This window comes from Flavobacterium bizetiae (assembly GCF_902804475.1).
Classification (GTDB): Bacteria; Bacteroidota; Bacteroidia; order Flavobacteriales; family Flavobacteriaceae; genus Flavobacterium; species Flavobacterium bizetiae.
Window position 1 is genome coordinate 1 of the sequence record NZ_CADCSU010000183.1, and the last position, 52,087, is coordinate 52,087.

The 52,087-nt window shown below is 32.8% G+C and carries 44 protein-coding genes and 1 pseudogene; 30 read left to right on the top strand and 15 right to left on the bottom strand.

Annotation, left to right across the window (positions count from 1 at the left end):
* Positions 1-718, top strand: a 718-nt coding sequence (locus FLACOL7796_RS22545) for a hypothetical protein (RefSeq protein WP_173973030.1), incomplete at its 5' end; no start/stop codon positions are given.
* 84 nt (positions 719-802) lie between these two features.
* Here the strand turns inward: FLACOL7796_RS22545 and FLACOL7796_RS22550 are convergent.
* Positions 803-1,324: a DUF7935 family protein gene (locus tag FLACOL7796_RS22550; RefSeq protein WP_173973031.1), complete on the bottom strand. Its 522-nt coding sequence runs from the start codon at positions 1,322-1,324 to the stop codon at positions 803-805.
* Positions 1,325-1,449: 125 nt separating this feature from the next.
* Between FLACOL7796_RS22550 and FLACOL7796_RS22555 the strand changes: the two genes are divergently transcribed.
* The gene (locus tag FLACOL7796_RS22555) at positions 1,450-2,217 is read left to right on the top strand and encodes a sulfite exporter TauE/SafE family protein (RefSeq protein WP_173973032.1); all 768 of its coding nucleotides are present in this window, start codon (positions 1,450-1,452) and stop codon (positions 2,215-2,217) included.
* A 267-nt stretch (positions 2,218-2,484) separates the two neighbouring features.
* On the opposite strand, the gene FLACOL7796_RS22560 is transcribed toward FLACOL7796_RS22555, so the two are convergent.
* Entirely contained in the window at positions 2,485-5,208 is a 2,724-nt protein-coding gene (locus FLACOL7796_RS22560; protein WP_173973033.1) for a T9SS type A sorting domain-containing protein, read from the bottom strand.
* A gap of 240 nt (positions 5,209-5,448) precedes the next feature.
* Here FLACOL7796_RS22560 and FLACOL7796_RS22565 point away from each other — a divergent pair, with 240 nt between their 5' ends.
* The 3 genes from FLACOL7796_RS22565 (at position 5,449) to FLACOL7796_RS22575 (ending at position 9,702) form a co-directional block, all read left to right on the top strand.
* Positions 5,449-7,785 carry an ATP-dependent helicase gene (locus FLACOL7796_RS22565; protein WP_173973068.1) on the top strand — a complete coding sequence of 779 codons (2,337 nt, stop codon included), beginning with the start codon at positions 5,449-5,451 and terminating at the stop codon, positions 7,783-7,785.
* Between the two features lie 178 nt (positions 7,786-7,963).
* Positions 7,964-8,584 (top strand): L-threonylcarbamoyladenylate synthase, encoded by a 621-nt coding sequence (locus tag FLACOL7796_RS22570; RefSeq protein WP_173973034.1) that lies wholly within the window; start codon positions 7,964-7,966, stop codon positions 8,582-8,584.
* 80 nt (positions 8,585-8,664) lie between these two features.
* Entirely contained in the window at positions 8,665-9,702 is a 1,038-nt protein-coding gene (locus FLACOL7796_RS22575) for a carboxypeptidase-like regulatory domain-containing protein (RefSeq protein WP_173973035.1), read from the top strand.
* Positions 9,703-9,931: 229 nt separating this feature from the next.
* Here FLACOL7796_RS22575 and FLACOL7796_RS22580 read toward each other — a convergent pair whose 3' ends face one another.
* The 3 genes from FLACOL7796_RS22580 to FLACOL7796_RS22590 are packed head-to-tail and all read right to left on the bottom strand — an operon-like array spanning position 9,932 to position 12,288.
* A complete protein-coding gene (locus FLACOL7796_RS22580; RefSeq protein ID WP_173973036.1) occupies positions 9,932-10,765 on the bottom strand; it encodes an OmpA/MotB family protein in 834 nt (277 codons plus the stop codon).
* Between the two features lie 34 nt (positions 10,766-10,799).
* Entirely contained in the window at positions 10,800-11,819 is a 1,020-nt protein-coding gene (locus tag FLACOL7796_RS22585) for a glycosyltransferase family 2 protein (protein ID WP_173973037.1), read from the bottom strand.
* 22 nt (positions 11,820-11,841) lie between these two features.
* Complete coding sequence (locus tag FLACOL7796_RS22590) at positions 11,842-12,288, bottom strand: type I restriction enzyme HsdR N-terminal domain-containing protein (protein WP_173973038.1); 447 nt, start codon at positions 12,286-12,288, stop codon at positions 11,842-11,844.
* A gap of 71 nt (positions 12,289-12,359) precedes the next feature.
* Here FLACOL7796_RS22590 and holA point away from each other — a divergent pair, with 71 nt between their 5' ends.
* From holA to ettA, 3 genes are all read left to right on the top strand, one after another.
* The gene (gene holA, locus FLACOL7796_RS22595; protein ID WP_173973039.1) at positions 12,360-13,364 is read left to right on the top strand and encodes a DNA polymerase III subunit delta; all 1,005 of its coding nucleotides are present in this window, start codon (positions 12,360-12,362) and stop codon (positions 13,362-13,364) included.
* Positions 13,365-13,432: 68 nt separating this feature from the next.
* Positions 13,433-13,615, top strand: coding sequence for a CAL67264 family membrane protein (locus FLACOL7796_RS22600; protein WP_035680915.1), 183 nt, complete (start codon positions 13,433-13,435; stop codon positions 13,613-13,615).
* Between the two features lie 80 nt (positions 13,616-13,695).
* Entirely contained in the window at positions 13,696-15,387 is a 1,692-nt protein-coding gene (ettA, locus tag FLACOL7796_RS22605) for an energy-dependent translational throttle protein EttA (protein WP_173973041.1), read from the top strand.
* A 373-nt stretch (positions 15,388-15,760) separates the two neighbouring features.
* On the opposite strand, the gene FLACOL7796_RS22610 is transcribed toward ettA, so the two are convergent.
* A complete protein-coding gene (locus tag FLACOL7796_RS22610; protein WP_173973042.1) occupies positions 15,761-16,177 on the bottom strand; it encodes a thiol-disulfide oxidoreductase DCC family protein in 417 nt (138 codons plus the stop codon).
* Positions 16,178-16,495: 318 nt separating this feature from the next.
* Positions 16,496-18,661, bottom strand: a complete 2,166-nt coding sequence (locus tag FLACOL7796_RS22615; protein WP_173973043.1) for an endonuclease MutS2 — start codon at positions 18,659-18,661, stop codon at positions 16,496-16,498.
* Between the two features lie 110 nt (positions 18,662-18,771).
* Between FLACOL7796_RS22615 and ung the strand changes: the two genes are divergently transcribed.
* Positions 18,772-19,443: a uracil-DNA glycosylase gene (ung, locus tag FLACOL7796_RS22620; RefSeq protein WP_173973044.1), complete on the top strand. Its 672-nt coding sequence runs from the start codon at positions 18,772-18,774 to the stop codon at positions 19,441-19,443.
* 264 nt (positions 19,444-19,707) lie between these two features.
* Here the strand turns inward: ung and FLACOL7796_RS22625 are convergent, their stop codons facing one another.
* The 6 genes from FLACOL7796_RS22625 to porX form a co-directional block, all read right to left on the bottom strand.
* Positions 19,708-20,094: a DUF4258 domain-containing protein gene (locus FLACOL7796_RS22625; protein ID WP_173973045.1), complete on the bottom strand. Its 387-nt coding sequence runs from the start codon at positions 20,092-20,094 to the stop codon at positions 19,708-19,710.
* 36 nt (positions 20,095-20,130) lie between these two features.
* Complete coding sequence (locus FLACOL7796_RS22630; protein ID WP_065450091.1) at positions 20,131-21,330, bottom strand: alanine dehydrogenase; 1,200 nt, start codon at positions 21,328-21,330, stop codon at positions 20,131-20,133.
* Positions 21,331-21,414: 84 nt separating this feature from the next.
* On the bottom strand, positions 21,415-21,888 hold the full coding sequence (locus tag FLACOL7796_RS22635; protein WP_173973046.1) for a GNAT family N-acetyltransferase: 474 nt from the start codon (positions 21,886-21,888) through the stop codon (positions 21,415-21,417).
* An 11-nt stretch (positions 21,889-21,899) separates the two neighbouring features.
* Complete coding sequence (locus tag FLACOL7796_RS22640) at positions 21,900-22,325, bottom strand: hypothetical protein (protein WP_173973047.1); 426 nt, start codon at positions 22,323-22,325, stop codon at positions 21,900-21,902.
* A gap of 4 nt (positions 22,326-22,329) precedes the next feature.
* The gene (tsaE, locus tag FLACOL7796_RS22645; protein ID WP_173973048.1) at positions 22,330-22,737 is read right to left on the bottom strand and encodes a tRNA (adenosine(37)-N6)-threonylcarbamoyltransferase complex ATPase subunit type 1 TsaE; all 408 of its coding nucleotides are present in this window, start codon (positions 22,735-22,737) and stop codon (positions 22,330-22,332) included.
* Positions 22,738-22,821: 84 nt separating this feature from the next.
* Positions 22,822-24,375 carry a T9SS response regulator signal transducer PorX gene (gene porX / locus FLACOL7796_RS22650; RefSeq protein ID WP_173973049.1) on the bottom strand — a complete coding sequence of 518 codons (1,554 nt, stop codon included), beginning with the start codon at positions 24,373-24,375 and terminating at the stop codon, positions 22,822-22,824.
* A gap of 221 nt (positions 24,376-24,596) precedes the next feature.
* Between porX and FLACOL7796_RS22655 the strand changes: the two genes are divergently transcribed.
* From FLACOL7796_RS22655 to FLACOL7796_RS22750, 20 genes are all read left to right on the top strand, one after another.
* The gene (locus FLACOL7796_RS22655; protein WP_173973050.1) at positions 24,597-25,826 is read left to right on the top strand and encodes an HD domain-containing protein; all 1,230 of its coding nucleotides are present in this window, start codon (positions 24,597-24,599) and stop codon (positions 25,824-25,826) included.
* 39 nt (positions 25,827-25,865) lie between these two features.
* Positions 25,866-26,909 (top strand): UDP-3-O-(3-hydroxymyristoyl)glucosamine N-acyltransferase, encoded by a 1,044-nt coding sequence (gene lpxD, locus FLACOL7796_RS22660; protein ID WP_173973051.1) that lies wholly within the window; start codon positions 25,866-25,868, stop codon positions 26,907-26,909.
* Positions 26,902-28,290, top strand: coding sequence for a bifunctional UDP-3-O-[3-hydroxymyristoyl] N-acetylglucosamine deacetylase/3-hydroxyacyl-ACP dehydratase (locus FLACOL7796_RS22665; RefSeq protein WP_065450304.1), 1,389 nt, complete (start codon positions 26,902-26,904; stop codon positions 28,288-28,290). Before lpxD ends, FLACOL7796_RS22665 begins: the two co-directional genes overlap by 8 nt.
* A 75-nt stretch (positions 28,291-28,365) precedes the next feature.
* Complete coding sequence (lpxA, locus tag FLACOL7796_RS22670; RefSeq protein ID WP_065450097.1) at positions 28,366-29,151, top strand: acyl-ACP--UDP-N-acetylglucosamine O-acyltransferase; 786 nt, start codon at positions 28,366-28,368, stop codon at positions 29,149-29,151.
* 125 nt (positions 29,152-29,276) lie between these two features.
* A complete protein-coding gene (efp, locus tag FLACOL7796_RS22675; protein WP_099712374.1) occupies positions 29,277-29,843 on the top strand; it encodes an elongation factor P in 567 nt (188 codons plus the stop codon).
* Positions 29,844-29,934: 91 nt separating this feature from the next.
* Positions 29,935-30,864, top strand: a complete 930-nt coding sequence (locus FLACOL7796_RS22680; protein WP_173973052.1) for a UDP-3-O-(3-hydroxymyristoyl)glucosamine N-acyltransferase — start codon at positions 29,935-29,937, stop codon at positions 30,862-30,864.
* A 1-nt stretch (position 30,865) separates the two neighbouring features.
* Positions 30,866-31,228: a nuclear transport factor 2 family protein gene (locus tag FLACOL7796_RS22685; protein ID WP_173973053.1), complete on the top strand. Its 363-nt coding sequence runs from the start codon at positions 30,866-30,868 to the stop codon at positions 31,226-31,228.
* An 84-nt stretch (positions 31,229-31,312) separates the two neighbouring features.
* Complete coding sequence (sucD, locus tag FLACOL7796_RS22690; protein WP_065450100.1) at positions 31,313-32,185, top strand: succinate--CoA ligase subunit alpha; 873 nt, start codon at positions 31,313-31,315, stop codon at positions 32,183-32,185.
* A gap of 145 nt (positions 32,186-32,330) precedes the next feature.
* Positions 32,331-32,759, top strand: a complete 429-nt coding sequence (locus FLACOL7796_RS22695; RefSeq protein ID WP_173973054.1) for a hypothetical protein — start codon at positions 32,331-32,333, stop codon at positions 32,757-32,759.
* A gap of 457 nt (positions 32,760-33,216) precedes the next feature.
* Positions 33,217-33,828, top strand: coding sequence for an RNA polymerase sigma factor (locus FLACOL7796_RS22700; RefSeq protein WP_173973055.1), 612 nt, complete (start codon positions 33,217-33,219; stop codon positions 33,826-33,828).
* Positions 33,829-33,919: 91 nt separating this feature from the next.
* Positions 33,920-35,035, top strand: a complete 1,116-nt coding sequence (locus FLACOL7796_RS22705; RefSeq protein WP_173973056.1) for a FecR family protein — start codon at positions 33,920-33,922, stop codon at positions 35,033-35,035.
* Positions 35,036-35,272: 237 nt separating this feature from the next.
* Complete coding sequence (locus FLACOL7796_RS22710; RefSeq protein WP_173973057.1) at positions 35,273-39,016, top strand: SusC/RagA family TonB-linked outer membrane protein; 3,744 nt, start codon at positions 35,273-35,275, stop codon at positions 39,014-39,016.
* Positions 39,017-39,027: 11 nt separating this feature from the next.
* Complete coding sequence (locus tag FLACOL7796_RS22715) at positions 39,028-40,530, top strand: RagB/SusD family nutrient uptake outer membrane protein (protein ID WP_173973058.1); 1,503 nt, start codon at positions 39,028-39,030, stop codon at positions 40,528-40,530.
* A 17-nt stretch (positions 40,531-40,547) separates the two neighbouring features.
* Complete coding sequence (locus FLACOL7796_RS22720; protein ID WP_173973059.1) at positions 40,548-41,411, top strand: substrate import-associated zinc metallohydrolase lipoprotein; 864 nt, start codon at positions 40,548-40,550, stop codon at positions 41,409-41,411.
* Positions 41,412-41,430: 19 nt separating this feature from the next.
* The gene (locus FLACOL7796_RS22725) at positions 41,431-42,762 is read left to right on the top strand and encodes a DUF4302 domain-containing protein (RefSeq protein WP_173973060.1); all 1,332 of its coding nucleotides are present in this window, start codon (positions 41,431-41,433) and stop codon (positions 42,760-42,762) included.
* A gap of 142 nt (positions 42,763-42,904) precedes the next feature.
* Positions 42,905-43,141 (top strand): hypothetical protein, encoded by a 237-nt coding sequence (locus FLACOL7796_RS22730; RefSeq protein ID WP_173973061.1) that lies wholly within the window; start codon positions 42,905-42,907, stop codon positions 43,139-43,141.
* A gap of 250 nt (positions 43,142-43,391) precedes the next feature.
* Entirely contained in the window at positions 43,392-44,138 is a 747-nt protein-coding gene (gene fabG, locus FLACOL7796_RS22735; protein ID WP_173973062.1) for a 3-oxoacyl-[acyl-carrier-protein] reductase, read from the top strand.
* 89 nt (positions 44,139-44,227) lie between these two features.
* The gene (locus FLACOL7796_RS22740; RefSeq protein ID WP_173973063.1) at positions 44,228-46,255 is read left to right on the top strand and encodes a hypothetical protein; all 2,028 of its coding nucleotides are present in this window, start codon (positions 44,228-44,230) and stop codon (positions 46,253-46,255) included.
* 85 nt (positions 46,256-46,340) lie between these two features.
* Positions 46,341-47,237 (top strand): LysR family transcriptional regulator, encoded by an 897-nt coding sequence (locus FLACOL7796_RS22745; protein ID WP_173973064.1) that lies wholly within the window; start codon positions 46,341-46,343, stop codon positions 47,235-47,237.
* Positions 47,238-47,310: 73 nt separating this feature from the next.
* A complete protein-coding gene (locus FLACOL7796_RS22750; RefSeq protein WP_173973065.1) occupies positions 47,311-48,276 on the top strand; it encodes a YeiH family protein in 966 nt (321 codons plus the stop codon).
* A 14-nt stretch (positions 48,277-48,290) separates the two neighbouring features.
* Here the strand turns inward: FLACOL7796_RS22750 and FLACOL7796_RS22755 are convergent, their stop codons facing one another.
* Positions 48,291-49,247 carry a hypothetical protein gene (locus FLACOL7796_RS22755; RefSeq protein WP_173973066.1) on the bottom strand — a complete coding sequence of 319 codons (957 nt, stop codon included), beginning with the start codon at positions 49,245-49,247 and terminating at the stop codon, positions 48,291-48,293.
* Positions 49,248-49,422: 175 nt separating this feature from the next.
* Here FLACOL7796_RS22755 and FLACOL7796_RS22760 point away from each other — a divergent pair, with 175 nt between their 5' ends.
* On the top strand, positions 49,423-50,421 hold the full coding sequence (locus FLACOL7796_RS22760; RefSeq protein ID WP_173973067.1) for a zinc dependent phospholipase C family protein: 999 nt from the start codon (positions 49,423-49,425) through the stop codon (positions 50,419-50,421).
* A gap of 147 nt (positions 50,422-50,568) precedes the next feature.
* Here the strand turns inward: FLACOL7796_RS22760 and FLACOL7796_RS22765 are convergent.
* Positions 50,569-52,062, bottom strand: a pseudogene (locus FLACOL7796_RS22765) (LTA synthase family protein); the annotation flags it as partial.
* Positions 52,063-52,087: the final 25 nt, after the last annotated feature.

Sequence of the window (52,087 nt, forward strand, 5' to 3'; positions counted from 1 at the left end):
AATTCTAATCCTTTTATTCTTTTTTACCTTAACTGCATTTAGTCAGGAAAATTTATGCAGGACTTTTATCTGGGATCAATCAGAAGTATTTCAGAAGAATGAATTGGATACATACAGCCGTTATGATTTTTCGAATGTATGGTATACTAACAACGATGTTTATGGCGTAATTGGTGATAATTACCAACGAATATTGATAAAGTTTATTTCGATTAAAAGAAACGAAAAAAATAAAACTGAATATGTTGTTCGGGGTAAATCAAGTGTGAAATCGAATGTTTGCGATTTTACGGGTACTATAACAATCGTAAAAGTTCAGGAACTTAAAAAAACGAAGTTTGGTATTGATGATGAATATAAAAATGTAGGTATAAAAAGCCAGGGATTACTGATCGCCAATTATAAGTTTACTGAAGATAAGAATCAAAAAGATGCAGGAGAATTTCGAGGTACCTTGCAGACCATATTTTATGTCGACAAAAATGATTTTATAAAGTACAATGATATCGAAAGCTATAAGGATAATTACTTTAATAACGCGTTTACAGGCAAATGGAAATCGAACAATTCCGGAAAAGAAAAAATATGCAATTGGGGAGATTACAGAGTTCCGAGTGTAAATTGCAATTTTGATATTGGCGCAGGCGAACTTAGTGTTGCTGAAAAATATCTAAAAAATGGATGGAATGTTAAGCCAAAACAGAAATGGTGGCAATAAAAAAGGTAAATGAAGAACTTGATTTTAGATTCTAGATTAACAAACGAATCTAAAATCTAAAATCAGAACTCTGCAATTAGAATTTTACCACAATTCAGATACTTCGTTTTTAATGTATCCTAAAGCAGCATTACTTGGCGATTGTTTCTCTAATAAATCATTCAGGATTACTTCACGTAATTTATCAGCGCTGTCAACGCGATCGCTCATAGCGGCCTTGCGTATAATTTGTATAGTTGAATTTTTAGCAGTTGTAATAATTGTCCAACATTCGTCAGACATATAAATTTGCTGCGTTAAATTATGTTCAAATTCTTGTTCGATCTGGTCGATTACGTAGTTTTCGTAATCATGTTTGTCGTTAGAAATAGGAGTAATTCGTATTAATAATTTAGTCAGATTGATACGTTCCAAAAATAAAGTCATTCGCTCGTATGCTTGCAAACGTATTGGTAATGATTGTTTCTGGTATTCTCTGTTTAATAAAAAGTTGCGTTTTTTATCGTTGTTTTTGATGTGTAATTCAAAAAAACTGTAAGCCACAAATCCGGTAACAATGGCTGGTAAAGTATAACTGGCTAATTCTATAATTCTTGTATAATCCATTTGGTTCAAATTTTCAACAAAAATATACTTTTTGAGGAGAAATCCGATTTAATTTTTATTGTAATAAATAAAATGGAAGTCTACTTTTGTATACTTGTTTTAAAACCTCCTGAAATACAATATTAATGGATTTATATATTATATTTTTTCTTTGTTTAGCGGCTTTTGCTGCCGGATTTATTGATGCAATTGTTGGAGGAGGAGGATTGATTCAGACCCCAATGGGATTGGTTTTATTGCCCAATTTACCGGTTTCTACAGTTATAGGAACTTTGAAAATTCCAGCTTTTAGCGGAACTGCTTTTGCTGCTTTTCAATACATGAAAAAAGTGGTGATTCAGTGGCGATTGCTTTTAATTATGATGTGTCTCGCGGTTCCGTCAGCTTTTTTAGGATCGACATTATTAACGATGGTAAGCAATGATTTTATGAAGCCGCTTTTGCTTGTGGTTTTGTCTTTATTGTTCATATATACTTATGCGAAAAAGAATTTTGGACAGCATGAAGCAAAAGATCATTCGGCTACAACGCTGGTAATTTACGCCGTAATTATAAGTATGATAGTTGGTTTTTACGACGGATTTATTGGTCCGGGAACGGGAAGTTTTTTTGTGGTTGCTTTTATAGCTCTTTTAGGTTTTGACTTTTTGCATGCTTCTGCAAATGCTAAAATGGTCAATTTGGCTACTAATTTTGGTTCGATTTGTTTGTTTATGATCAAAGGAAAAATCATCTGGTCAATTGCAATTCCTATGGCGATTAGCAACGGACTTGGTGGATGGCTGGGCGCAAAACTGGCCATTAATAAAGGAAATGGTTTTATTCGGATTTTCTTTTTGATTGTGGTTGTAGGAACGTTGATTCGGTTTGCTTACGACGTATTCTACAAATAGTTTTTTTTTGAACCACATAAGTTATTTAAGAAATTATAAGCGTATCTTCAATAAGATTTTTTTAAATCATATAAGATTATTAGCGTTTGTAAAGAAGAATTAAATGATATTCCTTACATGGTTCAAAATGTTTCTAAAAAAGCCAATTCTTCTAATCTAGCCCCGATAGAGGCGGTATCCTCGCAGTGAAACGGAGAGATATAGCCGAAAGCGGGAACTATCTTTCATGAAAAGCCTATTGTTCTGCTTCAAATTATAAATAGTTAATTAATTTTTAATGGTTTTTATGATTGCAACTTTATCTTCGGTGTGAATTTTTACAAAATACAATCCTGAATTTAAAGCAGTAAAATCAATTTTTACATTGTTGCTATTATAAGTATTACTCATTAAAAGTTGTCCTAATAAGTTGTAAACTTCTACTTTGTTTATTTCTTCGTTATTTGATATATTATAAAAGTCCTTAACGGGATTTGGGTGTGTTGTCAAGTTTGGTAAATCATATTTGTTAGTGCTCAGCGTTGTAGAATAAACGGTAATAGGTAGCCTGTAGCTGCTTTCTGTACCTTTGATAGTTTGTGACGCATAATATGTTGTTCCGTTTACCAGTGGGGTAGATAAAGGAAGTAAAGTTTCAGAAGCATCGCTTCCTTTTTTTGTAATAGTATTATTTATACCACAAGGACTTTGAGCGGCGTACCAATTTATATTAGTTCCTTCAATTTTAAGATCAGCCAAAGTTTGTCCGTTAGTAAAGGGCTGAAATATTTCGCCGGAAGGATTTGGATTTGAAGTTGTATTTGATGTTTTAAAACGAACAATGCCATTTTTGTTTACACCCGCAATTTTAGTTATATATCCATAAAACAACAAGTCTTCGCAATTTTGAATTTCAAAGTCGTTGGTGGTATTGTAATTTACGGTGTTTAGCAGTGTTCCTTCTGAGCTAAAAGTCAGTTTTGATGTTGATGCTGTTGAATTTGAGGATAAAAACAAATTAATCTGTCCATTTTCATAGTAATTAAAGTTATTAAAATTTCCTTTAGCAAAGGAATAAGTTGTAAATGAAGCATCTGTAGACCCGTCAGGATTTAATCTGGTTAATAAAAGGTTGTTGTTTATCGCTAATATTTTACCATCGCTAAGTTCTTTTATTCTATGCAGAATCAAATTACCTGATTTAAAAGAGGAATCTGTAGTTCCGTTCTCGTTTAATTTTAAAACAGGAAAATAAGTGTAGTCATAAGTATTCTGTAAAAAAGTAATTAAGACTTTATTATTTGATAAAGTGGAGATTTTTATTGGCTTATGAAAAAAACTAGCTTTGTAATTTGTGTCTACAGAACCATCGGAATTAAGCTGAATGACATTGTATGAGTAATAATTTCCTATCTTTTTCGTAAAAAAACCGCTTTCTCCTACAAGTAAAAATTTTCCATTATTTAAAATTTTTATATCTTTTATAACAGCCGTTCCGATATTATCAAAAGTATTATCGTAAGAATTGAAATTGAAACTATTATCAATACTTCCGTTGATATTTAATCTAATGATACTAGTGGATTTGTCATTTGCTGTAATACCGCCGTTGTGGAGTAAAATTATTTTGCCATCATTTTGCGGAATAATTACGTAATCATTTTGTGTGATTTCAGCATTTATTTTTACCGCGGGATCTAAAGTAAAAGTTGGGTCAAATTCTCCGTTTTGAGTAATTCGGCATATATTTCGGGCTGGTTTATCATTATAGCTAGAAAAATCTCCAGCTAATAAAATTTGTTGATCCAATAGTGTTTTTGCAGTAAATGGATAGGAGTTCTTACTGTTTTGATCGTCAAATAATAGATTTGGGCCCGAGTGCGGATTAAATGTTATATCAAAGCTTCCGTCTGTATTTATTCTATGAATTCTGGATCTTGTTATTCCTTCGCTATTTCTATAGTTACCAGATACGATTATCTTATCTCCCTGAAAAAACAATTTTCCATCTGAAAAGGATAAAGTAGCCAGGTTTGAATACTTAAAACTATTATCTGTTGTTCCGTCAGGATTTAAACGAATTAATTCGGGACCACTTTCTGCAAGAAGGATAATTTTATTGTCACTTTGCAGATATATTTTCTTTAGATTAGGAGTCTGACTGTCGAATTTTTTAAAAGATGTGTCTCTTGTGCCATCAGCATTCAAACGTATTATTTGATAAGAAAAAGTTTTACCATTCTCTTTAAAATTGCATCCAACGGCGATTACTTTTCCGTCAGGTTGTACTGCTATATCATTAATTATGCTATTATTTTCTGTTTCAAAACCATTGGTAACATATTTTTGCACCGGATCTATTGTGGTGTTTATTTTAAATGTTGGATCATTTTTTCCATTGGCAAGATAGCGGGATATATTAGTTCGGCTAGTGGCAAATGATCTTCCATCACTTAATAAAATGAATTTATTACCTCCTGATTGCAATTTATAAGTTGAATCGATGCTTCCGTCTGGATTTAAACGTATCATACCTCCCGTGAAAACATCATTTGTCATATCGAATACACCGTTAACAATGAGTTTTCCGTCATCCTGATAAATTACGTTTTTTATCTGTACAGGGGTAGAAGCATAATTTTTAAAAATAGTGGTAGGAAAAACTGAATTAAGTGTTCCGTTTGCATTGAATGCTCTTATTTGGCCACCTTCCTGAAGTGTTATAAATGCACCATCTGATTTGGCAAATATTTTAATGGTATATTCTGCAAAAGAATCTGTAGTATTGAACGTTCTCACAGGGCTTCCGTCAGGATTTAATAGCATTACATTATATCTGTTGCCAGTTTCAAAAACACTTAGTATTTTATTGTCAGTAAGAAGAATTGCGTCATAACCGATGTTTTGTTGGTATATTCCTGTATCCTTAATATTAAAGGTAGGATCAAGCTCAGGATTTTGAGCAAATAATTTAAAACTAATAAGAAAGAATAATAAGTAATTTTTTTTCATAAATTGGTTTTAGGAATTTAGTCAAAAATAGTTTTTTATTCCAATTAATCTTATGTTTTGTTAGCGTTTTTTTAAAGAATTTTATTAAAAAATTAACACATCCACACTTTATTGAAGATAGGAGATTAAATCAGGGAAAATTCTTTTTGAATAGGTATAATAAGTGGTTTAAAGTTGAGTCTATGTGTTAGTTTATTCATTGATAAATTCTTATTTTTGCATCATATGGAGAAGAATTTCATGCAAAAGTACATTGACCAGCTCAATGAGGCACAACGACAACCCGTTCTGAAAAAAGACGGGCCAATGATTATTATTGCTGGAGCGGGTTCTGGAAAAACCCGTGTTTTAACTATTAGAATTGCTTATTTGATGGCGCAGGGTATTGACGCTTTCAATATTTTGTCGCTTACTTTTACGAACAAAGCCGCTCGTGAAATGAAGCACAGGATTTCGGATATTGTGGGAGCATCTGAGGCGAAAAATCTTTGGATGGGAACTTTTCACTCGATCTTTGCCCGTATCCTTCGTGCAGAATCGGATCATTTGGGATATCCGTCGAATTTTACCATTTATGATTCTCAGGATTCGGCAAGGTTAATTTCTTCTATTATTAAGGAGATGCAGCTGGATCGTGATGTTTATAAACCAAAACAAATTTTAGGACGTATATCTAATTATAAAAATAGTTTGATTACGGTAAAAGCCTATTTTAATAATCCTGAATTGGTAGAAGCCGATGCAATGGCAAAAAGACCTCGTTTAGGAGAAATTTATCAGCAATACGTAGAGCGCTGTTTTAAGGCTGGAGCGATGGATTTTGATGATTTATTGTTGAAAACCAATGAATTATTGACTCGTTTTCCGGAGGTTTTAGCCAAATATCAGAATCGTTTCAGATATATTCTGGTTGATGAGTACCAGGATACAAACCACTCTCAGTATTTGATTGTTAGAGCGTTGTCAGATAAGTTTCAGAATATTTGTGTGGTAGGTGATGATGCGCAGAGTATTTATGCTTTCCGTGGGGCAAATATCAATAACATTCTGAATTTCCAGAAAGATTATGAAGGTGTAATCATGTTCCGTCTGGAGCAAAATTACCGTTCAACAAGAAATATTGTAGAAGCGGCAAATACCGTGATGGAACATAATAAAACGAAATTGGACAAAGTAGTTTGGACAGCGAATGATTTTGGTTCGAAAATTAAAATACATCGTAGTTTAACAGATGCTGAAGAAGGACGTTTTGTAGCAAGTACCATTTTTGAGCAAAAGATGCAAAATCAATTGCATAATGGTGCATTTGCGATTTTGTACCGTACCAATGCGCAATCGCGTGCAATGGAGGATGCGTTGAGGAAGCGTGATATTCCGTATCGAATTTATGGTGGATTATCGTTCTATCAGCGTAAGGAGATTAAGGATGTTTTGTGTTATTTACGTTTGGTAATTAACCCAAAAGATGAAGAAGCGCTGGTTCGTGTAATTAATTATCCGGCCCGTGGAATTGGCGATACAACGGTTGAAAAACTAACTATTGCTGCTAATCATTACAAACGCTCGATTTGGGAAGTAATGGTTAATATTGATAAAATTGACCTGAAATTAAACACCGGAACAAAGAATAAAATCAATGATTTTGTTACGATGATTCAGAGTTTTCAGGTAATTGATCAAAATCAGGATGCTTTTTATGTTACTGATTATGTAGCGAAGAAAACCGGTCTTGTTCAGGAATTAAAGAAAGATGCTACACCGGAAGGTATGGCAAAAATTCAGAATATCGAGGAGCTTTTAAATGGTTTAAAAGATTTTACCGAAGGACAAAAAGAAATTGATGGCGCAAGAGGAGCTTTGTCTGAATTTATGGAAGACGTAGCACTTGCGACTGATTTAGATAAAGATACATCTGATGAAGATCGTGTAGCTTTAATGACCATTCACCTTGCAAAAGGATTGGAGTTTCCTCACGTTTTTGTAGTAGGTATGGAGGAAGATTTGTTTCCGAGTGCAATGAGTATGAGTACCAGAAGCGAATTAGAAGAAGAACGTCGTTTATTTTATGTAGCTTTAACTCGCGCAGAGCATCATGCTTATTTAACTTACGCACAATCGCGTTACCGTTGGGGAAAACTAACAGATAGTGAACCATCGCGTTTTATTGAAGAAATCGACGGACAGTATTTAGAATATCTGACTCCGGCAGAAACGAATTATCGTTATAAATCGCCTATTGATGGGGATATCTTTGGAGATATTGATAAATCTAAATTGCGTTTGGCAAAACCAGTGGCATCAACACCGCCAAAACATGTTACTGACAATCAGCCAAAACCAGATCTTAATGTTCGTAAACTGAAACCAGTTGCAGGAACAAACCCTAATAGTGCTGCTCCTAATTTGTTTGATAATAAACTATCGATTGGAAATGTTGTAATGCACGAACGTTTCGGAAAAGGAGAAGTAGTGAATCTGGAAGGTGTGGGAGCTGATAAAAAAGCCGAAATAAGATTTGAAGTTGGAGGTCTTAAAAAACTTTTGCTTCGATTTGCAAAATTAGATGTGGTAGGGTAAATATAGGTTTCAAGTTTCAGGTTACTTGACTTTAAGTATAATTTTAACCGCAAAGCTCGCAAAGATTTACGCAAGGAACACAAAGCTTTGCGAAACTTTGCGTAAATCTTTGCGAGCTTTGCGGTTAGGTCACTTTACAATAAATCTGAAACAAAATAAACTTTAAACAAAAAAAAAAATGGCTGAGTTCATAAAAATATATCCAGATAAACCTAGTGAAGCTGCAATTGCCAAAGTGGTAAAAGTGCTTCAGAACGGAGGTTTAGTAATTTATCCAACAGATACCGTTTATGGTTTAGGTTGTGATATTACCAATTCGCGTGCTTTAGAAAAAATCGCAAAAATAAAAGGCGTGAAATTAGAGAAAGCGAATTTCTCGTTTATCTGTCATGATTTGAGTAATTTATCAGATTATGTACGTCAGATTGATACATCGACTTTTAAAATTTTAAAAAGAGCATTACCTGGTCCTTATACCTTTATTTTGCCGGGAAATAATAATTTACCAAAAGAGTTCAAAAAGAAAACAACTGTTGGTATTCGTGTACCGGATAATAATATTGCGCTAGAAATTGTTCGTCAATTAGGCAATCCAATTGTATCAACTTCTATTCGTGACGAAGATGATGTAATTGAATATACTACAGACCCGGAATTGATTTTCGAAAAATGGCAAAATCTTGTTGATCTAGTTATTGATGGCGGTTACGGTGATAATGTTGGTTCGACAATTATTGACTTGTCAGAAGGTGAACCGGTTGTTGTTAGGGAAGGAAAAGGAGATATAGGTATATTGTAAGAATAATTCAATACAATATCTTGGATATTAAAAAAAGGTTTGGTTAATTAGCTAATAATTAATCAAACCTTTTATTTTTTATGAAAAACCTTTACCTTTTTTTATTCTTATTTTTTTCTATTTCGATATTTTCCCAAGGCATTCTGAAAGGTAAAATCACAGGTAAAGATAATATTCCTTTAGAAGGAGTAAATGTTTATTTTGACGGAACTACTTTCGCAACCGTTTCAGATGCAAACGGCGATTACTCTATAAGATACGAACCTAATTCTAATAGTGTTTTGGTTGTAAGTTTTATGGGATATGAAAGAGAATATCTTAGCGGCTTAGATAATACTAAACCGTTGAACATTAAATTGACAGTTTCTAAAAATCAATTGAAAGAGGTTGTTATTAATAAAAAAGAGTTATTTACAAGAGCTCAGAAATTAAAGTTGTTTAGAGAATATTTTTTAGGCCAGACAAAAAATGCAAAATCAACTGTAATATATAACGAAGATGATATTCAGTTTAAATATGATAAAAAGAAATTAATCTTTACTGCTTCTTCTGATAAACCTTTGGTTGTCGTAAACAGTTCTTTAGGTTATAAAATTAACTATGAATTAGTTGGTTTTGAAATTGCATTTGATAAAGTAAGTATTAATTCTAAAGATGTAATAAATAACTTTTATCAGGGAGTAAGTCGTTTTGAGGAAGTTAACAATTCTGCAGAAAATTTAGCACGTAGAGAAAAAACATTTCAAGGTTCGCAAGTTCAATTTTTCAGGAATTTGGCAAATCGCGAATGGGGAGCAGATAAATTTTTATTATATAGTGATTCTCATAATATTGATCCAAATGCGCGTTTTACAATTAGTAAAAAAGACGATCTTGTAAAAGTAGAAATTCTTCCGCAGCCAAAAGTAGAAATTAAGAATGAAGAAAACATAAGCGATATAGTAGCTTCTTATAAAGTTATGTTCAATAATAGTGAATCATCAAAAATAGTTTTCCTTACAAACAATTTTTCAATATATAAGTACGGAAACAATTCTGATATCAATAATATACTTTTCTTAGGTAAGATTGCAGAAAAAAAAGTGGGTGATTTATTACCCTTAAATTACGGAATGTAATAAATAATAGCACCTATAATAGCTCACATGGGCTATTTGTAAAAAAAAACTTAAATGGTATAAAAGTTAAAAATAAATACCTAACTTTAGATTAGTTAAAATTTAGTTAGTTATTTAAGATAATGCTATTCTTAATTTATATTTAATTGGTTATTAAAAAAGTTAGGGATACATAAAAGCAGGTCAATTGACCTGCTTTTTCTGTTTAATAAAGTATGTAAAACGAGGATTATTTCGCTTGTTTTTTCATTTCTTTTTCAATCATATCATAGAATTGATCGATTTTTGGCATAACCACGATACGAGTTCTTCTGTTACGAGCTCTGTCATCCGGAGTATCATTAGCAACTAATGGTACGTAAGAACTTCTACCAGCTGCGATTAATTTAGCAGGATTAACTCCAAGATCGTTAGTTAATACACGTACAATAGATGTAGAACGTTTAACACTTAAATCCCAGTTGTCTAACAAAATTCCGTTGCTTTTGTAAGGAACGTTATCTGTGTGACCTTCAACCATACATTCGAAATCTGGTTTGTCATTTACTACTTTTGCAACTTTAGCTAAAACACCTTTAGCTTTATCAGTTACATCATAGCTACCGCTTTTAAATAATAATTTGTCTGCGATAGAAATAAATACAACTCCTTTTTCTACGTTGATTTCGATATCCGGATCATTAATTCCAACAGCACCTTTTAAGCTTGTTACTAAAGCTAAAGTTACACTGTCTTTTTTAGTTAATGCATCCTGAAGTCTAGATATTTTTAAATCTTTCTCTTTTAAACTTTCTAGAGATTTCTCAAGATTTTCAGCTCCTTTAGTTGTTAAAACTGTTAAGTCTTTAGATGTGCTTATTAAATCTTGATTATGTTGTTTATAGCTTTCTGCTGTAGCTGCTAACCCTGCTTTTTCCTCTAAACAAGCATTTAGTTTTACGGTGCAAGAGTTTAATAAATCTTGGGTTTCTTTGTTCTTAGCTTCTAACGCTGCGTATTGCTTTTTCGATACACACGAAGTTAAGGCCATTAATACTGATAGTGCAATTACTATTTTTCTCATAGGTATTATATTTAATTAAACGTTGATTACAAATTTAGTTCTTAATATTTTGATTACTGTTAAAGATTTCTTTAAATACGGTCAGTTTCTTTATGTAATACAAGAAAACGATACTTTTTACAGTATAGTATTGCTGTATCTGAAAATCTTTTCTCTTTCGCAAATAACTTAAAGATATGCAATAAAATGAAAAATGTGCTTTCAAAATAGCAAAAGTATGCTGAAATTTTCCTTGTGTAAGAAAACGGGTACCAGCAATACCATCTAAAACCATTCTGAAGAAAATGACAAAAAACAAACCTTTTTTAGGTAAATTTTTAACAAGCATTAATAATGAATTTCTAAAATTCAGATAGGTTTTTTTAGGATTTCCTTGTTGTAAAGTGGCGCCTCCAACATGATAAACAACAGATCCTGAATTGTATTTTATGATATGCCCTTCATTTGCAGCACGCCAGCATAAATCAATTTCTTCCTGATGCGCAAAGAAGGTTTCGTCAAACCCCCCCAGATCATGATAGACTTCGCTTCTTATAAAAAAGCAAGCTCCTGAAGCCCAGAATAATTCACAATTATCATCATACTGACCATTATCTTTTTCGATAGTTTCAAAAATACGGCCACGACAAAACGGAAAACCATATTTATCAATAAAACCTCCGGCACCGCCTGCATATTCAAAATATTCCTTATTCTTAAAATCAAGAATCTTAGGCTGAATTACAGCGGTTTGTTTTTCTTTATCGAAAGTTTCAATGATAGGGTTTAGCCACTTTTCGGTTACCTCGATATCTGAATTTACTAAAGCATAAATTTCAGCATCAATATGTTGCAATGCATCATTATAACCTTTTGCAAAGCCATGATTACCGCTGTTTACGACTATTTTAACCGAGGGAAAATTTTGTTTGATAAAATTTATAGAATCGTCTGTCGAAGCATTATCAGCGACATATATTTGGGCACATTCCGAAAATTGAACAACAGAGGGTAAAAACTGCTCTAACAATTTTACGCCGTTCCAATTTAAAATGACAACTGCAATTTTATCCAAAAGTAATTTTATTTAATATTATTTATTCTTTATAATCCGGCAAACTTCTTAAAAACTGATATTTTTCGTTCTCAAAATCCATTTGACAATAAAAATGATTCAGACCGTTTGTGACATTCAAAAACCGTGCCTTCATTGTCATGTTATAACGGGCAATTTGATCAAAAGTTGCCTGAGAAATTTTTACACCAGGCGCTTTACACTCTACTAATATATGTATAGAACCATCCGGATTAAAGACAACAACATCGTATCTTTTTCTTAATCCGTTGACTGTTAAAACTTTCTCAACATTGATTAAAGATTTGGGGTATTTTTTTTCATCAATTAAATAATGAACCACATGCTGACGAACCCATTCTTCTGGAGTAAGAATGATAAATTTTTTCCTGATTTCATCGAAAATAGACACTTTATTTTCGCTATTTTTGAATCGGAAAGTATAAGAAGGAAAATTTAATTGCTGCATAGCGCAAAAATATAAAATAGTTTTAGGTTTCAGGTATATCTTGAAACTTTAAACTAGAAACAAAGAATTGAATGGACGAAGTTGTAAAAATTGTTAACGATATTAAAGCCGGAAATATAAAGCCTATTTATTTTTTAATGGGCGAGGAGCCTTATTATATTGATAAATTGTCTGAGTATATTGAGCAGAATATCCTTTCGGAAGAAGAAAAAGGATTCAATCAAACGGTTTTATATGGTAGGGATGTTTCTGTAGATGAGATTGTTTCAACGGCCAAGCGCTATCCTATGATGGCTGATCGTCAGGTTGTTATTGTAAAAGAAGCTCAGGAATTATCCAGAACAATTGATAAAATCGAGTCTTACGTAAATAATCCTATGGAAACTACGGTTCTCGTTTTTTGTTATAAATACAAAACACTTGACAAACGTAAAAAAGTCACTAAACTACTGGCTCAAAACGGAATTGTTTACGAAAGTAAAAAACTGTACGAAAATCAGGTTGGCGACTGGATAAAACGTGTTCTTGCCGGAAAAAAATACACCATAGATCCAAAAGCAAATGCTATGTTGGTGGAGTTTTTAGGTACAGATTTAAGTAAAATCAACAATGAACTAGAGAAATTACAGATCATTTTACCGCAAGGAACTGTAATTACACCACAACATATCGAAGAAAATATTGGTTTTAGTAAAGATTACAATGTTTTCGAACTTCGAAAAGCAATAGGCGAACGTAATCAGCTTAAAGCTTATAAAATCGCTGAGAATTTTGCTCATAATCCTAAAGAATATCCATTGGTAATGACAACAGGATTGGTTTTCGGATTTTTCATTCAGCTTTTAAAATACCACGGACTTAAAGATAAAAATCCTAAAAATGTGGCCACAGCAATTGGTGTAAATCCTTATTTCTTAAAAGAATACGATTTGGCGATAAAGAATTATCCAATGCGAAAAGTGAGTCAGATCGTAGGAGCATTGCGCGATGTAGATATTAAAAGTAAAGGTGTAGGAGCCAATGCTTTACCTCAAGGAGATTTATTAAAAGAAATGCTGTATAAAATATTTAATTAAGCCGTGAAAATTCACGATATTTGCATCTCTAAAAAAAATACTACTTTTAAAATAATAATTACACAATTATGGGAATGAATAAAAATACCGTTTTAGGATGGGCTACATTTATAATGGTACTTATGGGATTGTTACTTATAGGTCTTGGAGCTTTTAGATACAGAGACGTCTCTGGCTGGGGGTTTGTAGCTGTTGGAGTTGGTTTTTTTGCTAATGCCTGGGTTTTTAATGCATTAAAAGGAAGAGTTTAATTCTATTCAATATCAGTTGCAAAAAATCAATTGCAATAAAAAAATAAATATTTAAGATATATAAATATAAAAAATAAAAAATGTCAGACGATAAGAAAGTAATTTTCTCAATGCAGAAATTGAGTAAGACCTATCAGGGAGCAGACAAACCAGTGCTTAAAAATATTTACCTGAGTTTCTTTTACGGTGCTAAAATTGGTATTTTAGGACTTAACGGATCAGGAAAATCTTCTCTTTTAAAAATTATTGCAGGAGTTGATAAAAATTATCAGGGAGATGTTGTTTTTCAACCTGGTTATACTGTAGGTTATTTAGAGCAAGAGCCAATTCTTGATGACTCTAAAACTGTTATCGAAATTGTTCGTGAAGGAGCTGCAGAAACTATGGCTGTTCTTGAAGAGTACAATCAAATCAATGATTTATTCGGTCTTGAAGAGAACTACTCAGATCCAGATAAAATGGATAAATTGATGGATCGTCAAGCAGCTTTACAAGACAAAATTGATGCTCTTGGTGCTTGGGAAATCGACACCAAATTAGAAATTGCAATGGATGCTTTACGTACACCAGAAGGTGATACGCCTATCAAAAACCTTTCAGGAGGAGAGCGTCGTCGTGTAGCATTATGTCGTTTGTTATTGCAACAACCAGATGTATTGCTTCTGGATGAGCCTACCAACCACCTTGATGCTGAGTCAGTTCTTTGGTTAGAGCAACACTTAGCACAATACGCAGGAACTGTTATTGCTGTAACGCACGATAGATATTTCCTTGATAATGTGGCTGGTTGGATTCTTGAACTAGATAGAGGAGAAGGTATTCCTTGGAAAGGAAATTATTCTTCTTGGTTAGATCAAAAATCTAGTCGTATGGCACAAGAAGAAAAAGTTGCCTCAAAGCGTAGAAAAACTTTAGAGCGTGAGCTAGAGTGGGTACGTCAGGGAGCAAAAGGTCGTCAAACAAAACAAAAAGCGCGTTTACAGAATTACGATAAATTATTGAACGAAGACCAAAAACAATTGGATGAAAACCTGGAAATCTACATTCCGAATGGTCCACGTTTAGGTACAAATGTTATTGAAGCTAAAAATGTCGCCAAAGCTTTTGGTGATAAATTATTATATGATAATTTGAATTTTACTTTACCACAAGCGGGTATTGTTGGAATTATCGGACCAAACGGTGCTGGTAAATCTACCATTTTCAAGATGATTATGGGAGAACAGGCTACAGATAGCGGAGAATTTTCAGTTGGTGAAACAGTGAAAATCGCTTATGTAGATCAGTCACATTCTAACATTGACCCGAATAAATCTATTTGGGAAAACTTTGCCGACGGTCAGGAATTGGTTATGATGGGCGGAAAGCAAGTAAATTCAAGAGCTTATTTATCTCGTTTCAACTTTGGAGGAGGAGAGCAAAATAAAAAAGTATCGATGTTATCTGGTGGAGAGCGTAACCGTTTGCACTTAGCGATGACCTTAAAAGAAGAAGGAAACGTACTTTTATTAGATGAGCCTACGAATGATTTAGATGTAAATACACTTCGTGCACTTGAAGAAGGTTTAGAGAATTTCGCAGGTTGTGCTGTAATTATTTCGCACGACAGATGGTTCTTAGACAGAATCTGTACGCATATTCTAGCTTTCGAAGGAGATTCTGAAGTATATTTCTTTGAAGGAAGTTTCTCTGATTACGAAGAAAATAAAAAGAAACGTCTTGGTGGTGATTTAACTCCAAAACGTTTGAAATACAGAAAGTTGATTAGATAATAATCTAATAAATTTTAAAATAAAAAAATCCCAAATTCCAATTATTGTGAATTTGGGATTTTTTGTTTATTTCAAGATTTATTATTTCTAAATCGATTATAAGAATGTTTTTTTTCAGGAGCTAATCCCGCTATCCGTTCCAATCTTTTGTGGTGAACCCCACCACAAAAGGATTTCCTCTTCTATCGGGGCTAGGAGAATCATTTTTCATAATAATGTTTTCGTGTAGCTTGTCATTTAGAGGAAGCAGAAATCGTACTAGGAATTTCTCTAGCCAAATTGCCAATCTTTGTGGAGTTACGCGTGTGATCCCTCGTCCCTCGGGATGACAATATTCTGTCAAATTGGAATTTGGAATTTCAAATATTGGAATTTAAATAAACTTCGCCTTCAACTCCGGAGTAGGAATCATACAGCTTTCTTTTTTGCCGTACCATTTGTAACGGTTTTTGGCAATATAATCGTAAATATAATTTCGAAGTTTTTCTGGGAAAATTTTAAAAATAGAAGCAAGGCTATAAAATCCACCTAAATCTTCTCCAATTTTCAAAACTGCCGAAGATTTATAATAATAAGCAACGCCGGGATGGTATAAAATAATACTATCAATTTTGGTTTGATCGACACCTATATAATTACAAATTTCTTTTCCCAAATCTGATTGCAAGGCTACAAATCTAAAAATATCTTTTTTGTCATGTTTAATAATAAACTGAACTGCGCCGTTGCATAAATTGCAAACACCGTCAAAGAGAATTATTTTTTTATTTTGTGGAAGACTGTCCTGCATTTGGAAAAGTTTCAAGTTTAAGGTTTCAAGTTGGTAAGCTTTGTCAAAGCTTTAAACTTTGACAGAGCTATGTCTAGTTTGTGATTTCTCGTTCTTCGAAATGATAAAAAATGATTATCAATTTTTATTATTAAAAAGCAATATTTAATAATTTTTATAAATCAAAAACAGCTTTCATAAATTATTTTTAATCGATTTTTATAAAATATCCATCTTCTTAATCGTCTTTTGAAAAATCTTCCTTCAAATCGCTTTATTTTAATTTTCGATGAAATTTAAGTTTTTTTATAACTGAAAACTGCCACTACGACTAAAAACTTATTTCTTAGCAGCTTCAACTAATTCCAATTCATCCAAACTTACTTTCGAAGTAAAGATTCCGTAATTTACAGTCGCTTTGTTTTTTTCGATCGAATCGATACTTCCAACAGATCTTCCGTCGAGCATTCTAACTCGGTCTCCAACTTTTAAAATTGGTTTTGGTTTTTCGATAACCGGTTTGAGTTTCTTTTCTTTTTTCTCTTTTCGAATTTCTTCAACCTGAACCGTAACTTCTGCTATAACTTCTTTTTTCTTTTCGATTATAGCTTTGGTTTCTTTTGGAGTGGCTTTTTTGCGTTTTGAATTTTCAATTTCAATAATTTTCAAAAATTCCCCAATCAGTTCTTTTTTATTTTTATTGTTGAAATATTTCTCTGAGATATCTTCAATTTTCTGACCAATGTAAATTGTCTTTTGATTACTATCATATAATTCCTGATAGCTTTCTAATTTCTGTTTGATTTTCACATTGATGTTTTCCATCTTCTTGCTTTCCTCGCGTGCGCGGGTTTCTTCTTCTTTTAAATTGATAGAAGTTTTTTCAAGTTTAGATCTTTCTTTTTGAAGCGTTGCAATAGTTTTATCAAAACGAACTTTTCCAACTTCAATTTTCTTCTTCGCACGATTGATCAATCCAAACGGAATTCCGTTTTTTAAGGCAACCTCAAAAGTAAACGAACTTCCGGCCTGACCCAAAGCTAATTTATACATTGGTTCAAGCGATTTTTCGTCGAACATCATATTCGCATTTGTAGCAAAAGGTAATTCGTTTGCCAGAATTTTCAAATTAGAATAATGCGTTGTAATAATTCCGAAAGCTTCACGATGGTAAAATTCTTCCAGGAAAATTTCAGCCAAAGCACCACCTAATTCAGGATCTGAACCTGTACCAAATTCATCAATTAAAAACATGGTTTTCTTGTTGCATTTCTTCAGGAAATAATTCATGTTTTTTAATCGGTAACTATAAGTACTTAAGTGATTTTCAATAGATTGATTGTCTCCAATGTCAGTTAAAATTCTATCGAATAAGAATGTTTCACTACGTTCGTGAACCGGAATCAACATACCAGATTGTAACATCAATTGTAGTAAACCAACTGTTTTAAGCGAAATTGTTTTTCCTCCGGCGTTTGGTCCTGAAATTACAATGATTCGGTTATCTTGTTTTAATTCAATAGTTTGCGGATGCGTAACTTCGTTTTTCTGTTTGTTGTTTAAATACAAAATAGGATGATACGCTTCTCTAAAAAACAATCTTCGTTCTTCGGTAATTGTTGGCAAAATTCCATTAATTCTGTTGGCGTATTTTGCTTTTCCGGCAACAACATCAATGTCACTCAAAAAATCCTGATACTCAATTAATAAAGGTAAGAATGGGCGAATTTCATTTGATAATTGCTTTAGAATTCGCGTAATTTCTTCTTTTTCTTCGTATTCTAAATTGGCCAATTCTCTTGAATATTGCAACGTAGCTTCAGGTTCAATATAAGCGATACTTCCAGTCTTGGAAGTTCCTAAAATAGAGCCTTTTACTTTTCGGCGATACATTGCTAAAACGGCTAAAACTCTACGGTTCTGCACAAAACTTTCTTTGATATCATCTAAATATCCAAGACTATTATTATGAGAAAGCGCAACGCCAAAACTTTGGTTTACTTTACCGCGTACTATGTTCATATTCTGGCGAATACTTAATAAACCTGGCGAAGCATTATCTTTAATTTCTCCGTATTTGTCTACAATAGCATCAATTAAAGTAACAATATCTTTGGTGTATTCTACTTGTGAAGCTCTTGCATTTAAATGTGGATAATAATCATCAAATTTTCTTAGGAAATTCAGTAAGAAATTTGATGTAGACGAAAGTGTTGCTATTTTTCTAAAACTTCCTACTTCCAGGAAACTGTCTTCGATGGCGAGAAATTTAATTTCGTGCGTTATGGCGTCAAATCCGTGATTGGGAATTGCGTTATTATTTTCAAAAGACGACACGTACTCAGATGTTTGCATTAAAGCCTGCATCAAAGTTTCTTTGTCTCTAAATGGTGTTATTTTTAAAGCTTTTTCTTTTCCTATATCTGTATTACAGCCAGCCGAAATAGTTTCGAGTACTGTTGGAAATTGTAAATCTTGTAATGTTTTTTCGGTAATGGATATCATTTATATCGTAAGTTGTAAAGGTTCAAAGTTACAAAGTTTTACAACGAAATAGCACTATTAATTAGTACTTTGAAAAAAACTTTGCGTAATTTGTATTAAAATCTATTTGAATGAAAATTAATCTTTCTGCAGACTGGCAAGCTGTTCTGGCAAACGAAATTGAAAAACCTTATTTTAACACATTGCTTTTGTCATTAGAAGACGAATGTAAAAATCATATTTGTTATCCGTCTTTAGATTTAGTCTTTTCAGCGTTTAATCATTGTTCTTTCAATAATGTAAAAGTAGTTATTATTGGTCAGGACCCTTATCATGGTGAAGGAGAGGCTAATGGATTAAGTTTCTCAGTTAATGATAATGTAAAAATACCACCTTCTTTGCGTAATATTTTCAGAGAAATAAATACTGATCTTGATGCTGTTTTTATGCCGACTTCAGGTAATTTAGAAAAATGGGCAAATCAGGGCGTTTTACTTTTAAATGCTTCGTTGACAGTTCGAAAAGATACTCCAAATAGTCATAAACATCTCAAATGGAATTTGTTTACAGATGCGGTTATTCAGGCTATTTCTGATCAAAAAGAAAATGTTGTTTTTCTGTTATGGGGAAGTTTTGCCCAGAAAAAAGGATCGAAAATTGATCGTTCTAAACATCATGTTTTAGAATCCGGGCATCCATCGCCAATGAGCGCTAATCAGGGAAAATGGTTCGGGAACAAACATTTTAGCAAAACGAATGAATTTTTGAATTCTAAAGGAATCAAAGAAATTGAGTGGTTTTAGAATACAAACTTCCATAAATATTACAAATCTAAATTCGATTCGGTGCAATCTTCTCGTTTCTCAAAACTTATAAACCCGACGAGAATCTTGTTATAAAAATGATTGTCCTAGCCCCGATAGAAGTGGAAATCCTTTTGTGGCGGTGATCGCCACAAAAGATTACTTCGTCAGTTCGCTATCGCTCGGGTGGAGTGTATAGCGGGATTAGCTCCTAAAAAAAAACTTATTTTTATCATTAAAATCGAAATGACAAAAGAGGAAATTTTATTTTTCTACAGGTTTCTTAATAATTTCGTCTAAAACTGCTTTGTTTTCGTAGTTAATTACCTTTAGAATTACTTCCTGGTTTTTAACTGTTTTTCCTTCTATAATATATAATTTTCCTTTTTTGAACGGAACATTACTTTGATCAAAATCAACGTCTCCAAATTTCAAAGTGTTTTTAATATCGGCTGTATCAATCCATTTTTCATTTAAAGTCTGAACTGCTTTTTCAGAATATTGAAAAGGTTTTGTGCGCAAATTATTTAAAACTCTGGCATTAGGAAAGTAGTTGCAACGGGTGTCTTTTCCACTAAAAACAAGGGCTACAAAAAAGCATCCCATAACCAAACCAACTAAATAATAAGCGAAACGATGTGCGAACTTCATGAAATAAAATTTTTGCAAAGGTACATTAAAGTTCCCTTAAAATACAAGTAAATTGATATCGTTATCAGGTAAATCAAACCATTCGCCAATTGCTTTATTGGTTAAAATTCCGTGATAGAGATAAATTCCGTTTTTTAAACCTTTATTGCATCTTATAGCACTTTCTAAACCACCATCTTCGGCTATTTGAAGTAAATACGGAGTTAAGATGTTACTAATTGATAATGAGGCGGTTTTGGAATATCTTGAAGGAATGTTTGGTACGCAATAGTGTAAAACATTACTTTTTATAAAGGTGGGTTTCTCGTGAGTGGTAACTTCTGAGGTTTCGAAACAACCTCCGGTATCGATACTTACATCTACAATTACGGCGCCTTTTTTCATGTGCTCGACCATAGTTTCTGTCACTATAATCGGACAACGTTCTTTTCCGCGCATGGCACCAATGGCAACATCGCAACGTCTTAACGCTTTCAATAATGCTTTTTGTTGTACGGTTGAAGTAAAGATTCGTTGGTTTAAATTATTTTGTAAACGGCGTAATTTTGTGATCGAATTGTCGAAAACTTTTACATTTGCTCCTAAACCAATGGCGGTTTTTGCAGCAAATTCACCAACGGTTCCAGCTCCCAGAATAACAACTTCGGTAGGAGGGACGCCAGTAATGTTTCCGAATAATAAGCCTTTTCCGAATTCGTCTGTAATCATCAATTCAGCCGCAATAAGTATCGAAGCTGTTCCTGCGATTTCGCTCAATGATTTTACGGCAGGATAAGATCCGTCTTCGTCTTTGATGTATTCAAAAGCAAGTGCTGTAATTTTTTTTTGCGCCAAAGCTTCGAAATATTCTTTCTTTTTGGTTTTTAGCTGGATAGCCGAAATGATAATCGTTTCAGGATTGATCATTTTAATTTCTGCTATAGTAGGAGGTTCTACTTTTAGCAGCATTGGACAGCCAAAAACTTTTTTGGTATCTTTTGTTACTTCCGCTCCCGCATCAGAGTATTCTTTGTCTGAATAACTAGAACTTTCTCCGGCTCCGGATTCTATCATAACGCGATGACCTTCGTAAGTCAGCGAGTTTACAGCATCTGGAGTTAAGCAAATACGACGTTCCTGATAACTTGTTTCTTTAGGTATTCCTATAAAAAGTTCTCTCTTGAATCGGCCAACTTCAAGTTTTTCTTCTTGTGGCAACAATTGTTGTTTCGTAAATGGAGTTAAGGTGATTGACATGGGTTGTGCGAAAAATTAAGAGTACAAATTACGTAAAAAGTTTTAAAATCAGTGTAAAAATTCTGCTAATACTATGTCATGAAATTAAGGGATGTTTTTTTGCATTTTAATATCGGCTCTTTCATAATTTACATTTCCGAGTGGAACTTCAGCAAAACCGAATTTTTCATATAAATGAATTGCCGGAAGTAATTTTCGATTTGAATACAAAATAAGTTTATTGATATTGTTTTCTTCAGCTACGACCAAACAATGAGTTAGTAATTTGTTTCCAATTCCAAGGCCTTGTATTTTGCCTGAAACCGCCATTTTACTTAATTCAAAAGTATTTTCGTCAACTTTCATTAAAGAAACAGTTCCGATAATTTCGTCATTATATTTGGCATAGAATATTAATCCGCCTTTATCAATAATTTCTTCTTGCGGATTAGAAAGTACTATTTCATCTTTTTCCTCTACTCTAAAATACTTTTGAAGCCATTCTATGTTTAAGGTTTTGATGTGGTCTTTTAAATCTTGAGAAAAAGGGATTATTTCTACTGTATTTTGGGTATTCATTCAGTCTGATTTTATTCGTAAACTACTTCTATTTCAAACAATTCTTCTGAACTTGCCTTATTGCCATTACTATTCAAATATAAAACTTGGAAAGAAGTTCTTTTTCTTTTTGGATCCATCAAAAACATCACGGGGAATGTTATTGGATTTCTACTGCCAATATTCTTTCCAGCCATTGTAACTTTATTATCTTTTGATTTTAGCATTATTCCTGTCAAGCAATCATGACATGGAGTGTCTGAATAGTACTTTACTGTAATAGAATCGCCAATTTTGTAATCACTTGCTTTTAAAATAAGCGGAGATTTATTAGTATATCCATTATATTCTTTGATTTTTATTTTATTATAAAAAACATGCCAAACATTTATTGTATCAGAAGCTTTGCAAAAGCTAGAAATTAGAAAAAATGCAATAAGGATTTTTAATTTCTTCATGCTTTTAAATTAATTCTAAACTTCTTTTTCCATCAGCCAATAACTCAATATTAATTATAGAAGTTTCTTCAGGAAGTAAACTTGCAATTTTTTCAGACCATTCGATAAAACACCAATTTCCGGAATACAAATAATCATCAACTCCCATATCGAGGGCTTCGGTTTCTTTGTTTAATCGATAGAAATCAAAATGATAAACGATTTGATTATTAGAGGTATAGTATTCATTCACTAAAGAAAAAGTCGGGCTGCTTGTCGCATCTTGAACTCCAAGACTTTTACATAATTGCTTAATTAAAGTAGTTTTTCCAACGCCCATTTCTCCATTAAAAAGAATAATTTTCTTTGGATTTTGTGCTAAAATTTGCTCTGCTACTTCTTTAATTTGATCTAGTGAAAAAACGATATTCATTGCTTATATTTATTGTTAAATAAGTCTCAGTCGCAGTTCTAAGTCTCAGTTGAAAACTGAAAACTGCGACTGAAAACTCTTTTTTTATTTAGGGTTAAATACTAAAAACGGAATAATCATTTCTTCTAATGAGATTCCGCCATGCTGATATGTATTTCTATAATAACTCACATAATGATTGTAATTGTTTACGTAGGCTAAAAAGAAATCATTTTTTGCAAATATAAACGAACTACTCATGTTTATAGCAGGCAAACCAATATCTTTTGGTTCTTTTACAACATATACATCTTTTTGCTCGTATGTTAAACTACGTCCGGTTTTGTAACGCAAATTCAAGCTTGTGTTTTTATCTCCAACCACTTTTGACGGGTTTTTGACATTAATTGTTCCGTGATCAGTAGTCAGGATTAATTTAAAACCTAAAAGTTGCGCTTGCTGGATAATCTCTAATAACGGAGAGTTTTTGAACCAGCTTAAAGTTAGTGAGCGATAGGCTTTATCATCAGAAGCAAGTTCTTTTACAACGTCCATTTCAGTTTTTGCGTGAGATAACATGTCTACGAAATTGTATACAACCGTAACCAAATCATTGCCTTTTAGAGCTTTGAAGTTTTCTGCGAGTTTTTTTCCGCCGGCATAATTGGTGATTTTAAAATAGTCCTCTTTAATGTTTAAGCCTAAACGTTTTAATTGCGCTGATAGAAATTCGGCTTCATAAAGGTTTTTTCCACCATCTTCGACATCATTTTTCCAATATTGCGGAAATTGTTTTTCCATTTCTGTTGGTAATAAACCAGAGAAAATGGCATTTCTTGCATATTGCGTTGCTGTTGGAAGTATAGAGAAATAAGGAACTTCTTTTTCTAATTTATAATAATTTGCCACAACGGTTTCGAAAGATTTCCATTGGTCGTAACGCAAATTATCAATTACTACAAATAATATAGGTTTGTCTTTCTTTTTAATTTCAGGAACTACCAATTCCTTGAATAAATTATGAGACTGAATAGGTTTATCTGCTTTTGGAGCAAACCAGTCTTCATAATTTCTTTCAATGTATTTTCCGAATTGGGAATTGGCTTCAACTTTTTGTGATTCAAGAATTTCTATCATTCCCTGATCGTTGATGTTTTCTAATTCTAATTCCCAGAAAATTAATTTTTTATACAACTCTACCCAATCTTCATAAGAATTGACCATCGCCATTTCCATAGAAATTTTTCTAAACTCTTTTTGATAATCCAGAGTAGTTTTCTCAGAAATCAATCTCGAATGATCGAGGTTTTTCTTTAAACTAAGTAAAATCTGATTGGGATTTACGGGTTTTATCAAATAATCAGCGATTTTAGAACCAATGGCTTCTTCCATTATATATTCTTCTTCGCTTTTGGTGATCATAATCATCGGTATTGCCGACTTTTTTTCTTTCATTTCAGAAAGGGTTTCCAGGCCACTCATTCCCGGCATGTTTTCATCAAGAAAAACAATGTCAAAATTATCTTCTTCAAATAAAGCAATGGCATCTAAACCATTGTTAGAAGTAGTTACAGCATAGTTTTTTTTCTCCAGAAATAATATATGTGGTTTCAAAAGATCGATTTCATCATCGACCCAAAGTATCTTTATCTTATCCATAAACGTGTTTAATTTTAATGCAATTTAAATGTATAGAACTTAAAAAGTATTAAAAATAGTATAAATTTCAGAATAACAAATAGTGATTTTTATATTAAAACTTTTTTGAATTTTAGTATTACATTGAAAATCACGACTATTTAATGTCAATTTTTAAATGAAAAACACCAAGCTGTTTATAGTTATTTACTTATATTTGTTGACCTAAAAATAACCAAATAGTGACTCATATCAATAAGTTAAAAATATTCAATGATCCCATTTACGGGTTTATTTCTATCCCTAACGAACTTATTTACGACTTAATTCAGCATCCGTATTTTCAGCGTTTACGCCGTATTTCACAAATGGGAATGTCGTATTTGGTTTATCCCGGTGCTAATCATACGCGTTTTCATCATGCTTTGGGCTGTATGCATTTAATGCAAAAAGCCGTAGAAACACTTCGTTTTAAAGGAGTTGCTATTTCGAGTGATGAAGAATGTGCTTTGCTAATCGCTATTTTACTTCACGACATTGGGCACGGGCCATTTTCGCATGCAATGGAAAAAAGTATTGTCGAAGATGTAAATCATGAGGCGATTTCTTTGTTGTTCATGAATCAGTTAAATGATGAGTTTGACGGAAAACTAAGCTTAGCAATTCAGGTTTTTAAAGGAGAATATCACAGAAAATTCATGTTGCAATTGATTTCAAGTCAATTGGATATGGATCGAATGGACTATTTAAAACGTGATAGTTTTTATACCGGAGTTGCTGAAGGAAATGTCAATTCTGAGCGTTTAATTCAGATGATGAATGTTGTTGATGGTGTTTTGGTAATTGAAGAAAAGGGAATTTATTCTGTAGAAAAATTCTTGCTTTCAAGAAGATTAATGTACTGGCAAGCTTATTTGCATAAAACAAGTTTGGTTGCAGAGTTAATTTTGATGAATGTGCTAAAAAGAGCCAAAGAATTAACATTAAAAGGAATTAATTTACCTTGCAGTGATCCTCTTTTGTATTTTATGCAAAATAAGGTCACTTTAGAGGATTTTGATGCCGAAAAACTAGATTTATTTTCGCAATTAGATGATTTTGATATCATTAGCGCTTTAAAAACATGGCAGAAGCAAGAAGACTTTGTGCTTTCTACTTTAAGTAAAATGTTGATTAATAGAGATTTATTAAAAATAAAATTAAGTGCTGAGAAAATTTCGGCAGAAGAATCTCAATCTTTAAAAGAAGAATTTGCTAACGCGCACCATATTACGCAGTTAGAAGCCGGATATTTTATTTTTAGAGGAAAAATAAAAAATCAGGCTTACAGTAAAGAAGCGGAACCTATACGAATTTTGAAAAAAGATAAAACAATTGAGGATGTTGTCGAAGCTTCTGATCAGCTGAATTTGAAATCGTTATCTAAATTGGTTACAAAATATTACATCTGTTTTCCAAAACAACTTATCTAAAATTAACATTTAAAATCTATTTTTTATATTTTTGTCGCAATGAAATTTACAGCAGAACAAATAGCAGGAATTTTAGAAGGAGAAGTTGTTGGGAATCCCAATGCAGAAGTTTCTCGGCTGTCTAAAATAGAAGAAGGCGAGGAAGGATCACTTACTTTTTTGGCTAATCCCAAATATATCAATTACATATATACTACAAAAGCATCAGTTACTATTGTTAATGATAGTTTTGTACCAGATGCAGAAATCACTACGACTTTAATAAAAGTAGAAGATGCTTACGCGTCTTTTTCTAAGCTTTTACAATTTTATAATCAGGTAAAATTGAATAAAAACGGAATAGAAGCGCAATCTTTTATGTCTGAAGGAACTAAATATGGCGAGAATTTATACCTGGGAAGCTTTAGTTATATAGGACAAAATGTGGTTTTAGGTGATAATGTAAAAATTTATCCAAACAGTTTTATTGGCGATAATGTTGTTATTGGCGATAATGTGTATATTTTTGCAGGCGCCAAAATTTATTCTGAAACTATAATTGGTAACAATTGTACGATTCATTCAGGAGCTATTATTGGTGCAGATGGTTTTGGTTTTGTGCCAAACGATGAAGGTGTATATAGTAAAGTTCCTCAAATAGGTAACGTTGTTATTGAAGACAATGTAGATATTGGAGCAAATACCACGATAGACAGAGCAACTCTTGGTTCTACAATAATTAGAAAAGGAGTTAAATTAGACAATCAAATTCAGATTGCTCATAATGTAGAAATTGGTAGAAATACTGTAATTGCTGGCCAGACAGGCGTAGCAGGTTCTACAAAAATAGGCGAAAACTGTATGATTGGCGGGCAAGTAGGTATCGCAGGCCACTTAATTATAGGTAATAATGTTAGATTGCAGGCTCAGTCAGGAGTAGCAAGAAACATTAAAGATGATGAAACACTGCAAGGAACACCGTCTCTTGCATATACTGATTTTAATAAATCGTATGTTCATTTCAAGAATCTGCCTAAAATTGTAGCTGAAGTTGAAGAATTAAAAAAACAAATAATAAACCCAAAAAATGGAAATAATGGTTAAACAGAAGACCATCAAAAATGAAATTTCACTAACAGGCGTTGGATTACACACTGGAAAAGAAGTTACAATGACTTTTAAACCAGCTCCAATTAATAATGGTTTCACTTTTGTAAGAGTAGATTTGCAAGGTCAGCCCGTGATCGAAGCAGATGCTAACTACGTTGTTAATACGCAAAGAGGTACAAATTTAGAAAAACTTGGTGTAAAAATTCAAACTCCGGAACACGTTTTAGCGGCTTTAGTTGGTTGTGATCTGGATAACGTTATTATAGAATTAAATGCCTCTGAACTTCCTATTATGGATGGTTCATCAAAATATTTTGTTGAAGCGATTGAAAATGCCGGTATTGAAGAACAAGATGCTAAACGTAATGTTTATGTGGTAAAAGAAGTAATTTCTTTTACTGATGAAACTACAGGAAGCGAAATCTTAGTAATGCCAAGTGATGATTATCAGGTAACTGCAATGGTAGATTTTGGTACTAAAGTTTTAGGTACTCAAAATGCAACTATGAAAAGTATTGCCGATTTTAAAGAAGAAATTGCTAATTCAAGAACTTTTAGCTTCTTGCACGAATTAGAATCTCTTTTAGAAAACGGATTAATTAAAGGTGGAGATTTAAATAATGCTATTGTTTATGTAGATAAAGAGATCTCTGAATCTACAATGGAGAATTTAAAGAAAGCTTTTGGAAAAGACAAAATTTCGGTTAAGCCAAATGGTGTTTTAGACAACTTAACTTTACATTATCCAAACGAGGCTGCAAGACACAAATTACTTGATGTTGTTGGAGATTTATCTTTGATTGGAGTTAGAATTCAAGGGAAAATTATTGCTAACAAACCTGGGCATTACGTAAATACGCAGTTTGCCAAAAAATTAGCAAAAATTATTAAAATTGAACAAAGAAATCATGTTCCGGTTTACGATTTAAACTTGGAGCCATTGATGGATATTCATAAAATTATGGCAGTTTTGCCACACAGACCTCCATTTTTATTAATTGACAGAATTATAGAAATGTCTGACAGTCATGTTGTGGGTATGAAAAATGTAACGATGAACGAAAATTTCTTCGTAGGACATTTTCCTGAAGCTCCAGTAATGCCGGGTGTTTTAATTGTTGAAGCTATGGCGCAAACAGGTGGGATTTTAGTGTTAAGCACAGTTCCGGATCCTGAAAATTATTTGACATATTTTATGAAAATAGATAATGTTAAGTTCAAACATAAAGTATTGCCTGGTGATACCTTAATTTTCAAATGCGAATTAATTTCTCCTATCAGAAGAGGAATTTGTCATATGCAGGCAAATGCTTACGCAAATGGAAAGTTGGTAACAGAGGCAGAATTAATGGCTCAAATTGCAAGAAAACAATAATAATTTAATCAAATTTATTGTTTACGTTTGTTGCCCAAATTAGCCTATTTTAATATTAAAATATAAAACTCACAGATGAATCAACCATTAGCATATGTTCATCCCGGCGCGAAAATCGCTAAAAACGTTGTAATTGAGCCTTTTACAACAATTCACAATAATGTTATTATTGGTGATGGTACGTGGATTGGTTCAAATGTAACCATCATGGAAGGTGCGCGAATTGGAAAAAATTGTAATATTTTTCCAGGAGCAGTAATTTCTGCAGTACCACAGGATTTAAAATTTGGAGGAGAAGATTCTTTAGCTATTATAGGAGATAATTGTACTATTAGAGAATGTGTAACAATCAATAGAGGTACAGTTGCTTCAGGGCAGACAATTTTAGGTAATAACTGTTTAGTTATGGCTTATGCTCACATTGCTCACGATTGCGAGATTGGTAATAACGCTATTATCGTAAACGGTGTTGCTTTGGCTGGTCACGTTGTGGTTGGTAATCACGCTGTAATTGGTGGTTTAGCAGCTATTCACCAGTTTATTCATATTGGAGATCACGCTATGATTTCTGGCGGATCATTGGTAAGAAAAGATGTTCCTCCTTATACAAAAGCGGCAAAAGAGCCGTTATCGTATGTAGGAATCAATTCAGTTGGTTTAAGAAGAAGAGGATTTACTACTGAGAAAATCAGAGAAATTCAGGAAATTTACAGAATTTTATACCAAAAGAATTACAATACAACACAAGCTTTAAGTATTATTGAAGCTGAAATGGAAGCCACTCCTGAGAGAGATGAAATTCTGGATTTTATTAGAAATTCGTCAAGAGGAATCATGAAAGGTTATTCAGGAAATTATTAATTTTAGAGTTTAGATTTTTAAACTGTATATTTAAAATTAAAAATAGAATTATTAAAATAAAAGAATGGAAGGTTTATTCTATAGAGAATCTAAAATCTACATTCTAAAATCTAAAATAAAAACAAATGGCATCTACATCAGATATTAGAAATGGATTGTGTATTAAATTTAATCACGATATCTATAAAATAGTCGAATTTCTTCACGTAAAACCTGGAAAAGGTCCAGCTTTCGTAAGAACAAAATTAAGAAGTTTAACTACAGGAAGAGTATTAGATAATACATTTTCTGCTGGGCACAAAATCGACGTTATTCGTGTAGAAACACATAATTATCAGTTTTTATATGCTGAAGGAGATGAGTTTCATTTTATGAATACAGAATCTTTTGAGCAAATTTCTTTGAATAAAAATATCTTAGATGCTCCGGGATTATTAAAAGAAGGAACTAGTGTAATGGTTCAGGTAAATACTGAAACTGATTTACCATTATCTGTAGATATGCCATCTTCTGTAATTCTTGAAGTTACTTATGCTGAGCCAGGAGTAAAAGGAAATACAGCTACAAACGCTACAAAAAATGCAACAGTAGAAACTGGAGCATCTGTAAACGTTCCGTTGTTCATCAACGAAGGTGATAAAATTAAAATTGATACCGCTTCAGGTTCTTACATGGAGCGTGTAAAAGAGTAGTTTTTATAAGTTTTCAGTTTTCAGTCACAGTTTTTCAGTTTGTTGATTGAAAACTGAGACTGAAAACTGAGACTAAAAACGAAATAAATATATGAAATTTCCAAAGATTCATTCTTTACAAGAAATTGCAAATTTGCTTCAATGCGAATTTATTGGCAACCCAAACTTTCCGGTTTCAGGCATGAACGAAATACATGTTGTTGAGCCAGGAGATATAGTTTTTGTTGACCATCCGAAATACTATGACAAAGCTTTACAATCGGCTGCTACTATTGTTTTAATTAATAAAAAAGTAGATTGCCCTGAAGGAAAAGCACTTCTAATCTCTGATGATCCTTTTAGAGATTTTAATACACTGACCAAACATTTTAGACCTTTTCAGGCTACAAACGTATCTATTGCTCTTTCTGCAACTATAGGAGAAGGAACTGTAATACAGCCTAATTGTTTTATTGGAAACAATGTTACAATTGGTAAAAACTGTCTAATACATCCTAATGTGACTATTTACGATCATACAGTAATTGGTGATAATGTAATGATTCATGCGGGAACTATTTTAGGAGCAGACGCTTTCTATTATAAAAAGCGTCCGGATGGTTTTGATCAGTTAATTTCTGGCGGAAGGGTTGTAATTGAAGATAATGTTGGTATTGGTGCACTTTGTACGATTGACAAAGGCGTAACAGGCGATACGACAATTGGAGCAGGAACAAAATTAGACAATCAGGTACATGTTGGGCATGATACTGTGATTGGAAAAAAATGTTTAATTGCTTCGCAAACAGGTATTGCAGGTTGTGTTATTATCGAAGACGAAGTAACTATCTGGGGACAGGTTGGAACCACAAGCGGAATCACAATAGGAGCGAAGGCTGTTATTATGGGACAAACCGGAGTTACCAAATCAATTGAAGGAGGAAAATCTTATTTTGGTACTCCAATCGAAGAATCAAGAGAAAAGTTGAAACAATTAGCTAATATCAAAAAGATTCCTGAAATTTTAAATAAATTGAAGTAATATGTCTATTAAAGAATTTGTTCAAAAATTTTATAAGTCAGATGCCTTAATTGATAGCGAAGTAATGAAAACTTATTTGCATCCCGAGGTGAAATTAGACTGGCATAGTACGAAAGGATTAATCGAAATGGATTATAATTCGATGTTAGACATGGCCAATGAGCTTAGTCGTGCTTATGTGCGATCTAAGGTTAGAATAAGCCATATTCTGGCAGAGGATGACTTAGTTTCGATACGATATTCTCATTTTGTGAAAACGATTGAGAACCCAAGAGAAGAGATGTTATTAGCTCATTTTTCTACAATTTGGCAAATAAAAGATGATAAATTGTATCGCGGTTATCAAATGAGTCAATTTTCTTAATTTTTTTGAAGACAAAAAGGTTAAAATACGTTACAAAACCTTACTTTTGCATCACAATTTTAAAAACTACATAAAATATATATCATGAGTGTTTTAGTTAATAAAGATTCCAAAATAATTGTTCAAGGATTTACAGGAAGCGAAGGAACTTTCCACGCCTCTCAAATGATTGAGTACGGTACTAATGTTGTTGGTGGTGTTACTCCGGGTAAAGGAGGAACTAGCCATTTAGATCGTCCGGTTTTTAATACAGTAAAAGACGCTGTAGATCAAGCTGGTGCAGATACATCTATCATTTTCGTACCACCAGCTTTTGCTGCTGATGCAATTATGGAAGCTGCTGATGCTGGAATTAAAGTAATTATTGCTATTACAGAAGGAATTCCTGTAGCAGATATGATTAAAGCAAATAATTATGTTAAAGAAAGAAATTCTAGATTAATCGGACCTAACTGTCCAGGAGTTATTACTCCGGGTGAAGCTAAAGTTGGTATTATGCCAGGTTTTGTTTTCAAAAAAGGAACAGTTGGTATCGTTTCTAAATCAGGAACTTTAACTTACGAAGCTGCTGACCAGGTTGTAAAACAAGGTTTAGGAATTACTACAGCTATTGGTATTGGTGGAGATCCAATTATTGGAACTACAACTAAAGAAGCTGTTGAATTATTAATGAACGATCCAGAAACTGAAATCATCATTATGATTGGTGAAATTGGTGGTCAATTAGAAGCTGATGCTGCTAAATGGGTTAAAGCTGATGGTAACCGTAAACCAGTTGTTGGTTTTATCGCTGGAGAAACTGCTCCTGCTGGTAGAACAATGGGTCACGCAGGTGCTATTGTTGGTGGTTCTGATGATACAGCTGCTGCTAAAAAACAAATTATGAGAGACAACGGAATTCACGTTGTTGATTCACCAGCTGAAATTGGTAAAAAAGTGAAAGAAATACTTGGATAATCTCCAATATTTGAAATAAAAAATTCCAAAAAAGTCTCAATGTTTTGTTGAGACTTTTTTACATTTTTAAAATGTTGGAATATAAATAAAAACTTAGCAACTTAGTCCCGATAGCTATCGGGATAGAAGCTTAAAAAAGAGAAATATGTACAAAGAATTAGAAAAATTTAAAGTAAGCAATAGTTTTACTTTTACTGTTGAAGATAGTTTAGAACAAGCTTGTAATGCTCCGGAATCTGGCGCTGGAGTTTTTGTAGTTTATGCTATTGAAGGAGATGCAAAAGAGTTGATCATGGTGGGTTCTACAGGGACAGTTCAAAACGATGGTACTTTGAAAAGTAAAAACGGTGGTTTATATGATAAAATCGTAAACGGACACCAATTTGCTAAAACTGGAAGAAAATATTCTTGGCCGGCACAAATGAAGTTAGAAAATATTGATGCTCTTGAAGTAGTTTGGTATGAAACTTTTAATGCAGATGTGAAAGCAATTCCAACTGCAGTTGAAGGACAAGTTTTGCAAAATTTCTTAGATGCAAATGCAAAATTACCAAGATGGAACGTGGCTTTCTAAGTCGGTTTTGTTAATAATATATTTAAAGCCTTACTACAATTTAGTAAGGCTTTTTTTTGCTCCATTATATTTTGGCAACTTAATTTTAAAATTAAAATAATCGCATTCTTTTTTATACTCAGCGAAAATTCTTGCTCAATATTCTTTTTCCGGAAAGTGTATTGATTACCTTTTGTTAAAATGTTAAAAATATCATAAAAATATATGGTAGTTTAATCTTACAATAATGTTGTTTTTGAAATTAATTTAATTTTTTTATTTCTACCTAACACCTCATTAAATCAGCAGCTATAGGCTATTTTCTATGTTAGGATTTGGGTTCTTCAATGTAAAAAAATTGGTTTTGTATTTTTGCTTTTATATATTTATCGCACAGAACTGGAGAATAATGTTAAAAAACTGTATTCTTTATGTTAAAACTAAGTGCTTATTTTCAAGAATTCTACCGCAAATTAATATGAAGACCAAAAATTTACAATTCAAAACTTTTGACGACATTACGCTTTGGAATAACTTGAAAGATGGAGATGAAAAATCATTCTCAACTTTATTTGAGAAATATTACGGAGATTTAGTTAACTACGGTAATTCGCTTTCTCCTTATGCTGAAAAAGTACAGGATTGTGTTCAGGATGTTTTTACTGATATCTGGGTATATCGCAACGGGCTGCAAAGTTCTGTTGTGGTAAAGGCTTATTTATTATCGAGTGTACGTAAAAGAATTGCGCGTTTGTACGAACGTGACCATATCTTTCGTAAAACTACCAGTACAGATTCTATAGCATTTTTGTTAGAGTTTTCGGTAGAGCATGAGCTTATCGATGATGATTATGCAACAAAAGAAAAAGTAGTTCATTTAAATAATTTACTTAACGATTTACCTCCACGTCAAAAAGAAGCGCTGTATTTGCGTTATCATCAAGGTCTAACAGTAGATCAGATCGCGGATATGCTTGATGTTAATTATCAATCGGCAAGTAATCTGTTACATCGCGGTTTGCTTACGTTACGTAAGGAGTGGAAAGGGAGTATTTCCTTAATTTTTGTACTATCTTCAATAGCTTGTTAAATTTATTTTAAAAAAATGTAAAAAAAATCACAATTTGGTGAGTATATAATAAGAGAGTTGTCCTCTATGTTTTTGTAACCTCATTTTTTAGATGCAAAAACGTAATAAATATACCGAAATTGAAGATTTTTTATCTGACGAATCATTCCAGTCATGGATTTTACTTAAAATTGACGAAGATGGTTGGGAAGAGTGGACTTTAGAAAGTCGCCAACGTGCTAAGTTGGTAGAAGATGCAAGATTGCTATTATTAGCTATGAAAGTGCCGGAAACTACTTTATCGGCACCAGATCTTCATAATGCTTTACAAACCACATGGATTAAAATTGAAGAAAAAGAAAATCAAAACAATTTAGTTCAGGATTCAAAAGTAAGATTCATTAGAAAAAGATTTTTTGGCTCAGTTGCAGCCGCCTTAGTGATGGGGTTGGTGTCAGTTTGGTTTTATCAAAATCGAGTTAGCCCGGAAAGCAAAGTCGTTACTTACAAAGAGCTTATAGACGAAAATAGTGAAGGATTGGTAGAACAAACCAACAATTCAAACAAACCACAAATCATCACATTATCTGATGGTAGTTCGGTTTTATTGCAACCCAACAGTAAATTAAGTTATCCTAAAATCTTTACCGGGAACGAAAGAAAGGTTTATCTGTCCGGCGAAGGTTTCTTTGAAATTAGTAAAAATCCTAAAAAGCCTTTTTTTGTTTATGCAAACGAAATTGTTACAAAGGTAGTTGGAACTAGTTTTAGAGTTAAAGCTTATTCTGATCAGCCTGATGTAGAAGTTCTTGTGCGCACCGGTAAAGTTAGGGTAAAATCAAATGATCTTGTATCGAGATCCAATCAGGAAGAAGTGATCTTGCTTCCTAATCAGGCCTTGCGTTTTTTACGTAGTGATTTAAGTTTTAATAAAATCACAAACATTACCCAGGACGAAACTTTGACTCGCAGTGTTGGTAATATTGAGCAGTTGAGTTTTGAATTTACTGATATTCCGGTAGCACAGATTCTTCAAACGATAGAACAAGCTTATCTGGTAGATATAGATTATCCTAAAGATAAATTGAAAGATTGCCACTTAACGACTTCACTTAGTGATCAGCCATTAACAGAAAAACTAAAAATTGTATGTAACAGCATAGGTAACAATACCAGTTTTGAAATGAATGGTAATCAAATTATTATAACATCTCAAGGATGTAATTAATTCTCTCTGTAACTGTAATTACGTAGCAGAATTAAATTAAGAAGTCCAAAAAAAAACTAAACCAAACTAAAACCAATAATAATAAATGCCTATGTAAAAGATGACAATGCAGAAAAAAAGTGCCGAAATGCTGTAACATTATCGACACTTAAATTAGTTGAATTTCTCTCTGTAAAGAGCAATTCATTACGTTTCAAAATACACTCGAATAAGTATTAATCAAAACAATCCAAAATTATGAAAAAACCAGTTGTTAAACAACGATTACTCCATCGAATCATGAAAATAACACTATTTCAGTTTGTCCTGGCACTCGTATTTTCAAGTGTTGCCATGGCAAATAATGTAAATGGGCAAAAAAAACTAGATACCAAGGTTACTATCAATGTTGCTAATTTAACATTAGACAATGCCTTGACGAAGTTAGAGAAGTCTGCTCATGTAAAATTTTCTTATAACTCAAGATTGCCTCAACTTACTCAAAAAGTAAGTATAGATGCTGATCAGGAAGCTCTTTCGAGTATTCTTAATCGTATCCTGGTACCTTTTAATATCACTTATACTGAAGTAAGTAATCAAATTGTTTTACAAAAAAATGCAGCGGCAGATTCTTTCAGCGCCGTAGAAGCAGGTAACTCTTTGTTTGAAATATTAACTGCAGGACCAATTATCAAGGGTGTAATTACTGATGCAAGCGGCAGCCCGCTTCCGGGAGCTACAGTAATGGTAAAAGGAACAAAACACGCGGTTCTTACTGATTTTGATGGTAGATTTACTATCGAAGTACCGTCAAATAACGACAAACTTGTAATTTCTTATGTTGGAATGGAGTCCAAAGAAATTGGTGTAGGAAATACTAATCCAACGATTGTTTTAAGTGAGGAAGGACAAAACTTAAAAGAAGTTGTAGTAACAACAGGTTACGAAAAAACATCAAAAAGAACTTTTACCGGAGCTATTAGTAAAATTTCCGGCGCTGAATTAAAAGTGGATGGAGTAGTAGATGTAAGTAGAATGATCGAGGGTAAAGCTGCCGGTGTTACGGTTCAGAACGTAACAGGAACATTTGGTACAGCTCCTAAAATTACTGTACGTGGATCTTCTTCTATTTTTGGTGATACAAAACCTTTATGGGTAATTGATGGTGTTGTTCAGGAAGATATTATTAATATTTCATTTGCTGATTTAGCATCAGGAAACTCTGAAACTTTATTAAGTTCTTCTGTAGCAGGTCTAAATGCAAATGACATACAAAATATAGAAATCCTTAAAGATGCATCAGCAACTTCTATCTATGGTTCTAGATCGTTAAATGGTGTTGTGGTTGTAACTACAAAACAAGGACGTAGAGATTCACCTTTAAAAGTGAGTTATTCTGTTGAAAATACAGTAAGAACCGTACCTAATTATTCTCAATATGATATTTTAAATTCTCAGGAAACTATGAGTATTTTAAAAGAATTAGAAGGATATAGCGGAAACGGTAAAGGATTTTTAGAGATAGCTTCATCTCTTAACGGAAGATTTGGTGGTGTTTATAATATTATGGCAAAGCAAATTGATACCTATAATAGAACAAATGGCCAGTATGGTGTTAGAAATGATGCTGTTAGCCGTAATCAATTTTTAAAGAAATATGAATTAGGTAATACAGACTGGTTTAGCGTATTATTCAGACCTTCAATTACTCAAAATCACTCTTTAAGCTTTTCAGGTGGTGGAAAAAATAATACATTTTACGCATCTCTTGGCTATTATAGTGATCCGGGATGGACTATTGCTGATAATGTAAAACAGTTAACTTCTAATATTAAAGGAACTTTCTTTGTAAATGACAAATTGAATATTACTTTATCTACAATGGGATCAGTACGTAATCAAACTGCTCCTGGAAGTTACGAGAGTAAATCAGATCCTGTATACGGAAGTGTAAACAGAGAGTTTGATATTAACCCGTTTAAATATGTTTTAAATACAAGCAGAACGTTAAGACCTTATGATGATAACGGAAATTTAGAGTATTACAGAAACAATTGGGCTCCTATGAATATTATTAACGAGCTTAATAATAACACATTAGATATCAAAGTAAATGACATTCGTTTTCAATTAGATTTAGAGTATAAAATAAACAAACATTTAACTTATAATCTAACAGGTTCTGCCCGATATGCAAATACATCAAGAGAGCACAAAGTTTACGAAGATTCAAACGTAGCAGCGGCTTATAAAGCAGGTACATCTTTAAGTGCAGAAGGAGAAAATTCAATCGTTCAGGAAGCAAATATCTTTTTGTACCAAGATCCGGATAACTTAACTAAACCAAAAATTTCAGTACTTCCAAATGGTGGATTCTTAAGAAAATTTACTAACGATATGACTTCTTATAACATTAGAAATAGTGTTAACTATAGAAATACATTCAATGAGAAACATGAATTAGAAGGTTTCTTTGGTACAGAACTTAGATCAGTAGACAGAAGCAGTGATAACTTTACAGCGGCAGGTCTTCAATTCGATAGAGGACTTACTCCTTTTATTGATCCTAGATTTATTACTAAAATTGTAAATGACGGGGATTCTTATTATGGATTTGATGCTGAAAGAGAAAGAACTGTTGGTTTCTTCGGCAAAGTTGGTTACACTTATGATCGTCGTTATACAGCATCTCTTACAGGTCGTTATGATGGTTCTAACAGACAAGGAAATAGCGGTTCTAACAGATGGTTGCCAACTTATACTGTAAGTGGTAAATGGAATGTTAGTGAAGAAGGTTTTATGAAAAATAATAAAACTATAAACAATTTAGCATTGAGAGCTTCTTACGGACTTACAGCTACTGCAGGACCTGCTACAAACTCATTAGCAATCTATAAAAGTTTTATCACAAACCGTCTTTTCTTACAAAACAGAGAGTCTGGAATATCTATTGATGAATTGCAAAATGGCGATTTAACATGGGAAAAACAATTTGAAACTAACATAGGTTTAGATCTTGGATTATTTAACAACAGAGTACAATTTGTAACTGATGTTTACAGCCGTAAAGCTTTTGATTTAGTTGATTTTGTAACTACTTCAGGTGTTGGAGGTCAAAGCATCAAACAAGGTAACAATGCCGATATGGAAACTAAAGGTCTTGAGATTGGTTTTACTACTCAAAATATTGTAACAAATAATTTTAAATGGTCGACTACATTAAACTTTTCAGTATACGATCAAAAAGTTACAAAATTACAAAACAAGCCATCAGCTTTTAGCTTAGTAAACGGAAATGGTGGGAATGCATTAGGAAGCCCAAGAAATTCAATTTATTCTTATGAGTTTACAGGATTAAATAATCAGGGATTGCCAACTTTTAAATTGCAGGATGGCGCTACTAATAATATGACAGCAGCTGATTTTCAAGATACAGATGATGTTACGAAATACCTAAAATACGAAGGTTCAATTGAGCCAAATAAATCTATAGGTTTAGCAAATACATTTACTTACAAAAGCTGGTCATTATATGTATTTATTGTGGGTTCAGGAGGAAATAAAGTTCGTTTAAACCCTGTATATGATAGTGTTTATGATGATTTAACGGTGTTTACAAAAGATTTTACAAATCGCTGGATAAATCCAGGTGATGAAAATATTACTAATATTCCTGTTATTGCTGACAAAAGATTAATAGATAATAACGGAGGTGAACGTACATTAGCAAAAGCATATAACACATATAATTATTCTGACGCGAGAATCGCTGATGGTGATTTTGTAAGATTAAAAAACATATCATTAGGTTGGGAATTCCCAAGAGATTTCAAGAAAAAATTAGGAGTAAGCACATTTACACTTAAAGCATCTGCAGTAAACCCTTGGTTGATTTATTCTGATAAAAAACTTAACGGTCAGGATCCGGAATTCCGTAACACAGGTGGTGTAGCTTTCCCGATCACATCTCAGTACACTTTTGCCATAAACCTTTCATTTTAATATAATTGATCATGAGAAATATAAAAATAGCTTTATCTCTATTGATGCTTATTGGTGTTAGTAGTTGCGACGATTTCCTTTCGGAAGTACCAGATAACAGATTACAGATTGATAGCCCGGAAAAAATTTCGGAATTATTAGCAGATGCATATCCGGACGGTTCTTATATCTCTATTACAGAAAGTATGACGGATAACGTGTCTGATAATAAAAGCTCACTTGTAAACATAAATAACGAACAAAGTTTTAACTGGGAGTTGCAGGACGATCAATCAGGTAGAGATACTCAGGGATATTACTGGAACGCAGCTTATAAAGCAATTGCTACTGCTAATGAGGCATTAGCAGCTATCAGAAAATTGGGAGACACTCCAAATCTTAATCCTCAAAAAGGAGAAGCTTTGTTAGCAAGAGCTTACTCTCATTTTATGTTGGTTTCAATATGGTCTAATCGTTATAATCCCGCTACAGCAGCAACAGATTTAGGGATTCCTTATGTAACAGAACCTGAAACAGTATTGGTTGCAAATTACAAACGTAATTCAGTAAAAGAGGTTTTTGATCTAGTGGAATCAGACATACAAGAGGGATTAAAATACGTTACAAACGATTACAGAACAGATTATTTAAAGTATCACTTTAATAAGGAAGCAGCAAAAGCATTTGCAGCGCGTTTCTATACTGTAAAAGGAGATTGGAAAAGAGTCTTAGAATTTACAGAAGGGTTAGGTAATAAACCTGTGGGTAAAATAAGAGATTGGTTGGCTTATACTGCGTATGATTTTCCTAATAAACCAATTGAATATGCTAAGCATACACAACCTACAAATTTATTAATTGGATCTCCAAGTTCGATTTGCGGTAGAGCAACAAGATTCAATAGATTTGCTTTTACTAGAGCAAAAGAGAGAGATGAAATACTAGGTAGTCAAACTAATATATTCAATAAAAACTGGTTGATTGATATTTCAATACAAGGAGCTAGTGGCGCGAATGTAGCGGTTTATAAGTTTAATGAATATTTTAAATACACGAATTTAACAGCACAAATTGGTCTTCCTTATACTGGAGTCGTACTTTTTTCTAACGACGAAATGTTTTTAAATCGTATTGAGGCTCACGTTATGACGAATCAATTGGATATCGCTACTTCGGAGTTGGAATACTTTTTAGGAACCAGAACAGTTGGATATGCAGCATCAGATGTGTTAACAAAAGAAAAAGTATATGCGAAATATCCGGTTATAGCTGATGAATATACACCTTTTTACGCGCTTACTCCGGAGCAAACCTCTTTTGTTAAGGCAATTACAGAAGCAAGAAGAAGAGAGTTTCTTCATGAAGGACAAAGATGGTTTGATATCAAAAGATTCAACCTGGTTATAGAGCATAATACTTATAATTCGCAAGGACAAGTAACTAGAAAAAATGTATTGGTTAAAGATGACAAGCGTCGTGCTGTACAAATACCTCTAAATGCTTCTAATAATGGAATTGAAAAAAATCCAAGATAATTTTAATTTAAACTATTATGAAAATAATTAAACAATATAAAAAGTTAGTGCTGGCAGTTGGTATTATAGCACTTGCATCTTGTGCTCATGAAGATCAGCCAAATGAGAGTTATTTAGATTTTACTCAAAAAGTAAAAACTCCTTTAGATATATGGATAGATCAAAATTACATAGATCCTTATAATATTAGCGTTCAATATGAGTGGAACCAAAATGTTATAGAGCAAAATAGATTTTTATATCCGCCAGCTATTGAAAAAGTACAACCAGCACTTGAAATCATTAAAAAAATATGGATAGATAGTTACAGTGTTATTGGTGGGAAGGATTTTGTTAAAATCATTGCGCCAAGAGATTTTGTTTTGGTAGGAGGAGTAAATGTAAATCCTGATGATGTCTCTAACACTTTAGGATTAGCAGAAGGAGGAAAGAGAATCTCTCTTTTTCAGGTAGACTATGTCAACAAAAGCAACAGAGCAAGTGTTACACAATTTGTTCATACTATTCAGCACGAATATGTTCATATTCTGAACCAAACGAAACCTTTTGACGTTGAATCGTGGGCAAAAATAACCCCTAATGATTATAGCTCAAATCCATTTGGTATTACTGATATTGAGGCTCGAAAACTGGGATTTGTTAGTGCTTATGCAAGATCAAATTATACTGAGGATTTTGCAGAAACTGCGGCAATAATTTTACTTATGTCAAAAGCAGAGTATGACGCATTGTTGGCAAGTATAACAGTTCCTGCAGCAGTTACCGCTATTAAGAAAAAAGAAGCTATTGTGGTTCAATATTACAGAGATGCTTTTAATATCGATTTCTATGCGCTAAGAGATGAAGCTCAAAAGAACACTACAGCTGTTTTAAATAACTAAAATTTTAACCAAAGAAATTATGAAAACTAAAAATATTTTTAAGTATTTGATGCTTCTTTTTTTGGCTTTGCAACTGAATAGTTGTGTTAGTACAGAGGCCGAACAAAAGTTTGACGAAACGCCTACTGAGCGTTTAAATAGTCAAAAAAAGGAATTAAATGATTTATTACTTTCTTCTGCTGAAGGCTGGAAAGCAGTTTATTATACAGATGATACCCAATTAGGAGGATTTACGCACTTGTTTAAATTTTTACCAAACGGAAAAGTAGACATGGCTTCTGATTTTGATGCTGATACAGATATTCATAATAGTCAATATGAAATTCAGTTAGGTAGCACGGTAAGTGTTGTTTTTACTACAAAAAATAAAATTCACTTATTGTCAGATTCTAATAATTCACCGATTGCCGCAGGTAAAGGTTTCTTGGGAGATTTTCAATTTTTATATTATGGACAAGAGAATGGTGATATTGTTTTTAGAACAAACAGAACCGTTAAAGAAGTTCGTTTTGTAAAAGCAACTGCTCAGGACTGGACTGATTTAAAGAAAAATACAGTATCTAATGCTAATATGACAGGAGATATTAACAGTCCGTTGTTTAGAATAATGGAAATTACTGACGGCAGTACAGTGAAAAAATACGACTTTAATTATAATGCCGTAACCAGATTTGGATCAGCTGCACCATTAGAGACTGGTAATTTAGAAACTCTTAAGGTAGCTGTTGCCTATACTCCTGCGGGACTTACAGTAAAGCCAGCTGTAGTAGTTGGAAATCAAAGCTTAAAAGATTTTATTTATGAGCCTACAGATAAATCTTTCGTGGCAACAGGAACAGGTGGAGCGAAAGTAGCTATTAAGTTTACTAATGCACCACCTATACTAACAGATGATTATAAACTATTTTTAGAAGGTGGCCCTCAGATAACAATAGGATATATTGCTGCAAACTTAGCTACAGCAGCTACTAACTCAGCATATGCAAAATCGATTTTAGATAAAGTAAATGCTACTTTAGCTGCAAATCAAAAAATTGCAAGAGTTCAGATAGCTTTTAATGATCCTTTGAATGGTAATTATATTGCCTATACATTTAATGGTGGAAAAGCAGCGATCTATCACTTTTTTACGACTAGTGAAGACGCAGTAAATAAAACTATTATTTTAACTGATGATGGCTGGAGTGCTAATGCAGCAACAAGAGCATTCTTGAAAATTCTGGATGACGAAATAGTTAATCCTAAAGGATTGTATCTTAAAAAAGAAAGCTTTACTATTTTCTATAGTAATGTTATCTACACTTATGCAAGTGCAGCTACGCCATTTAGATTAACAAATTATAGATTTTAAAAGCATAGTTTTTTTAGTTTTTGAATGTAGAGCGGCTCAACTTGAGCCGCTTTTACAAGAGATCAATTTGTTTTCTTATCTTATTCTGAATTTTGATAATTGTACTTATTGTTACGTCTGAAACTCAACAGACATAAAATGATTGAGAATAGAAATATTAAACAACCAAATTATTATGTTAAAAACAATTTTAAATTTTAAAGGAGTTGAAGTACTTAGTATTAATGAACAAAAAAATGTAATGGGTGGAGCCGGGACTGTTATATGTATGATACCATGGACACCACTTCCTTATTATGGACCATGTATTATGGAGCCACAAATAAAACCAGTCGAGCCTATATGCAAAGCAACAATTGATGGTATAGAGTGCTTGTAATAAAATTATTTCTTTAAAACCGTTTCAAATTCCTGAAACGGTTTTTTTATCCCTTTAATTTTCTAAAGTAATTCCCATACTCATAAATTATACTATTGTTATTTTTTTAAAAAGGGAATTATCATATATTTGACAAGTCATTCATAGCCCTGATAGAAATGGAAATCCTTTTGTTTTTTTCTTTAAAAAACAAAAGATTGAAATGGATAGCAGGATTAGCTACAAATAAATATTAAAATTAATTTTGAATATGAAATTACTAGAAGGAAAAGTTGCCATTATTACAGGTGCTAGCCGTGGAATTGGAAGAGGAATTGCCGAAGTTTTCGCTAAACATGGTGCAAATGTTGCATTTACATACAGCTCGTCTGTAGAGTCTGCACAGGCTTTAGAGGCTGAGTTAAATGGTTTAGGGATTAAAGCAAAAGGATACCAGTCGAATGCAGCTGATTTTAATGAGGCGCAAACTTTTGTTGATGCTGTTTTAGCTGATTTTGGAACAGTAGATATCTTAATAAACAACGCAGGAATTACAAAAGATAATTTATTAATGCGTATGTCTGAGGCTGATTTTGATCAGGTTATTGATGTAAACCTGAAGTCAGTATTTAATATGACAAAAGCAATTCAGAAAACTTTTCTTAAACAACGTGCAGGTTCTATAATCAATATTAGTTCTGTAGTGGGAGTTTCAGGAAATGCAGGACAAACAAATTATGCAGCTTCTAAAGCAGGCGCAATAGGTTTTACAAAATCTGTAGCACTAGAGTTGGGTTCTCGTAATATTCGTTGCAATGCAATTGCTCCTGGATTTATTGAAACTGAAATGACTGCAAAATTAAACGAAGATGTAGTAAAAGGATGGAGAGATGGAATTCCGTTGAAACGTGGAGGAACTGTAGAAGATGTTGCAAATGCTTGTCTTTTCCTAGCTTCGGATATGAGTGCTTATGTTACAGGACAAGTACTTAATGTTTGCGGAGGAATGTTAACTTAAGGAACTAAGGTTTTGAGTTACAAAGGTTCAAAGGTTTTATTCTGAGATCTTTGAATTATTAAATATTCCCAATCGCTAAACTATAAAATATGACTACAAACACGATTTTATTATTATTACTTTCTTTGGTAATAGCTGGTGGTTTGTCGTATTTTCAATATTTTTTTAAAGCCAAAAACAAATCCAATGTGGTTGTGTTTTTGGCTTTTTTACGTTTTCTGGCCATTTTTGCATTATTGGTTTTATTGATAAATCCTATAATGACAAAAAATTCGCTGGAAATTACCAAAACGCCTCTGGCAATTGCGGTAGATAATTCGAGTTCGATTTCGGTTTTAAAATCAGATAAAAAAGTCGAAGAACTTTATCAGAAAATAATATCGAACCCTGCGCTTAAAGAAAAATTCGAAATCCAATCGTATAAATTTGATGCTGATTTTAAACCTTCGGATAAATTCGATTTTAAAGGAAAGCAAACCAATCTTGATGAAGTTGCCAGGAATCTAAAAAGCATTAATAAAAATCTGATTTTCCCAACGGTTATTATTACCGACGGAAATCAAACTACAGGAAACGATTATGTATATCGTTTTGATCCTGTTAATAAAGTTTATCCTTTGGTTGTAGGAGATACAACCACATTCCTTGATTTAAAAATCAATCAGCTTAATGTAAATAAATACGCTTTTCATAAAAATAAATTTCCAGTAGAAGTTTTTCTGCAATATTCCGGAGATAAAAATGCAAATGCCGATTTTACAATTTCGCAAGGAAATACCATTGTAGCCAAAGAGAAAGTTTCGTTTACGGCCTCAAAAAAAACGGCAACATTAAACTTACTTTTACCTGCTGATAAAGTAGGATTGCAAATTTTTAAAGCCAGTATTTTATCTGGTTCTAAAGAAAAAAACAGCTACAATAATACCAAGAATTTTGCTGTTGAAGTAATCGATCAAAAGTCGACTATTGCTATCGTTTCGTCTATAAATCATCCTGATATTGCAGCATTAAAACGTTCGATCGAAGTTAATGCACAGCGTAAAGTAATATTGGTTAAGCCAAATGATATTAATCAGTTACAAGAAGCCTCGGTTTTGGTTTTGTATCAGCCAACAGTTGCTTTTAAAGCTATTTTTGATAACAACAAGTTAGCCGGAATAAATACTTTTATTATTACCGGAAACAACACCGATTTTAATTTTCTAAACCAACAACAAAATAGTTTGGTTTTTAAAATGAGCGGACAAAGAGAAGATTATCTGTCAGAATTTCAATCGCAGTTCAATTTGTTTGCGATCGAAAATATTGGCTTTGAAAATTTTCCACCCCTTCAGAATTTATTCGGAACCATAACAACAAATGGTAATGTATCGGTATTGCTTTCTTCAAAAATAAGAAACGTTGCTACAAATGCACCTTTGTTGGCTTTCGCCGAAAATCAAGGAAAACGTACAGCTTTTTTATTAGGAGAAAATAGCTGGAAATGGCGTTTACAAAGTCATATCGATAATCAGTCTTTTGAGAAATACGATGTTTTTATCGATAAGATTATTCAGTATTTAGCTTCGACAACTTCAAGAAAATCTCTGGTAGTGACGCATGAGAGTTTTTATAATTCCGGAGAAGCAATCGTGATTAATGCGCAGTATTTTAATAAAAATTACGAGTTCGACGAAAAAGCGAGACTTACTATTACAGTTACAAATGCCGAAACGAAGCAGGCTAAAAACTACGATTTGCTAAAAGGGAATAATTCGTTTTCAGCAAATTTGGATGGTTTAGCAGCCGGAAAATATAATTTCACTGTAAAAGAATTAAATTCGAATACTATATATTCAAGTCATTTTGAGATTTTAGATTTTGATATCGAAAAACAATTTGTAAATCCTGACGTTGTAAAACTGAAACAATTAGCACTGCAAACCAACGGAAAAGCTTTCTTTGAAGATCAGGCCGATGATTTGATTCAGCAACTTCTTGAAAACAAAGAATACAAATCGATTGAGAAAAACGTCTCCACCAAAACTCCTTTAGTTGACTGGGTTTGGTTATTGGTTTTAATTGCTGTTTTGCTGACTACAGAATGGTTTGTTAGAAAATATAATGGATTGCTTTAAAAAAGTAGCAAAGGTTCAGAGTAACAAAGGTTCAAAGTTTTTGCTTAACTTGAAACTTTAAACGCGAAACAAAAATAACAATACCATGGATTTCAGGCTAAAAGTATTTTACACCGTTGCACTTCGCTTAAATTTTACTAAAGCGGCAACAGAATTATATATCTCGCAGCCAGCGGTTTCAAAACATATTCAGGAACTTGAGGAAACTTATAAAACCAAGCTTTTTGAGCGTAATGGTTCTAAAATTGCATTAACTCCGGCAGGGGAAATTCTACTAAAACATACCAAAAATATCTTCGAAATCTATCGCGAAATCGACTTTGATATGAGTTTGTTTATCAATGAACGTCATGGTTTATTGAGGTTAGGAGCAAGTACCACCATTTCGCAATATATTATTTCTCCGGTTTTGGCACGTTTTCATCAAAAGCAAAAAGACATTAAAGTCAATTTGCTAAACGGAAACACAGAACAAATCGAAAATGCTTTAATCAATAAGGAAATCGAAATAGGAATTGTTGAAGGACAGTCTAAAAATCAATCCATTAAATACATTCCGTTTTTAAAAGACGAATTAGTTTTGGTTTGCAATACCAATAATCCTTTTGCAAAACAAAACGAAATTTTGTTAGAGGATTTAAAAGCAATGAAATTTATAACTCGCGAACGTGGTTCAGGAACACTTGAAGTTATAGAATATGCCTTAAAACAAATCGACGTAAAAATTACCGACTTGCAAATCGAAATGCAATTAGGAAGCACAGAAAGTATAAAATCGTATTTATTAAATTCTGATTGTTTTGCTTTTATGTCAATACACGCGGTCGATAAGGAGCTTAAGAATAACGAATTAATCGTTTTGGATGTAGAGAATTTGTCTGTTGAACGTTATTTTTATATCATCACTTTATTAGGTAAATCTGATTCTTTGTCAGAGTTGTTTATTCAAAGTATTTCGTCTTATTATAACTTAGAGTTATAGCCTATCGTAATTTACAATTGGCGATTATCGTAGAAAGGGCAGACCTTTGTAAGGAAATATAAAATTCCTTATTTTGAAAACGAAACAACACACCGCATCACATTTATTCGAAATTAATCTTTATCTGCAACAAGCGATTTTTGCCTTGATAATTGTATTGTGTTTACTTTCGATCATTTCGCCTCCAATCGCTTTATTGTTAGGAGTTGTTATGGTAAATGTTTTTGGAAATCCCTTTATAGCATTCAATCATATTGCCATTACGTATTTATTACAATTCTCAGTTATTGGTTTAGGTTTTGGAATGAACGCCACAGCAGCAATTTCAGCCGGAAAAGAAGGTTTTTTGCTGACTATTTTCTCTATTTTTAGTACTTTAATATTAGGTACATTTTTAGGAAAATGGCTTAAAACCGATAAAAAAACATCACATTTAATTTCTTGCGGAACTGCCATTTGTGGCGGAAGTGCCATTGCCGCTATTTCTCCGGTAATCAAATCAAACGATAACCAGACTTCAATTGCATTGGGCGTTATTTTTATTCTGAATTCTATCGCATTATTTGTTTTCCCATTTATCGGACACCAGCTTGATTTGTCTCAAAAAGAGTTTGGTTTATGGTGCGCTATTGCGATTCATGATACAAGCTCGGTTGTTGGTGCTGCCAATAAATACGGAGCCGAAGCCTTGCAAATTGCCACAACAGTAAAGTTAGCCAGAGCATTGTGGATTATCCCAATTTCGCTTTTAACCGCGTTTATCTTTAAAAATAAATCTCAAAAAATCAAAATCCCTTATTTTATTGGTTTGTTTATTCTGGCCATGCTTTTTAATTCTTATGTACCTCAAACCGCTATTGTTTCGCTATATATTGTGAACATAGCTAAAATTGGTCTGACAATAACTTTGTTTTTAATAGGAGCAACTTTAAATATAAATACTTTAAAAGCAGTAGGAGTAAAGCCTTTGTTTCAGGGAGTTTTGCTTTGGATCTTTATTGCAGGGTTAGGCTTAGCTTCAATTTTATATTTGAATTAAAGGATGAATAAAGTTTATTTTACATTAGAAAATTTTACAATAGACTTGCCGACAGCATTGTACCATTTTCCTTTAAAAGAAAAATGCCTTTCGATTGAGAAATTAAATTGCTTTTTAGTTTTAGCCATTTCGCTAACTTCTTCAGGCATATCAACTTCATATTCATCATCTCCGCCTTTAAATTTGGTATAAAACCCGGTTGTTGTGATGACAATATCCCTAAAATATTTTTTATTATTATCATTAACGACTTTGTAAGTACTTGACCAGTTAGACCCATTTCCTGTATTAGAAAGTCTGTAATTACCCACTTCCATCAAAGGTTGGTATTTTCCGTTAAAGCCTACTATTAAATAAAGATAATCATAATAAGGAGCACCAGCGCCACCGTTTGAATGTACTAACGTAAAAGCATATTGATCATCGCCAATTTCTACTAATTTTGGCGATGGTGCTCTCGAAAAAGCTCCAAAAGCAGCAATTGCAGGCTGAAAAGATCTCATTTGCCAGACATTATCATTTTTCGCAAACTTAGCAACACCAATCAAACCTCCTGAGAATCTTCCGGTTTGCAAGCCGTCTGCATCATAATCAGAATGATTAAAAAACAATAATTTAAACTGATTAACTTTTGAGTCTGTATAGCTTATATTGTCAAGAAGTCTTGTTGCAACGCCTTCTTTATACGGAAACATTTGATCTCCTTCGACACCATTTACATCGGTGTAAGCGCTAGGTTTACAGTTTTTGCATTTCCAGCTCAAAAACGTATTGTTGTCAGAAAGTTTATATAGTTTGCCCGGAAACAGCTTTTGCATGGTTTTTAATCCATCAAACGGATCAGCCATTTGTAAAGTTCTCTTTGGGTTTAAAATAGTGTCACTTACAGATTTAAGCTGAATGAGATCATCCTGAGCAAAAGAAACAGCAGTAATTAAAAAGAAAAGAACACTTAAATAAGTAGGGCGCATAGATTTTGGTTTTATAATAAAAAAACAAAACGAATTTACAAAGAAACTTTATTAATCTGAACTTACTTCAGTAAAATGCTTTAAAAATTAAAAGGAATTAAATTATCACAATAATTGGTACTATTGTTTTAAATTATCTTTAAATGAGATAAATTTGCAACAAACAAATTTACAAATGAAAAACTTTAAAATGAAACCAATGCTAATTGCAATATTCGCATCAGCAATTGGTTTTTTGACATTATCCTGGGGAATTGTAGGTCACGAACGTATTAATAAAGCTGCTGTTATGGCTTTGCCTCAATCGCTACAGGTGTTTTTTTACAATCATATAGACTTTATTACACAGGAAGCTTCTGTTCCGGACATTAGAAAGTATGCTTTAAATTATAAAGATGAAAATCCGAGACATTATTTCGACATGGAGAATTTTGGAGCTGTGGACAGTATCCCGCAAACTCTTGAAGCAGCAAAGAAAAAATACGATGCTAAATTCCTGAATGACAACGGGATTTTGCCTTGGTATATCGAAGATATGATGGTAAAATTAACTAAAGCTTTTAAAGATAAAAACAGAGCCGAAATCTTGTTTCTTGCTGCAGATTTAGGTCATTATATTGGCGATGCGCATATGCCATTGCATACTTCTGCTAATCATGATGGTCAATTAAGCGATCAAAAAGGAATTCATTCTCTTTGGGAAAGCAGATTACCGGAATTGTTTGCTAAAAATTATAAATTAAATGTTCCTCAGGCACAATACTACCAAGATGTTCATAAGGCAACCTGGGATATGATCAATGATACACATAGTTTAGCTAAACCATTATTAGATATTGATAAAAAGTTGAGAACTGCAACTCCGGAAGCTCAGGTTTTTAAAATGGATGCTGACGGAAAAGTATTAAAAAGCAAATACAATACAGCTGTTTTCTCTGATGAGTATGCTAAAAAACTACACGAAGAGTTAAACGGAATGGTTGAAAGCCAAATGAGAAAAGCAATTACTGCTACAGCAAGTTTTTGGTATACGGCATGGGTAAATGCAGGAAAACCAGATTTAAGCGACTTAGATTCTCCGGCAGTTACACAAAGAAACTACCAGTTTTTAAGAGATGATTTAAAATTATTTCAACAAGGAAACTTATTCGGAATGAAAAATCAGAATGACTAGAAAAAGAGTTTTCAGTCTCAGTTTTTAGTTCACAGACTTATAAAAAAAGCCTCAAATTCAAATGAATTTGAGGCTTTTTTACTTTTTGTAATCTTCTTTGATGTAAGAGGAAATATCGTAAATGATTAATAAGTAGGGTGTATGGTTTTATTGAAAACTTTTTTCGCTTCTCGTTATTTGTTTGTCATTTTTTAACGAAGCCTGTTTAAAACCACTATCTATTTTAGGATTACTATTTGCTGTTTTTTGATATTCTCTTTTCTTTAGCATATCAGATGCCGTTTGATAAAAAGAAATTGTTTCATTAACCAGATCAGTTCTTTGTGTTTTCATCGGGATTTCATTGTAATCAATTTGATATTCAGGAGCAATTCCGGGTTTTGGATTAAGCTGTAAATCAAATTGCTTTACCTGTTGTTTAGGGGATAAAATCGTAAGCACATTATCTTTTATAAGTCCTAAATCCTGATACGTAGCGATAAAAGCTCTTGGTTTGTAATCTGGTTTGAAAACATCCTGACCAAAAAATTTGCTTTCATAACTAAAGTGCAATAACCCAAAAAGAGTAGGCATAAGGTCTATTTGCGACATTAGTTTGTTGTATTTTGCAGGCTTGGCTTCAGGATTGTAAATAAAAGCAGGAATTCTGTATTTATCTAACGGAAGTTCTGTTTTTCCGGCACTCGAAGCACAGTGATCTGCTACAATTACAAAAAGGGTATTTTTAAACCAAGGTTGTTTACTCGCCATTGCAAAGAATCTTCTCAACGAATAATCGGTATATTTTACACCACCATCACGGGATTTAATATCACCCGGTATATCAATTTTATTGTTTGGATAAGTAAAAGGTCGGTGGTTACTTACCGTCATGATATGATTAAAGAATGGTTTATTTTCTTTTGCTTCGGCGTTCATGACTTTTATTGCCTTATTGTACATGTCTTCATCACAAACTCCCCACACATTCGAAAAAGTAATTTCTTCAGGAGCAAAACTTGATTTGTCTACAATTTTATATCCATTTCCGGAATAGAAATCCTGCATGTTATCAAAAAAAGCATCACCTCCGTACATGAATTTTACGTTGTAACCTCTTTGGTTAAAAAGAAATCCTGTCGAAAACTTATTCTTATTATCTTCTCTTTTTATAATACTTTCACCAGCAGTTGGTGGCAGGCACAAAGTTACCGCTTCAAGTCCGCGAACCGTTCTGTTCCCTACAGCATATAAATTGGTAAATTGCAGACTTTTCTGCGCTAAACTATCCAGAAACGGAGTGATATTCTGCTCGTTTCCGAACATTTTCATGTATTCAGCACTTAAACTTTCAATAGTAATTAAAACTACATTTTTATGATTTTCAGTAGAATCACTTGTAATTTTACGAATCATTTTTTCTCCGGAAATAGCAGGAAATTGCTCTTTTAAAATAGCGTAAGCTTTTTGCTCAGAAGATGTTTTATAGAATTTAAAATAATCTAATTTGTTATTCTGAAAAGCAAGATAGAATTTATACAATCCGTTGGCTTGTAATTCATTTACAAAAACATTTTTAGAATTTTCGGTTTTAGCTAAATTCGGAATAGCGAATAAAGAAATAGCGAATAAAACAATGTAAATTACGCTAATTTTTAATTTCTAATTAAAAGAAGGAATTGCATTT

Excerpts from the sequence above, each read along its gene's own strand:
- FLACOL7796_RS22550 (WP_173973031.1), bottom strand. The coding sequence starts at position 1,324 with ATGGATTATACAAGAATTATAGAATTAGCCAGTTATACTTTACCAGCC.
- FLACOL7796_RS22555 (WP_173973032.1), top strand. The coding sequence starts at position 1,450 with ATGGATTTATATATTATATTTTTTCTTTGTTTAGCGGCTTTTGCTGCC.
- FLACOL7796_RS22560 (WP_173973033.1), bottom strand. The coding sequence starts at position 5,208 with ATGAAAAAAAATTACTTATTATTCTTTCTTATTAGTTTTAAATTATTT.
- FLACOL7796_RS22565 (WP_173973068.1), top strand. The coding sequence starts at position 5,449 with ATGCAAAAGTACATTGACCAGCTCAATGAGGCACAACGACAACCCGTT.
- FLACOL7796_RS22570 (WP_173973034.1), top strand. The coding sequence starts at position 7,964 with ATGGCTGAGTTCATAAAAATATATCCAGATAAACCTAGTGAAGCTGCA.
- FLACOL7796_RS22575 (WP_173973035.1), top strand. The coding sequence starts at position 8,665 with ATGAAAAACCTTTACCTTTTTTTATTCTTATTTTTTTCTATTTCGATA.
- FLACOL7796_RS22580 (WP_173973036.1), bottom strand. The coding sequence starts at position 10,765 with ATGAGAAAAATAGTAATTGCACTATCAGTATTAATGGCCTTAACTTCG.
- FLACOL7796_RS22590 (WP_173973038.1), bottom strand. The coding sequence starts at position 12,288 with ATGCAGCAATTAAATTTTCCTTCTTATACTTTCCGATTCAAAAATAGC.
- holA (WP_173973039.1), top strand. The coding sequence starts at position 12,360 with ATGGACGAAGTTGTAAAAATTGTTAACGATATTAAAGCCGGAAATATA.
- FLACOL7796_RS22600 (WP_035680915.1), top strand. The coding sequence starts at position 13,433 with ATGGGAATGAATAAAAATACCGTTTTAGGATGGGCTACATTTATAATG.
- ettA (WP_173973041.1), top strand. The coding sequence starts at position 13,696 with ATGTCAGACGATAAGAAAGTAATTTTCTCAATGCAGAAATTGAGTAAG.
- FLACOL7796_RS22610 (WP_173973042.1), bottom strand. The coding sequence starts at position 16,177 with ATGCAGGACAGTCTTCCACAAAATAAAAAAATAATTCTCTTTGACGGT.
- FLACOL7796_RS22615 (WP_173973043.1), bottom strand. The coding sequence starts at position 18,661 with ATGATATCCATTACCGAAAAAACATTACAAGATTTACAATTTCCAACA.
- ung (WP_173973044.1), top strand. The coding sequence starts at position 18,772 with ATGAAAATTAATCTTTCTGCAGACTGGCAAGCTGTTCTGGCAAACGAA.
- FLACOL7796_RS22625 (WP_173973045.1), bottom strand. The coding sequence starts at position 20,094 with ATGAAGTTCGCACATCGTTTCGCTTATTATTTAGTTGGTTTGGTTATG.
- FLACOL7796_RS22630 (WP_065450091.1), bottom strand. The coding sequence starts at position 21,330 with ATGTCAATCACCTTAACTCCATTTACGAAACAACAATTGTTGCCACAA.
- FLACOL7796_RS22635 (WP_173973046.1), bottom strand. The coding sequence starts at position 21,888 with ATGAATACCCAAAATACAGTAGAAATAATCCCTTTTTCTCAAGATTTA.
- FLACOL7796_RS22640 (WP_173973047.1), bottom strand. The coding sequence starts at position 22,325 with ATGAAGAAATTAAAAATCCTTATTGCATTTTTTCTAATTTCTAGCTTT.
- tsaE (WP_173973048.1), bottom strand. The coding sequence starts at position 22,737 with ATGAATATCGTTTTTTCACTAGATCAAATTAAAGAAGTAGCAGAGCAA.
- porX (WP_173973049.1), bottom strand. The coding sequence starts at position 24,375 with ATGGATAAGATAAAGATACTTTGGGTCGATGATGAAATCGATCTTTTG.
- lpxD (WP_173973051.1), top strand. The coding sequence starts at position 25,866 with ATGAAATTTACAGCAGAACAAATAGCAGGAATTTTAGAAGGAGAAGTT.
- FLACOL7796_RS22665 (WP_065450304.1), top strand. The coding sequence starts at position 26,902 with ATGGTTAAACAGAAGACCATCAAAAATGAAATTTCACTAACAGGCGTT.
- lpxA (WP_065450097.1), top strand. The coding sequence starts at position 28,366 with ATGAATCAACCATTAGCATATGTTCATCCCGGCGCGAAAATCGCTAAA.
- efp (WP_099712374.1), top strand. The coding sequence starts at position 29,277 with ATGGCATCTACATCAGATATTAGAAATGGATTGTGTATTAAATTTAAT.
- FLACOL7796_RS22680 (WP_173973052.1), top strand. The coding sequence starts at position 29,935 with ATGAAATTTCCAAAGATTCATTCTTTACAAGAAATTGCAAATTTGCTT.
- FLACOL7796_RS22685 (WP_173973053.1), top strand. The coding sequence starts at position 30,866 with ATGTCTATTAAAGAATTTGTTCAAAAATTTTATAAGTCAGATGCCTTA.
- sucD (WP_065450100.1), top strand. The coding sequence starts at position 31,313 with ATGAGTGTTTTAGTTAATAAAGATTCCAAAATAATTGTTCAAGGATTT.
- FLACOL7796_RS22695 (WP_173973054.1), top strand. The coding sequence starts at position 32,331 with ATGTACAAAGAATTAGAAAAATTTAAAGTAAGCAATAGTTTTACTTTT.
- FLACOL7796_RS22700 (WP_173973055.1), top strand. The coding sequence starts at position 33,217 with ATGAAGACCAAAAATTTACAATTCAAAACTTTTGACGACATTACGCTT.
- FLACOL7796_RS22705 (WP_173973056.1), top strand. The coding sequence starts at position 33,920 with ATGCAAAAACGTAATAAATATACCGAAATTGAAGATTTTTTATCTGAC.
- FLACOL7796_RS22710 (WP_173973057.1), top strand. The coding sequence starts at position 35,273 with ATGAAAAAACCAGTTGTTAAACAACGATTACTCCATCGAATCATGAAA.
- FLACOL7796_RS22715 (WP_173973058.1), top strand. The coding sequence starts at position 39,028 with ATGAGAAATATAAAAATAGCTTTATCTCTATTGATGCTTATTGGTGTT.
- FLACOL7796_RS22720 (WP_173973059.1), top strand. The coding sequence starts at position 40,548 with ATGAAAATAATTAAACAATATAAAAAGTTAGTGCTGGCAGTTGGTATT.
- FLACOL7796_RS22725 (WP_173973060.1), top strand. The coding sequence starts at position 41,431 with ATGAAAACTAAAAATATTTTTAAGTATTTGATGCTTCTTTTTTTGGCT.
- fabG (WP_173973062.1), top strand. The coding sequence starts at position 43,392 with ATGAAATTACTAGAAGGAAAAGTTGCCATTATTACAGGTGCTAGCCGT.
- FLACOL7796_RS22740 (WP_173973063.1), top strand. The coding sequence starts at position 44,228 with ATGACTACAAACACGATTTTATTATTATTACTTTCTTTGGTAATAGCT.
- FLACOL7796_RS22745 (WP_173973064.1), top strand. The coding sequence starts at position 46,341 with ATGGATTTCAGGCTAAAAGTATTTTACACCGTTGCACTTCGCTTAAAT.
- FLACOL7796_RS22755 (WP_173973066.1), bottom strand. The coding sequence starts at position 49,247 with ATGCGCCCTACTTATTTAAGTGTTCTTTTCTTTTTAATTACTGCTGTT.
- FLACOL7796_RS22760 (WP_173973067.1), top strand. The coding sequence starts at position 49,423 with ATGAAAAACTTTAAAATGAAACCAATGCTAATTGCAATATTCGCATCA.